The organism is Marinobacter sp. DUT-3 (genome assembly GCF_050379435.1).
GTDB lineage: Bacteria > Pseudomonadota > Gammaproteobacteria > Pseudomonadales > Oleiphilaceae > Marinobacter.
The window spans coordinates 56702-113785 of record NZ_JBNRMG010000012.1 but is presented as its reverse complement, the minus strand read 5'-3'; the positions used below and the strand labels follow the sequence as shown (position 1 = coordinate 113785).

At 58.8% G+C, this 57084-nt stretch carries 50 protein-coding genes (1 of these 50 running past the window's edge); 22 read left to right on the top strand and 28 right to left on the bottom strand.

The genetic code is table 11. The annotated features are described in order from the left end of the window. The 3 genes from ACQUWM_RS16525 to ACQUWM_RS16515 form a co-directional block, all read left to right on the top strand. Positions 1 to 808 carry the 3' portion of an SMP-30/gluconolactonase/LRE family protein gene (locus ACQUWM_RS16525; protein WP_428922882.1) on the top strand. Its footprint begins 290 nt before the window's first position, so the window shows 808 of its 1098 coding nt (coding positions 291-1098); its start codon lies beyond the left edge, outside the window; the stop codon is at positions 806 to 808. After that, complete coding sequence (locus ACQUWM_RS16520; protein WP_407001391.1) at positions 805 to 1293, top strand: acyl-CoA thioesterase; 489 nt, start codon at positions 805 to 807, stop codon at positions 1291 to 1293. Before ACQUWM_RS16525 ends, ACQUWM_RS16520 begins: the two co-directional genes overlap by 4 nt. 75 nt (positions 1294 to 1368) lie before the next feature. Continuing rightward, positions 1369 to 2352, top strand: a complete 984-nt coding sequence (locus tag ACQUWM_RS16515) for an NADP-dependent oxidoreductase (protein WP_428922869.1) — start codon at positions 1369 to 1371, stop codon at positions 2350 to 2352. 15 nt (positions 2353 to 2367) lie between these two features. Here the strand turns inward: ACQUWM_RS16515 and ACQUWM_RS16510 are convergent, their stop codons facing one another. From ACQUWM_RS16510 to speA, 5 genes are all read right to left on the bottom strand, one after another. Beyond that, positions 2368 to 4242: a cation:proton antiporter gene (locus ACQUWM_RS16510; RefSeq protein WP_428922868.1), complete on the bottom strand. Its 1875-nt coding sequence runs from the start codon at positions 4240 to 4242 to the stop codon at positions 2368 to 2370. A gap of 21 nt (positions 4243 to 4263) precedes the next feature. Further along, positions 4264 to 5055: a tRNA cyclic N6-threonylcarbamoyladenosine(37) synthase TcdA gene (tcdA, locus tag ACQUWM_RS16505; RefSeq protein ID WP_428922867.1), complete on the bottom strand. Its 792-nt coding sequence runs from the start codon at positions 5053 to 5055 to the stop codon at positions 4264 to 4266. A 258-nt stretch (positions 5056 to 5313) separates the two neighbouring features. Continuing rightward, positions 5314 to 5955: a ChrR family anti-sigma-E factor gene (locus ACQUWM_RS16500; RefSeq protein ID WP_407001387.1), complete on the bottom strand. Its 642-nt coding sequence runs from the start codon at positions 5953 to 5955 to the stop codon at positions 5314 to 5316. Further along, positions 5952 to 6551: a sigma-70 family RNA polymerase sigma factor gene (locus ACQUWM_RS16495; RefSeq protein WP_428922866.1), complete on the bottom strand. Its 600-nt coding sequence runs from the start codon at positions 6549 to 6551 to the stop codon at positions 5952 to 5954. Before ACQUWM_RS16495 ends, ACQUWM_RS16500 begins: the two co-directional genes overlap by 4 nt. A 162-nt stretch (positions 6552 to 6713) precedes the next feature. Next, the gene (gene speA / locus ACQUWM_RS16490; RefSeq protein WP_428922865.1) at positions 6714 to 8633 is read right to left on the bottom strand and encodes a biosynthetic arginine decarboxylase; all 1920 of its coding nucleotides are present in this window, start codon (positions 8631 to 8633) and stop codon (positions 6714 to 6716) included. Positions 8634 to 8834: 201 nt separating this feature from the next. On the opposite strand from speA, the gene speE reads away from it, so the two are divergent. Both speE and ACQUWM_RS16480 read left to right on the top strand, forming a co-directional pair. Then, the gene (gene speE, locus ACQUWM_RS16485) at positions 8835 to 9716 is read left to right on the top strand and encodes a polyamine aminopropyltransferase (protein WP_407001384.1); all 882 of its coding nucleotides are present in this window, start codon (positions 8835 to 8837) and stop codon (positions 9714 to 9716) included. Positions 9717 to 9809: 93 nt separating this feature from the next. Next, on the top strand, positions 9810 to 10004 hold the full coding sequence (locus ACQUWM_RS16480; RefSeq protein WP_407001383.1) for a DUF6316 family protein: 195 nt from the start codon (positions 9810 to 9812) through the stop codon (positions 10002 to 10004). A 71-nt stretch (positions 10005 to 10075) separates the two neighbouring features. Here the strand turns inward: ACQUWM_RS16480 and ACQUWM_RS16475 are convergent, their stop codons facing one another. Both ACQUWM_RS16475 and glnK read right to left on the bottom strand, forming a co-directional pair. Next, positions 10076 to 11344 (bottom strand): ammonium transporter, encoded by a 1269-nt coding sequence (locus tag ACQUWM_RS16475; RefSeq protein WP_428922864.1) that lies wholly within the window; start codon positions 11342 to 11344, stop codon positions 10076 to 10078. Between the two features lie 70 nt (positions 11345 to 11414). Next, positions 11415 to 11753, bottom strand: a complete 339-nt coding sequence (gene glnK / locus ACQUWM_RS16470) for a P-II family nitrogen regulator (protein WP_004578958.1) — start codon at positions 11751 to 11753, stop codon at positions 11415 to 11417. Between the two features lie 386 nt (positions 11754 to 12139). Between glnK and ACQUWM_RS16465 the strand changes: the two genes are divergently transcribed. The 3 genes from ACQUWM_RS16465 (at position 12140) to trmB (ending at position 14778) form a co-directional block, all read left to right on the top strand. Further along, a complete protein-coding gene (locus ACQUWM_RS16465) occupies positions 12140 to 12394 on the top strand; it encodes an accessory factor UbiK family protein (protein WP_407001381.1) in 255 nt (84 codons plus the stop codon). Between the two features lie 69 nt (positions 12395 to 12463). Beyond that, positions 12464 to 13987 carry a YifB family Mg chelatase-like AAA ATPase gene (locus ACQUWM_RS16460; RefSeq protein WP_428922863.1) on the top strand — a complete coding sequence of 508 codons (1524 nt, stop codon included), beginning with the start codon at positions 12464 to 12466 and terminating at the stop codon, positions 13985 to 13987. A 74-nt stretch (positions 13988 to 14061) separates the two neighbouring features. Continuing rightward, positions 14062 to 14778, top strand: coding sequence for a tRNA (guanosine(46)-N7)-methyltransferase TrmB (gene trmB, locus ACQUWM_RS16455; RefSeq protein WP_407001379.1), 717 nt, complete (start codon positions 14062 to 14064; stop codon positions 14776 to 14778). A 17-nt stretch (positions 14779 to 14795) separates the two neighbouring features. On the opposite strand, the gene ACQUWM_RS16450 is transcribed toward trmB, so the two are convergent. From ACQUWM_RS16450 to ACQUWM_RS16405, 10 genes are all read right to left on the bottom strand, one after another. Further along, positions 14796 to 15329, bottom strand: a complete 534-nt coding sequence (locus ACQUWM_RS16450) for a hypothetical protein (protein WP_407001378.1) — start codon at positions 15327 to 15329, stop codon at positions 14796 to 14798. Next, complete coding sequence (gene hemW, locus ACQUWM_RS16445; RefSeq protein ID WP_407001377.1) at positions 15329 to 16480, bottom strand: radical SAM family heme chaperone HemW; 1152 nt, start codon at positions 16478 to 16480, stop codon at positions 15329 to 15331. The genes ACQUWM_RS16450 and hemW overlap by 1 nt, the downstream gene beginning before the upstream one ends. Continuing rightward, entirely contained in the window at positions 16477 to 17094 is a 618-nt protein-coding gene (rdgB, locus tag ACQUWM_RS16440) for an RdgB/HAM1 family non-canonical purine NTP pyrophosphatase (RefSeq protein ID WP_428922862.1), read from the bottom strand. The genes hemW and rdgB overlap by 4 nt, the downstream gene beginning before the upstream one ends. Further along, the gene (locus tag ACQUWM_RS16435; RefSeq protein ID WP_428922861.1) at positions 17094 to 17543 is read right to left on the bottom strand and encodes a DUF4426 domain-containing protein; all 450 of its coding nucleotides are present in this window, start codon (positions 17541 to 17543) and stop codon (positions 17094 to 17096) included. Before ACQUWM_RS16435 ends, rdgB begins: the two co-directional genes overlap by 1 nt. Next, positions 17537 to 18145, bottom strand: coding sequence for a methionine biosynthesis protein MetW (gene metW / locus ACQUWM_RS16430; protein ID WP_407001374.1), 609 nt, complete (start codon positions 18143 to 18145; stop codon positions 17537 to 17539). The genes ACQUWM_RS16435 and metW overlap by 7 nt, the downstream gene beginning before the upstream one ends. Continuing rightward, positions 18142 to 19290: a homoserine O-succinyltransferase MetX gene (metX, locus tag ACQUWM_RS16425; protein WP_428922860.1), complete on the bottom strand. Its 1149-nt coding sequence runs from the start codon at positions 19288 to 19290 to the stop codon at positions 18142 to 18144. The genes metW and metX overlap by 4 nt, the downstream gene beginning before the upstream one ends. A gap of 120 nt (positions 19291 to 19410) precedes the next feature. Further along, positions 19411 to 21375 (bottom strand): dynamin family protein, encoded by a 1965-nt coding sequence (locus ACQUWM_RS16420; RefSeq protein WP_407001372.1) that lies wholly within the window; start codon positions 21373 to 21375, stop codon positions 19411 to 19413. 234 nt (positions 21376 to 21609) lie between these two features. Then, a complete protein-coding gene (locus ACQUWM_RS16415; RefSeq protein ID WP_407001371.1) occupies positions 21610 to 22191 on the bottom strand; it encodes a YggT family protein in 582 nt (193 codons plus the stop codon). Between the two features lie 15 nt (positions 22192 to 22206). Further along, entirely contained in the window at positions 22207 to 23037 is an 831-nt protein-coding gene (gene proC, locus ACQUWM_RS16410; protein ID WP_428922859.1) for a pyrroline-5-carboxylate reductase, read from the bottom strand. 62 nt (positions 23038 to 23099) lie between these two features. Then, a complete protein-coding gene (locus ACQUWM_RS16405) occupies positions 23100 to 23804 on the bottom strand; it encodes a YggS family pyridoxal phosphate-dependent enzyme (protein ID WP_428922858.1) in 705 nt (234 codons plus the stop codon). A 147-nt stretch (positions 23805 to 23951) separates the two neighbouring features. On the opposite strand from ACQUWM_RS16405, the gene ACQUWM_RS16400 reads away from it, so the two are divergent. The 3 genes from ACQUWM_RS16400 (at position 23952) to ACQUWM_RS16390 (ending at position 27715) form a co-directional block, all read left to right on the top strand. Next, positions 23952 to 24986 carry a type IV pilus twitching motility protein PilT gene (locus ACQUWM_RS16400; protein ID WP_407001368.1) on the top strand — a complete coding sequence of 345 codons (1035 nt, stop codon included), beginning with the start codon at positions 23952 to 23954 and terminating at the stop codon, positions 24984 to 24986. A 91-nt stretch (positions 24987 to 25077) separates the two neighbouring features. After that, entirely contained in the window at positions 25078 to 26199 is a 1122-nt protein-coding gene (locus tag ACQUWM_RS16395) for a PilT/PilU family type 4a pilus ATPase (protein WP_407001367.1), read from the top strand. Between the two features lie 121 nt (positions 26200 to 26320). Then, the gene (locus tag ACQUWM_RS16390; RefSeq protein WP_407001366.1) at positions 26321 to 27715 is read left to right on the top strand and encodes an OmpP1/FadL family transporter; all 1395 of its coding nucleotides are present in this window, start codon (positions 26321 to 26323) and stop codon (positions 27713 to 27715) included. A gap of 32 nt (positions 27716 to 27747) precedes the next feature. On the opposite strand, the gene ACQUWM_RS16385 is transcribed toward ACQUWM_RS16390, so the two are convergent. Both ACQUWM_RS16385 and polA read right to left on the bottom strand, forming a co-directional pair. Continuing rightward, positions 27748 to 28128, bottom strand: coding sequence for a hypothetical protein (locus tag ACQUWM_RS16385; protein ID WP_407001365.1), 381 nt, complete (start codon positions 28126 to 28128; stop codon positions 27748 to 27750). A gap of 246 nt (positions 28129 to 28374) precedes the next feature. Further along, entirely contained in the window at positions 28375 to 31104 is a 2730-nt protein-coding gene (gene polA, locus ACQUWM_RS16380) for a DNA polymerase I (protein ID WP_428922857.1), read from the bottom strand. 84 nt (positions 31105 to 31188) lie between these two features. Here polA and ACQUWM_RS16375 point away from each other — a divergent pair, with 84 nt between their 5' ends. Beyond that, positions 31189 to 31527: a DUF2782 domain-containing protein gene (locus ACQUWM_RS16375; RefSeq protein WP_428922856.1), complete on the top strand. Its 339-nt coding sequence runs from the start codon at positions 31189 to 31191 to the stop codon at positions 31525 to 31527. Between the two features lie 135 nt (positions 31528 to 31662). Further along, the gene (locus ACQUWM_RS16370) at positions 31663 to 32079 is read left to right on the top strand and encodes a hypothetical protein (protein WP_407001362.1); all 417 of its coding nucleotides are present in this window, start codon (positions 31663 to 31665) and stop codon (positions 32077 to 32079) included. A gap of 67 nt (positions 32080 to 32146) precedes the next feature. On the opposite strand, the gene ACQUWM_RS16365 is transcribed toward ACQUWM_RS16370, so the two are convergent. Then, positions 32147 to 32788 (bottom strand): DUF4124 domain-containing protein, encoded by a 642-nt coding sequence (locus tag ACQUWM_RS16365; protein WP_428922855.1) that lies wholly within the window; start codon positions 32786 to 32788, stop codon positions 32147 to 32149. Positions 32789 to 32794: 6 nt separating this feature from the next. Beyond that, positions 32795 to 33433: an orotate phosphoribosyltransferase gene (pyrE, locus tag ACQUWM_RS16360; RefSeq protein WP_406985408.1), complete on the bottom strand. Its 639-nt coding sequence runs from the start codon at positions 33431 to 33433 to the stop codon at positions 32795 to 32797. Between the two features lie 81 nt (positions 33434 to 33514). Here pyrE and ACQUWM_RS16355 point away from each other — a divergent pair, with 81 nt between their 5' ends. Further along, complete coding sequence (locus ACQUWM_RS16355; protein ID WP_407001360.1) at positions 33515 to 34321, top strand: exodeoxyribonuclease III; 807 nt, start codon at positions 33515 to 33517, stop codon at positions 34319 to 34321. 193 nt (positions 34322 to 34514) lie between these two features. Here ACQUWM_RS16355 and rph read toward each other — a convergent pair whose 3' ends face one another. Next, positions 34515 to 35231 carry a ribonuclease PH gene (rph, locus tag ACQUWM_RS16350; RefSeq protein ID WP_428922854.1) on the bottom strand — a complete coding sequence of 239 codons (717 nt, stop codon included), beginning with the start codon at positions 35229 to 35231 and terminating at the stop codon, positions 34515 to 34517. A gap of 172 nt (positions 35232 to 35403) precedes the next feature. On the opposite strand from rph, the gene ACQUWM_RS16345 reads away from it, so the two are divergent. The 5 genes from ACQUWM_RS16345 (at position 35404) to ACQUWM_RS16325 (ending at position 40101) form a co-directional block, all read left to right on the top strand. Next, positions 35404 to 36270: a YicC/YloC family endoribonuclease gene (locus ACQUWM_RS16345; protein WP_407001359.1), complete on the top strand. Its 867-nt coding sequence runs from the start codon at positions 35404 to 35406 to the stop codon at positions 36268 to 36270. Between the two features lie 103 nt (positions 36271 to 36373). Further along, positions 36374 to 37006 (top strand): guanylate kinase, encoded by a 633-nt coding sequence (gene gmk / locus ACQUWM_RS16340; protein WP_407001358.1) that lies wholly within the window; start codon positions 36374 to 36376, stop codon positions 37004 to 37006. Between the two features lie 91 nt (positions 37007 to 37097). Continuing rightward, positions 37098 to 37310, top strand: coding sequence for a DNA-directed RNA polymerase subunit omega (gene rpoZ, locus ACQUWM_RS16335; protein WP_406988913.1), 213 nt, complete (start codon positions 37098 to 37100; stop codon positions 37308 to 37310). 186 nt (positions 37311 to 37496) lie between these two features. Next, positions 37497 to 39629, top strand: a complete 2133-nt coding sequence (locus ACQUWM_RS16330) for a RelA/SpoT family protein (RefSeq protein ID WP_407001357.1) — start codon at positions 37497 to 37499, stop codon at positions 39627 to 39629. A gap of 85 nt (positions 39630 to 39714) precedes the next feature. After that, positions 39715 to 40101, top strand: coding sequence for a RidA family protein (locus ACQUWM_RS16325; RefSeq protein WP_248185376.1), 387 nt, complete (start codon positions 39715 to 39717; stop codon positions 40099 to 40101). A gap of 52 nt (positions 40102 to 40153) precedes the next feature. Here the strand turns inward: ACQUWM_RS16325 and ACQUWM_RS16320 are convergent, their stop codons facing one another. Then, on the bottom strand, positions 40154 to 41023 hold the full coding sequence (locus tag ACQUWM_RS16320) for an NAD-dependent epimerase/dehydratase family protein (protein ID WP_407001356.1): 870 nt from the start codon (positions 41021 to 41023) through the stop codon (positions 40154 to 40156). 110 nt (positions 41024 to 41133) lie between these two features. Between ACQUWM_RS16320 and ACQUWM_RS16315 the strand changes: the two genes are divergently transcribed. The 3 genes from ACQUWM_RS16315 to ACQUWM_RS16305 are packed head-to-tail and all read left to right on the top strand — an operon-like array spanning position 41134 to position 45591. After that, entirely contained in the window at positions 41134 to 42093 is a 960-nt protein-coding gene (locus ACQUWM_RS16315) for a hydrogen peroxide-inducible genes activator (RefSeq protein WP_407001355.1), read from the top strand. 8 nt (positions 42094 to 42101) lie between these two features. Beyond that, on the top strand, positions 42102 to 44177 hold the full coding sequence (gene recG / locus ACQUWM_RS16310) for an ATP-dependent DNA helicase RecG (protein WP_428922853.1): 2076 nt from the start codon (positions 42102 to 42104) through the stop codon (positions 44175 to 44177). Between the two features lie 49 nt (positions 44178 to 44226). Further along, a complete protein-coding gene (locus ACQUWM_RS16305) occupies positions 44227 to 45591 on the top strand; it encodes an aminoacyl-tRNA deacylase and HDOD domain-containing protein (protein WP_407001353.1) in 1365 nt (454 codons plus the stop codon). A 302-nt stretch (positions 45592 to 45893) separates the two neighbouring features. Here ACQUWM_RS16305 and ACQUWM_RS16300 read toward each other — a convergent pair whose 3' ends face one another. From ACQUWM_RS16300 to ACQUWM_RS16280, 5 genes are all read right to left on the bottom strand, one after another. Further along, entirely contained in the window at positions 45894 to 46349 is a 456-nt protein-coding gene (locus ACQUWM_RS16300; RefSeq protein WP_407001352.1) for a DUF2489 domain-containing protein, read from the bottom strand. A 19-nt stretch (positions 46350 to 46368) separates the two neighbouring features. Next, the gene (locus tag ACQUWM_RS16295) at positions 46369 to 48675 is read right to left on the bottom strand and encodes a molybdopterin-dependent oxidoreductase (protein WP_428922852.1); all 2307 of its coding nucleotides are present in this window, start codon (positions 48673 to 48675) and stop codon (positions 46369 to 46371) included. A 291-nt stretch (positions 48676 to 48966) separates the two neighbouring features. Continuing rightward, positions 48967 to 52227, bottom strand: coding sequence for an Ig-like domain-containing protein (locus ACQUWM_RS16290; RefSeq protein WP_428922851.1), 3261 nt, complete (start codon positions 52225 to 52227; stop codon positions 48967 to 48969). Between the two features lie 13 nt (positions 52228 to 52240). Further along, positions 52241 to 53578 (bottom strand): alkane uptake protein AupA, encoded by a 1338-nt coding sequence (gene aupA / locus ACQUWM_RS16285; RefSeq protein ID WP_407001349.1) that lies wholly within the window; start codon positions 53576 to 53578, stop codon positions 52241 to 52243. A gap of 320 nt (positions 53579 to 53898) precedes the next feature. Continuing rightward, positions 53899 to 57069, bottom strand: a complete 3171-nt coding sequence (locus tag ACQUWM_RS16280) for an Ig-like domain-containing protein (protein WP_428922850.1) — start codon at positions 57067 to 57069, stop codon at positions 53899 to 53901. Between the last annotated feature and the right edge of the window lie 15 nt (positions 57070 to 57084).

Genomic DNA, 57084 nt, shown 5'->3' with positions numbered 1-57084 from the left:
CGGTGGTCGCCCCCTCGGGCTGGTGTTTGATGACAAGGGCAACCTGACTGTGGCGGATGCCTGGAAAGGCCTGTTGTCGATTGCCCCCGACAAGACCATTACCCTGCTGTCACGGGAGTCGGAGGGGTTGCCGTTTCGCTTCACCGATGATGTGGATATCGCTCCGGACGGCCGTATCTATTTCACCGACGCCAGTTCCCGCTTTGAACAACCGGATTATGTGCTGGACCTGCTGGAGATGCGCCCCCATGGCCGCCTGCTCCGTTATAATCCCGGTACCGGCAAAACGGAAACCCTGTTGAGAAACCTGCACTTCGCCAATGGCGTGGCGGTGTCTCCGGATGGGGACTATGTGCTGGTTAATGAAACCTGGAAATACCGTATCCTGAAATACTGGATCCACGGCCCCAGGGCAGGGCAGGCAGAGGTGTTTGCCGATAACCTGCCGGGGTTCCCGGACAACCTCGCCGTGGATCATGCCGGGCGTTACTGGGTGGCTTTTCCGACGCTCCGCAATGCGCGGGTGGATTCCATGCATCGTCAGCCCTGGCTGAAAGACCTGGTGGCCAAACTGCCGGAAAGCTTCCAGCCAAAACCACAGGAATATGGGCTGGCGCTGGCGTTTGACGCCAACGGTGAACTGATCACCAGTCTCCATGATACCCGCGGGACTCACCTGCAGGAAATCACCTCGGTCAATCCACACGGCGGTAACCTATACTTTGGTTCACTTCACAATGACCGCATCGGGCGGCTACCGTTGCGGGCCATTCCGGGGTTGGAAAAACAGGGAGAACAGGACGAATGAGCGACAGCGCGCAGGCGATTGAGCAGACGTTTGAATGGGATCTGCCGTCCCCGTATACCATGGACATCCTGGTCAGGGATGAGGACACCGATCGCCTCGGCCACGCCAACAACGTCGTCTATGTCCGCTGGCTGGAGGATGTCAGCTGGGCGCACATCGAGAGCCTGGGCATGACCTGGGAGCTCCATGAGGCCACGGGGAAAGCCATGGCCATCACCCGTACCGAGATTGACTACCTTGCGTCAGCCAATGCCGGCGATCGCCTGGTGCTGGGTACCTGGCTGACCGGATATGACGGCCGTTTCCGCTCCTCGCGTCAGTTCCAGCTGGTACGGGCCTCAGATGGCAAGACCCTGGTGCGGGCCATGTCCACCCATGCCTGCGTAAACATGAAATCCCAGCGGCCTTCCAGGGCGCCGAAAGAATTCGCCGAGATACTCGGTAGCGCCGTGGTGGCTGGCGGTCGTGGTCTGACACTGGATTGAATCACCTTGCACGCCAACTTCTGCTAGTCTGAACGAAAGCCCGTTAGCCGTTACCACCGTTGTCCGGAGATCCCCATGGAAAACGTCGTTGACCAGAACACTGAATCCTCCATGTGCCATGTGATCTATGATCACTTTGGTGAGCGTGATGTCCTGCAGGTGGTCAGCTCGGAGATCCCTCAGCCGCAAGCGGGGCAGGTGCTTCTCCGCGTCCATGGCGCAGGCCTGAACCCGATTGACTGGAAGACCCGCAAGGGGCTGGGATTTGCTGCGCGCCAGATCGAGGATTCGTTGCCCTGGACGCCGGGCTACGATGTGGCCGGTGAAGTGGTTGCCGTGGCGGACGATGTGACAACCCTGGCGCCGGGAGATCGCGTTATGGGGATGGTTGGCTTCCCGGCGACAGGCGGCGGTTACGCGGAATATGCCCTGGCCGCCGCGGATGAACTGGCCATTGTTCCGGAGGAGCTTGACCTGGTAACCGCGGGGGCGTTGCCGCTGGCGGCACTGACGGCCTGGCAGGCCCTGTTCGAGGTGGCCAAGCTGGAGTCAGGTGACAAGATCCTGATTCACGCCGGCGCCGGTGGGGTCGGGCATTTTGCCGTCCAGTTTGCCCTGGAACGGGGCGCCCATGTGGTCGCTACGGCCTCGGCCGGTAACCGTGATTTCCTGGCGGAACTGGGTGTGCACGAGGTGATCGATTACCGCACCACGGATGTTGCCGAGGAATGCTATGGCCTGGATGTGGTGCTGGATCTGGTTGGTGGCGAAGCCGGCAAGCGATCCCTGCACACACTCGGTGAGCACGGGGTGCTGGTGACCATTCCCACGGTCACCGCGGACGAGATCATCAGCGCGGCTGAAGAGTTGGGGCTGCGGGCTCACGGCATGACCGTGCGCCCGGATGTATTCCACCTGGATGAAATTGCGGAGCTGATCGAGGACGGCGACGTCAAGGTCCATATTGAACAGGCTTTTCCACTGGCCCGGGTGGCTGACGCCCACGAATTGCTCGAGGGCGGCCACGTTCGCGGCAAGCTGGTGCTCGACTGTCGCTGATATTCCGAAGCGCTTTTACTTCCGGGCGGCGGCCCCGCCCGGAAGCTCCCTCTCAGCTTCTTCTGTCTGCTGTTCTTCCCTTCCCTTGCGCTCTTTCGGAGCCTGGGGTGGTACGAGGCTGACCAGGGTCCAGTCATTCTCTGGCTTGATGTGGTCCATATCCAGTACCGGCGACACGCGCCCCTTGTTGTCAAAGACAAACAGCACCAGCGGCTGGTGATGGTACTTTTCCAGGAAGTCCTTGTAACCGAACTCTTCACTGAGCTGAGTGGTTTTTACGGTGTAGCCCTGGCTGGCCAGGCTCGCGAGCTTGGCGTAGCTGACGCCATCGAAGAGGCCCCGGGTCATCTGGATCTTCTCGGCAGTCTGGTGTCGCGCTTTCTGGTCAGGATCGCCTTCCGCCAGGGTAAACACCGAATCCTTTCCGAACCAGTCCAGGAAATGGTAAGTCGCCAGCGAATTCATGTGCTTGTAGGGTGAAATGACCAGCAGATTGCCAATGCCGGTCAGGTCCAGATGGGTCGAGGCGTGCTCGGATACCGGATTGCCGAAGTAGACCTGGAGATTGTCCATGCGCGCCTGGCGGATGTTTTCCCAGTTGGTGTCGGCCAGTGTCACAGGCACGTCGTACTTCTTCAGGGCAACGGCGATCTTCCGGGCCACCGGGTTGGCGCCGAGAATCAGGAAACCGAATTCAGCGGGCTCTGCAACCTTCAGCAGCCGGGCGAGGGGGCGGGCGGTCAGACTCTGAAGTGTCACGGTGGCAATGATCAGCATGAACACCAGAGGCACCAGGGCCCCGGCGCTCTCATATCCGAGCTTCTGCAGCTGGAATGCAAACAGCGCGGAAACTGCCGCCGCGACAATGCCCCGAGGGGCAATCCAGCTCAGAAACAGCTTGTCCCGCCAGTTGAGGCTGGTGCCAATAGCCGACAGGAAGATGCTCACCGGGCGTGCCACCAGCATCAGCATGGCCAGCACCGCCACCAGGCCCCAGCCCAGTTCGGCAATGGCGGAAAATTCCACCCGCGCCGCCAGGATGATGAACAGCGCCGAGATCAGCAGCACGCTGAGGGATTCCTTGAACTCCAGGATGCTGTCGATGGGCACCTGCTTCATGTTGGCCATCCAGATACCCATGATGGTAACGGTTAGCAGTCCTGACTCGTGTGCTAACTCATTGGAAAGGGCGTACACGCCAAGCATGAAGGTGAGGGTGCCGGCGTTGTGCAGGTACTGGGGGATCAGGTGTTTTCTCAGCGCCAGGCCGTTCAGGTAGCCGGCAACAGCGCCGATGAGGAAGCCCACCGCCAGGGTTTTGCCGAAAATGTAGAGCGAGTGTCCGAACACATTGCCCTGACCCCAGGACACAATGCCCTCGAACACCAGAACCGCCAGTAGTGCGCCCACCGGATCAATGATAATACCTTCCCAGCGCAGGATGTTGGCCAGTTTGGCGTCCGGGCGAACGGATCGCAGCAGCGGGGCGATCACCGTCGGCCCGGTGACAATGGAAATGGCGCCGAAGAGCAGGGCAACCTCCCAGGACACCTCAAGCAGCCACCGTGCCGACAGCGTGCCGATGATGCAGGTGACAATGGAGCCGACTGGAATCAGGTTGCGCACCATTTTGCCGTGGCCGCGGATTTCTTCGTAGCGCAGCGTCAGGCTGCCCTCAAAGAGAATAATGGCGACAGACAGGGAGATGAGCGGGAACAGCAAGTCGCCAAACACCACTTCCGGTGCCAGGAAACCCAGCCAGGGGCCCGCGGCAATACCGCCAGCCAGCAGGAAGAGAATGGCTGGCATCCTGACGCGCCAGGCGAGCCACTGACAGAACAGAGAAAGAATGCCGATACTTGCGAGAAGCAGAACAGTGCTTACGGGCATAATGACTTCAGGTCCGTTGAGTTATGGGTTAGCGCGTCGTGCAATCCGGTTCAGCAGCCGCGAGGCGGCAAAAAAGCCGAAACTGGCGGTGACCGGGCTGGCTGCCCCGAAGCCCGAGGCGCAGTCCAGACGGACCGGGCCCTCGGTGGCGGGCTTCTGCAGGCAGACTTCGCCGTCTCCGGCAGGATACGTCAGCTGTTCCAGCGAGTATACGGCCTCTATGCCAAAGCGCCGCTTGGGATTACGGGAGAAACCGTACTCCCGGCGCAGCATGTTACGAACCTTGGCCAGTAATGGATCTTGCGTGGTCTTGCTGAGGTCGGCAACGCGGATCTGGGTCGGGTCCAGCTGACCGCCAGCGCCGCCGGCACACACCACGGGAAGTTTCCGGCGCTGGCAGTAGGCGATCAGGGCGGCCTTGGCCTTGACGCTGTCGATGGCATCCACCACGGCGGTCATGTCAGCGGTGATCAACTCGTCGACGTTTTTCGGCGTCAGGAATCCGAAATGCACGCGAATGTCTGCCTGGGGGTTGATCGCTTTCAGTCGCTCCGCCATGGCGTCGGTCTTGGTTCGACCATACTGGCCTTCCAGGGCATGTAGCTGTCGATTGGTGTTGGAGACACAGATGTCATCCATGTCGATCAGGGTCATGGCGCCGACGCCAGACCGAACCAGCGCTTCCGCCGCCCATGAGCCCACGCCGCCCAGTCCGACGATGGCAATATGCGACTGGCGAAAGGCTTCCAGGGCGCGACGGCCATACAGGCGTTCTATCCCGCCGAAGCGAAAACCGTAGTCGTCAGGGGTCATGGGGGTCTCCGATGATGTCAAAGACCGAGATTGTAACTCAAGCTTGGGCAGGCATAAAAAAAGCCACGCAGGGCGTGGCTTACAAGCAAGTGTTCAACCCGACGGGGAGTTGAACAGGACTAGTTCAGAGACACTAATCAACCCGCTTAGTATCTACCTTCGGGCAGACTATCTGAAGGTCAGGGGCTGACAACTATCGGTCATTTCCGGCCAGCATGCGGACCTGGTTGCATGTGTTGTGCCTCAACCCCGGCGTGCTCAGCGAATGAAAGGGTTAAGCAGTCGCGTAAAGGTGCCGGTCAACTTAACCGGGGCACTGAGTACGGACAATGTGATGCAGTCCTCGCAGCCAACCGCGACAGGCCGGTGTTCGTCCTGTTCATTAAGAACCACAAAATCCCATTGATTGAACACGCCTTTCTGGTCCGCGAAAGCACCCTGCAGCACGATGGTGGTTTCTTCGCCCCGATGGGTGTGAGCAGGTGCTTTGCCTCCCGCTGACAGTTTCTGCAGGACGACCTGTTCGTGCTGGCCAGGGAAGCGTTCGGAGATATCCAGCACGCTGACATCCCCCAGCTGGCGTTTCCAGGGCAGGCTGTCAAGGTCGTCCCCCAGCAGTTTCCGGAGCGCGCCGACCCTTGGCTCAATGGCCGCAATCGCTTGGCCTTCGCTTTCCTCGCTGTCGATCCGCGACAGGATGCTGTCGAACATATCCTCACTGACGCTGACTTTCGGCTGATGTTCCATCATCACCGCGCCCAGGCTGTCGAGAGTGTCCACGCGGCCACGGCAATGGGGGCACTGATCCAGGTGCAGCCGGATGCACAGAGCATGGGGCTCGGTCAGGTTGCCGGCGCTGTACTCCATCAACGTCAGGCTGTCGGGATGGTGCCGTGTCATACGTTCTGGTCCTGCAAAATCACTTTCAGCTTGTTCAGGGCCAGGCGAACCCGGCTCTTTACGGTGCCAAGGGGAATGTTGAGCTCGTCAGCCACCATCTGGTGGGACTTGTTCTCCATATAGACCTTGGCAATCACGGTAATCTGTTCTTCCGGCAAGTGGCTCAGAGACTCCCGGATGCGTCGTTCGGACATCAAACGGTGCAAAGAGGTGACTGGCTCATCCTCGTTTTCGCCGGGGATTTGCCAAAGATCTTCGGTTTCCACCGGCATCTCGGCACTGGTGCGCTTCATCTTTCGCAACATATCGATGCGCTGGTTCCGCGCGATGGTGAAGATCCATGTTGAGGCCGCGGCCTTGCGCCAGTCATACAGGCAGGAGCGCCGCCATATGGACACGAAGACCTCTTGCACCAGCTCTTCAGCGTGACTGGCCAGGCCATTTGCCATGGCGTAATACTTGATCTGCGGGCCAAAATGCTCGAACAGCGCATGATAGGCCTGGCGATCCTGGTGTTTGCCCACCTTGTCCAGCATCTGGCTCCAGGGATCCTTGCGGCCCTCGGGGCGAGCGGACTGCCGCTCCAGTGTTGTCACCGGACGCTCCTTGACTGTTGCATGATTTGAGCATGTTCTGGACATTATTCTATGCACTCGTCTCGGGTTTGTCAGTTCCGTGATGTACGAGCTGACCCTCGTTGCGGATCAGCCGTTTTCTTCAGAACTGTCGGGACAAGCACCTATGGCCAGGGTGCGGCGTTATTCTTCCAGGTAGGTGTAGCCGTCAAGTCCGCCTTTCAGTTCATTGAACAATCGGGTTTGTTCATCAGCGGGGAGGCTGCTGGCGCGGAACTGATGCTGGTAGGACTTGAGCAGGGCCTCAGGTTCGAAGTTCACGTAACGCAGCACCTTGGCGACGGTATCTCCGGTGGTGGCGTCACTGACGGTGTATCCCTCGGCGCCATTGCCATGGACATCGACGGAATGAGTGTCTCCAAACAGGTTATGCATATCGCCCAGGATTTCCTGGTAGGCGCCGGTCATGAAGAACCCCATCAACAGAGGTTCGCCAGGTTTGTTCTCCGGCAGTGGCAAAGTGGTCTCGACACCCTGACCATCCACGTAGCGATCGATCCGGCCATCGGAGTCACAGGTGATGTCCTGAATCACTGCGCGACGTTGCAAGGGCCGGTCCAGTCCATTGATGGGCATGACCGGGAAAATCTGATCAATGCCCCAGACATCCGGCAGTGACTGAAACAGGGAAAAGTTCACGAACAGCTTCTCGGCGAGCTTTTCGTTCAGTTCGTCGATGATCTCGCGGTGCGCCCGGTTGGCACTGTCCAGTTGGGATCTCAGCAGCCGGCAGCTGCAGGTATACAGGGTCTCGGCGTTCGCTCGTTCGTCAAGGGACAGCAGGCCGTGGGCAAACTGGGCGTGAACATCGGCCATGGCGTGGAGTACATCATGGTAGATTTCCGCCAGTGAACGGGGTGAGCCTTCATCGTTGAGGCTCTGCAGATCGCGCCACAGATCCTGCAGCGGTGCGGCGGCGTCGGCCCCGGGCTGAGTTGGCACGCGGGCGTCGGGGATTTCCTGGTCAATCACGTTGGTGACCAGCACGGAGTGATGGGCCGTTAACGCCCGGCCGGATTCGCTGATCAGATCCGGGTGGGGGATGCCGGCGCGGTCGCATTCCGCCTGCAGGATATGGACAACATTGTAGGCATACTCGTGGACGCTGTAGTTCATGGAGCAACTGCTGCGCGAGCGCGTGCCCTCGTAATCCACACCCAGACCGCCTCCGATATCCACGGTGCCCACGGGAGCGCCCATCTTGCGCAATTCGCTGTAGAATCGCGCACTCTCCCTGAGGCCGGTCTGGATGTCGCGAATGTTGGCGATCTGGGATCCCAGGTGGAAATGCAGGAGTTGCAGGGCATCCAGTGCGTCCGCCTCGCGGAGGGTCGCCACCACATCCAGTACCTGGCTGGCGGACAGGCCAAATTTGGATTTTTCGCCCCCGGTATTCTGCCAGTTGCCCTTGCCGATGGTGGCCAGGCGGGCGCGTACACCAATCAGCGGCGAAACACCGAGGTTTCGTGATTCCTCCAGAATGAGAGGCAGCTCGGATTGTTTTTCCACCACAATGAAAACCCGGTGCCCCAGTTTCTGACCGATCAGTGCGAGGCGGACGTACTCGCGGTCCTTGTAGCCGTTACAGACAATCACCGATCCCGGCTGGCGTGACATTGCCAATACGGCCATCAGCTCTGGTTTGCTGCCCGCTTCCAGGCCGATCTGGTTGTTGCTTGCGGCCGGCTCGGCCCTCAGCAGTTCCTCCACTACGCGACGCTGCTGGTTGACCTTGATCGGGTACACCGCGGTGTATTGCCCCTGGTAGCCGTGTTCCGACGCGACTTTGTTGAACGCGCCGCACAGCTTGTTCACCCGGTCGTGGAGAATGTCGGTAAAACGGATCAGTACTGGCAGCTGGATACCCCGCGCAGTCAGGGTGCGGGTCAGTTCCGGGAGGTTGATGCCGTCGCCTGTAGCGTCACCGTGGCCCCGGTCTGGCCGTATGAGTACTTCTCCACGATCATTCACGTCGATATAGCCATCGCTCCAGTGGGCGATGTTGTACACCTGGTGGGCGGCGCTTCTGGTGGCTTGGGTCATTGCGGTCATCCTGTACAGAATCCGGGCCGGGCACATGCCGGCGTATGGTCGCCATTGTAGGGATTACGCTGCCGCGCTAAAAGAACCGCCTGTGGAAAATACGTGGATGGTCATGAGCTATAGTGCTTTAGCTGAGGGCCCGGCACACCTACAATACCTGCAATATGACTTTGGCTCTCCGAGCAACACGAGGAACTCACCATGACGGCATTGAACGAAAACTGGTTTACCGAGGTATTCCAGGACCAGGGAACGGCATTTTCCCTGCAGGTTAAGAAAAAACTGCACGAGGAGCAGAGCAAATTCCAGAAGCTGGAGATCTACGAGACCGAAACGTTCGGAAACCTCATGGTTCTTGATGGCTGCGTGATGCTGACCACCCGGGACAACTTTCTCTACCACGAGATGATGACCCACCCGGCGCTGTTTACTCACCGTGACCCGAAAAAAGTGGTGATCGTGGGTGGCGGTGACTGCGGCACGCTGAAGGAGGTGCTGAAGCACCCGGGCGTTGAGGAAGCCTGGCAGGTAGAGATTGATGAACGGGTGACCCGGCTGTCAGAGAAGTATTTCCCGGAACTCTGTGAATCCAACGACGACCCTCGCGCCAACTTCTTCTTTGGCGATGGTGTTGAGTGGATGCGGGATGTGGAGCCCAACAGCATCGACGTGATTATTATCGACAGCACCGATCCCGTGGGCGCCGCGGAGGGGCTGTTTGCCCTCGATTTCTACCGTGACGCCATGCTGGCCCTTCGTGATGGCGGCATCCTGGTCCAGCAGAGCGAATCGCCACTGCTGCATACCGATACCATCATCAAGACGATGCATGAAGATATGGAGAAGGCCGGATTTGATCACATCCAGACACTGCCATTCCCGCAGCCGGTCTACCCGACCGGTTGGTGGAGCTGCACCATGGCGGGGAAAGAAAAACCGGTGCAATATTTCCGTGAGGAGGATGCCGATCAGCGGCCCTTTGTGACCCGTTATTACAATGTAGGCACGCATCATGGGGCCCTGGCGATGCCGCAGTTCATGGTAGATGCGCTGGAGGATCGCGTTGTTCCCGGCGAGGGCTGATGGTTTTCGCATTCCTGCGAATCTTGGCTAAACTGCAAAAGTGATCAGTAATTGATCGACGTTAACCGTTCGGTTGTAGCTGGAGAGCAGGATATGGATGTTAGAAAAGGTGAGCAGGAGCGAAACTGGTTTCGCAGTGATCGGTTTACCACGGTCAATGGCCAGTGGTTCTTTCAGACCCGGGAGGGCTCGTTTGAAGGGCCGTTCGACAATGTGAATGAGGCGCAGATGGAGCTGCTGCTTTATTTGCGCCACTCGGAAGACGACATCTTCCGCAATGCGATTTGACCTCAGATTGGCTGATAAACAAAAGGGGCGCTCTACGGAGCGCCCCTTTTGCGTTGCATTGTCGGCAGTCTTTATTTGCTGCTGACAAACTCCGGATAGGCTTCCATACCACACTCGGACAGGTCGACGCCTTCGTATTCGTCTTCGTCGCTGACCCGCAGGCCAACCACGGCCTTGATGATGCCCCACACGATCAGGCTGGCAACGAACACCCAGACGAAGATGGTGATGGCGCCGACGATCTGGCCGATGAAGCTGGAGCCGTCGTTGGTGACCGGCACCAGCAGCAGGCCGAGCAGACCACACACGCCGTGTACCGAAATCGCGCCGACCGGATCGTCAATCCGCAGCTTATCCATGGTGACGATGCTCAGTACGACCAGTACGCCGCCGAAGCCGCCAAACAGGGTTGCGGTCAGGGCGCTGGGAGTGGAAGGCTCGGCAGTGATAACCACCAGGCCGGCCAGGGCGCCGTTCAGCAGCATGGTCAGGTCGGCCTTGCCAAACATCAGGCGTGCGGTGATCAGCGCAGCGATGGCGCCACCAGCGGCTGCGGCATTGGTGTTCAGGAACACCATGGCGACGGAGTGGGCGCTGGCAATATCGCCAAGCTTCAGTACTGAGCCGCCGTTAAAGCCGAACCAGCCCATCCACAGGATGAACGTACCGAGGGTGGCCAGTGGCAGATTGGCGCCCGGGAAAGCGCGGATCTCGCCGTTCGGGCCGTACTTGCCTTTACGGGCACCCAGCAGCAGAACACCTGCCAGAGCGGCGGCGGCACCGGCCATGTGAACAATGCCGGAACCGGCGAAATCGCTGAAGCCCAGATCGGCCAGACTGTACATGCCGAATACGGAAGCGCCGCCCCAGGTCCAGGCGCCTTCCATCGGGTAGATGAAGCCAGTCATCACAACCGCAAAGAACAGGAATGCCCAGAGCTTCATGCGCTCGGCCACGGCACCGGATACGATGGACATGGCGGTCGCAACGAAAACAACCTGGAAGAAGAAGTCAGACGCGCCAGAGTAGATGGAGCCGCCTTCGAAGCCGTCTTCACGGCCAGCGTAGTCACCAAGGACACCGGCCACGTCAACGTCGCCCATGCCGGTGAGGAAGATATTGCCGCCGTACATGATCGCGTAACCGCAAATCAGGTACATGGTGCAGGCCACTGCGAACAGGGCCACGTTCTTGGTCAGGATTTCCGTGGTGTTCTTGGCGCGTACCAGGCCGGCTTCCAGCATGGCAAAGCCAGCGGCCATCCACATAACTAATGCGCCGCACACCAGAAAATAAAATGTATCTATAGCATACTGCAGGTGAAAGATATTGCTTTCCATTTGAAGCCCTCCGCACGAGGCTTTTCAGGTTATAAGTTTTTTGCGTTGGCTATCGGAATTCAGGCTGTTATCAGACCGCTTCTTCGCCGGTTTCACCGGTCCGGATACGGATCGCCTGTTCGAGTTCTGTCACGAAGATCTTGCCGTCACCGATCTTGCCGGTGTTGGCAGCCTTGGTGATCGACTCAATAACCTGGTCCAGCAGGTTGTCACCGATGGCGACTTCAACCTTGACCTTGGGCAGGAAGTCCACCACGTATTCCGCGCCACGATAGAGTTCTGTGTGGCCTTTCTGCCGCCCGAAGCCTTTCACTTCGGTGACGGTTACGCCTTGCACGCCAATCTCGGATAGTGCCTCACGGACATCATCCAATTTGAAAGGCTTGATGATCGCTGTCACAAGTTTCATTGCTTTCTCCTTGGTAAAGCCGTCCCAACAGTGAGGGCCCATTGGCCGTTTGTGTTGAGGTCGGGATGCTGCCACCTCGCACACCAATTGTGCGGATTGCGTACGAGGTTTATTGCATCGGGTGTGCCAACGCAAAAAAGTTTCATAATTTCATGTTGTTAGAAATATTGCGCTCCAGTTTGGAACATTATGCTGCACCAAAAAAGAGCACTGGTTCTCACGGCGAGCCAATTTGGCGCACCGTGCAAACCGTCCAGCGGCGCTATTATACTGCGGACAGGGCACAGTATGGCAGGGCCGGCGATGTGTTACACTCCCGCAACTCCGTTCCGGGTGACTGATCGTCGGTTAGCGCCGGAACCCGTCGATGCCAGAGAGGTGATGTTGTGAAAGGTCCGCAGGATTTCTTGACCCAGCTCCAGGGCCAGTTTGGCCAGTTCGTGCCCGATATGGCCCGTGCGGCCCGGGAAGATTTCGAAACCCAGGCGAGGGCAACGGTGATGTCGGTGCTTTCCCGCCTTGAGCTGGTGACCCGTGAAGAGTTTGATGCCCAGCAGGCGGTGTTGATGAAAACCCGTGAAAAGGTGGAGGCGCTTGAGAAGCGCGTGGCGGCACTGGAAAGCAAGCTGCCAGAAAGCTGAATTTGCCCCGGGATGGGCCTGCGTGCCCATCCATTGAACACCGAATGAATCTGACCACGGAAGGTCGTTATGTTAGCTATTGTTCATTCCCGCGCCAGTATTGGCGTGTCCGCACCTGCAGTAACCGTTGAAGTGCACCTGTCCGGCGGATTGCCGGCCCTGTCCATTGTCGGGCTTCCGGAGACCGGGGTTCGGGAAAGCAAAGAGCGGGTCCGCAGTGCCCTGCTGAATGCTGGCTTCGAGTTCCCCGCTCGTCGTATCACCATCAATCTTGCCCCCGCCGACCTGCCGAAAGAAGGTGGCCGCTTCGACCTGCCGATTGCCCTGGGCATTCTTGCGGCTTCCGGCCAGATACCCCCCGAAAGCCTGACTTCCTGCGAGTTCGTCGGGGAGCTGTCGCTGGATGGGGCATTGCGCCCCCTTAAAGGCGTGCTGCCGGCCGTACTGGCAGCACGAGAGGACGGCCGGCGATTGCTGGTGCCGCAGGCGAATGCCTCCGAGGCGGCCCTGGCAAGCCAGGACGATGTGCTCTCCGCGGCCCATATGCTGACCGTGTGTGAGCATTTGTGTGGCAGGGCAACGCTGGTGCCGGTTCCGCCGGCGTCCCTGGATGAGGGCGCCGTCGCCGGGCCGGATCTGGCGGATGTCAGGGGGCAGAGTGTGCCAAGACGTGCGCTGGAAGTGGCGGCCGCAGGCGCTCATAACCTGCTTTTCTTCGGTCCGCCAGGCACCGGGAAAAGCATGCTGGCCAGCCGGTTGCCCGGTATCCTGCCGCCACTGACCACAGGGGCCGCGCTGGAGGTGGCCAGCGTCCACTCGATTGCCGGGTTGCCGGTACGGGATGGCTATTGGCGGCAACCACCGTTTCGTTCGCCCCACCACACCGCATCCGCCGTCGCCATGGTGGGGGGTGGCAGCAGCCCCCGCCCGGGAGAGATCTCCCTGGCCCATCGCGGCGTACTCTTCCTCGATGAGTTACCGGAGTTCGGGCGGCAAGTGCTGGAGGTATTGCGGGAACCCATGGAGAGCGGGGAAATCTCCATCAGCCGCGCGGCGCGGCAGGTGAGCTTTCCCGCCCGCTTCCAGGTGGTGGGGGCAATGAATCCCTGCCCCTGCGGCTACAACGGTCACCCGACCATCGAATGCCAGTGTACGCCTCAACAGGTCATACGCTACCGGGGCAAGGTCTCCGGTCCGTTACTGGATCGCTTTGACCTGCACGTGGAAGTGCCGGTTCAGGGCGGAGACGTGCTGATGCAGAAACAGGCGGATGGCGAATCCAGTGAGGTTGTCAGGGCAAGGGTGGCCCGGGCCCGGGAGCGTCAGCTGCAACGGGGCACGATCAATGCCGGCCTTGCTGGTAATGAACTGCACCGCCACTGCCGCCTCGATAGCGGTGGCGAAGCCCTGTTGTCGGACGCCATGGAAAAGCTTGGGCTCTCGGCGCGGGCACTGCACCGGATTCTACGAGTAGCGCGAACGCTGGCGGATCTTGATGGGGTCGATACCATTGGCAATGGCCATCTGGTGGAAGCGCTTGGGTATCGCAAGCTGGACCGGCAGCAATCACGAAATTCGGTTGTGTCGGCCTGAAACGATCCACTCTGGTAAACTGTGCGGTAATTTCTTCAGAACCAGAATCCGCTTCCTGCGGTTGAGGACTCCAGATGACCGATGAAAAAGATCTGTCCAACGATTCTCCGGTAACGACGCGCCGGGGTATTCGCAGTTTCGTGTTGCGCCAGGGCCGGATGACCGAGGGCCAGAAAAAGGCGTACGAACGTAGCTGGCCAGTCTACGGATTAACCCGCGAACACGGCATGATTGATCCGCGCCAGGTATTCGGGCGCGATGCCATGCTCAACGTGGAAATTGGCTTCGGTATGGGCAAGTCCCTCGCTGATATGGCGGAGGCCGCACCCGAGCAGGATTTCATTGGCGTGGAAGTGCATTTGCCCGGCGTTGGTGCGCTGTTGAAAGAAGTGGAAGATCGCAAGCTCGAGAATGTGCGGGTGTACTCCATTGACGCCAACGATGTCATTGATCTGTGCCTGCCCGATGCCTGTCTTGATCGGGTCATGGTGTTTTTCCCCGACCCCTGGCACAAGAAGCGTCACCATAAGCGACGCCTGATTCAGCATGACTTTGTTCAGCGCATTCGCCACAAACTGCGGGTTGGCGGTGTGTTGCACCTGGCAACGGACTGGGAGAACTACGCCGAACACATGATGGAGGTTATGAGTGAGGCGGAGGGGTTCGCCAATGCCCAGGAGCCGGGTCAATTCTCACCACGCCCGGATGACCGCCCCATCACCAAGTTCGAGAAACGTGGCGAACGCCTTGGTCACGGGGTCTGGGACCTGCTTTTCCATCGCACCAACTGACGTCGAATCCTCAGGCGTCACCCGTGAGCGAGTGGGTGGCGTCTGGCGGCGCGGATAATCACCAGTCCCGCGATCCCCAGCATCAGTCCGGTGAACTTGATCAGTGCACAGAGGGTCGCCGACAGGCTGATGGTATCGGTTGGCGGGTTCAGGTTGTTCAACAGCAGAATATTTTCCAGTCCATCGCTGGCGCCGGCGGTGACAAACAATGCCTTGACCCACCGTGCCACATTACGCTCCCGCACTCCGGGGCGATCCCGCATGATCAGGTTGGTTACCATCAACAGCGTGATGACGTAGGCGGGGATGAGCAGGAAGTCCAGCCACAGGGAAAGGTGTGCCCAGAACATGGCGTCGCCGCGCCAGCTACGCAAAATGGCCATGGAGTGATCGGCGGTGGCGGCGAGCTGGAAGCTGACGATGCCCTGGGGCGCCGAGCCGGTTTGCAGGGGCTGGTTGATAGCCAGCAGGGCTACCAGCAGCGTAACGGTGACGACCAGGCCCAGTTTCAGTTTTTTGGGCAAGGATCGGATGATGCTCGGAATGTCCATTACAAAAAACGCTCCAGCAAGCTGTTCAGATACCTCTGACCAAGCTCGGTGGCTTTGATCCGGTCAGGGGTCAGCAGGTTTTCTTTTCTTAACTGTTCAAGTTTTACCGCAACCGTGCTCAGGGGTAAACCTGTTCGTGCACTAAATAACTGGTCGTCCACGCCTTCGGTCAGTCGCAGAGCGTTCATCAGGAATTCCAGTGGCAATTCGCTGGTTTCGATGGTCTCGCTGCCGGCGGTGCGACTGCCGATACGGTTCAGGTAAGCCGACGGTTGCCGGGTTTTCCAATATCGCGACTGTTGCCCGGGGCTGGTGATCTTGCCATGGGCGCCGGCGCCTAGCGCCAGATAGTCGCCAAAGGTCCAGTAGTTCAGGTTGTGGCGGGAAGCCATGCCGGGGCGGGACCAGGCGGACACCTCATAATCGGTGTAACCATGGCGTCGCAGGTAGTCTCCGCCTTTCTCGTAGATGTCCCATAAACGATCGTCATCCGGCAGTACTGGTGGGCGGCTGTAGAACTCGGTATTGGGTTCCAGGGTCAGCTGGTACCAGGAAACGTGGGGCGGCTCCCAGGCCAGGGCGGCTTCGAGATCCGCAATGGCATTTTCCGGTGTCTGCCCCGGCAGCCCGTGCATCAGGTCCAGGTTGAAGTTGTCAAAGCCTGCCTGTTTGGCGGCCCTGATTGCGTCGTGGGCAGCCCGGTCATCGTGAATGCGCCCCAGAACTTTCAGGTGCTCCGGGTTGAAGCTCTGGATGCCCAGGGACAGTCGGTTAATGCCGGCATCGCGGAACCCTTCAAACCTTGCCTGTTCCACGGTCCCGGGGTTGGCCTCCAGGGTGATTTCGGCATCGGGGCTGAAGTCCAGGCGCTGCCTCAGGCCCCGGAAAAGATTCTGGTAGAAGGCCGCTGACATCAGTGAAGGCGTGCCGCCGCCGATAAAAACGGTCTCGATACGACGCCCTCCGGTCAGGGCGAGATCCTGATCCAGGTCTTCCAGCAGGGCGTTCAGGTAACGGTCTTCCGGAATGTCCCCCTGCAGGGCGTGGGAGTTGAAGTCGCAGTAGGGGCACTTGCGAACGCACCAGGGTACGTGGATATACAGGCTCAGAGGCGGAAGGGTGACATCCGCCTCGGTGGAGGCGGATGTCACGGAGTGTCCGCCCTGGCCTTTAGCTGTTCAAGCAGCTGGGCCAGCGCGCGGCCGCGATGGCTGATGCGGCCTTTCTGTTCGCGGCTGAGTTCCGCGGCGCTGCAGTGGGTCTCTGGAACCAGGAAAACCGGGTCGTAGCCAAAACCACCTTCGCCGCGGATGTCCCTCAGAATAAGCCCGGGCCAGCGACCGTGACAGATGATGGGCGTGGGGTCATCGGCGTGGCGAAGATACACCAGAACGCAGTGGAACTGGGCGCCCCGCTGGTCATCCGGAACCGAAGACATGGCATCTAGCAGGGCGCGCACGTTGTCGGCGTCACTGGCATTTTCGCCGGCGTAGCGGGCCGAGCGGACACCGGGTGCACCGCCAAGGGCGTCGACCGCAAGCCCGGAATCGTCCGCCAGTGCCGGCAGCCCGGTTTCCCGGGCGGCGTGGCGGGCCTTGAGGATGGCGTTCTCGACAAAGGTGACGGCGGGCTCCTCGGCCTCGCTGACGCCAAGCTCGCCTTGTGCCACGGGTTGCACGCCAAGCGGGCTCAGCAGACTGGTAAGCTCCGCGATTTTGCCTTTGTTGTTGCTGGCAATGACCAGCTGTGTGTTGGTTTCAGTCATCAGTCGTTGAACAGTGTTTGGGCAAATCGGATGGGAAGATCCTGGCCGGCGCCACTGGGGCGGGCAGTGATCTGGAAGGTCATCAACTCCGCAGAACGGTACTGGTATTCTGCGATGAAATAGACGGCGTCGCCCTCCTGTATGCGACGGAACGCCAGGAACTTCGGTTGCTGGACGTCATTCAGCGCTTTGCCTTCGACCTGTCCGGAAACCGTTTGCAGCGCTCCGTTTTCCCCTTCCTGCATAATCGCGATATTGACGATGCCAATGCTCTGGCTGCGATTGAGGTTGTTGGACCTGGCCACTTCGGGATCCAGGAATGTGCTCGGAAAGACACTGTAATGCACCTGGTACTCACCAAAGTCCTTGGAGCCGGCGGCATGGGCCATTGAACTGATCAGGGTAAGGCAGATCAGCGCGGCAGCCTGCCAGATTCGGGAACTCAGCATGATGTTTCCTCCCGTGTAATACGGTATATGGCGATCTCTCCCAGCATATTGGGCCAGAGGCGGGCCAGCCAGCTATTCTGGTGCTGTCCATCCACCACCCGCCGACTCTTGATGCGGATGCTCTTCTGGCGGCACAGGGCTTCGAAATCATGGAACGTGCACAGCCTTATGTTGGGCGTGTTGTACCACTTGTACGGCAATGCCTCCGATTCCGGCATGCGCCCTTTCAGGGTCAGCCCCCATCGCAGGCGCCAGTGGGCAAAGTTGGGAAAGGTGACAATGCCTTCCCGGCCCACCCTGAGCATTTCATCCAGCACCATGTCCGGTCGCCTTACGGCCTGCAGGGCCTGGGTCATCAGGACGGTGTCGAAGGTGCGGTCGTCGAAGTTACCCAGTCCCTGGGTATCCAGATTCTGTTCGATCACCGAAACGCCACGGCTCATGCAGGTGGTGATGTGGTCCGGGTTGATCTCCAGGCCAAAGCCGGTGGCGCCGCGTTCACGCTGCAGGAAGTCCAGCAGGGTGCCGTCACCGCAGCCCAGGTCGAGCACCCGGTTGCCGGGTTTGACCCATTGCTGAATGATTTCCAGGTCTGGTCTCATGCACCCACCTCCCGTGCGACACGATCCATGTAGGCAGTGAAGATATCAGTGTACCTCGGCGTGGGAATCAGGAAGGCATCGTGCCCCCAGGGCGCGTCGATTTCCGCGTAACTCACCCGCTTCCTTGCCGCGATCATGGCGTTGACGATTTCTTCGGATCGGGCCGGGGTAAAGCGCCAGTCGGTGCTGAAGGACAATACCAGGTATTCACAGTTGGAGGGCGCCAGCGCCTTGGACAAGTCTCCGCCATACTCGTACGCCGGGTCGAAATAATCGAGTGCGCGGGTCATCAGCAGGTAGGTGTTGGCATCGAACATCTCAGAGAAACGTTCGCCCTGATAGCGCAGGTAACTTTCCACCTGGAATTCGGCGTCATAGCCGAACTTGTAGGCCTGATCCCGCAATTCACGGCCGAATTTTTCACCCATGGAGGCATCGGACAGGTAGGTGATGTGGCCCACCATCCGGGCCAGCATCAGGCCGCGGCGAGGCACGGTATCGAAATCCTGGTAACGGCCATCGTGAAACTCACGGTCTGAGGTGATGGCCTGCCGCGCCACTTCGTTGAAGGCGATATTCTGGGCCGTCAGGCGGGGAGTGGAGGCAATTACCACCGAATGACGCAGCCGGTCGGGGTAATCGAGGCTCCACTGCAGTGCCTGCATGCCGCCAAGGGAACCGCCCACGACAGCGGCCCAGCATTCGATGCCGAGCCGGTCCGCGAGCAGGGCCTGACTCTGTACCCAGTCGCTGACGGTAATCACCGGGAAATCCGGTCCGTAGGGTTTGCCCGTCTTCGGATTGACGCTGTTGGGGCCGGTGCTGCCATGGCAGCCTCCGAGGTTGTTCAGGCTGACCACGAAGAAACGGTTGGTATCAATGGGTTTGTCCGGGCCAATGCAGGCGTCCCACCAGCCGGGCTTGCGCTCATCCATGGAGTGATAGCCAGCGGCGTGGTGGTGACCGCTCAGGGCGTGACAGATCAGTACGGCATTGCTGGCATCGGCATTGAGAGTGCCGTAGGTCTCGATCACCAGATCGTAACTATCCAGCGTTTGTCCACACGCCAGCGTAATGGGCGCGTCGAAATGTAGTGTCTGCGGGGTGACTATCCCGACAGAATCCGTTGGCAGGGAATCGGGCATCGGCGCGACAGGTTCCTGGTTCAGTCAGTAAAAGTCTGGAACAACGCGGGGAGAGCGGTTGCCAGCCCAGCAGTTTAAAGGCCGGTCCTCGTGGCTGCAACCGCAGGATGATCGGGCGCCTCAGACAGCGCCCGATATGTTCACAACCTTTTGCTGAATCAGTGTGGGGGCGGGTTTGCGAATCTGTCGGTGCATGGCGTCCGCCAGTTCCAGCTGCCGGCGCAGGTCCGCGATCGTGTTCTGCAGGCGCTCCCGTTCGGCACGGCTGTCGCGGTCACTGCGAACCATGTCCTTGAGGCGACGGATCTGGTGCTCCAGCAGCTGCTTCTGCTCCATCGAGTACTGCATGATCGGTAGCAGGGCTTCGGAGGGCCAGCGCTCCACGTCGGCCTGAGCCCGCTGGTGCAGGGTGCGGGCTTCATTGACCATAACGTTGAAGAAGCGTCTGACCAGCACGGATTGTTCGGTCAGCAGGTTTTTGGGATTGACGCGGAAGCGCCTGGCTTTCTTACGCAATTCCCTGACCGCGATCACATGCCGACCGGAGCGCAGGGGGATGGGCTCAAGGTGGCGTGCGCGGGTGTCCTCGTTATAACGCCGATAGATGGCACCGACCATTTTCTCCGCCAGGTGGCCTTCGCTCATCAAGTTGTTCAGGTCACTTTCCAGTAACTCGAAGAAGTGATCCATGCCACGGTTCATACCGGCTGTCGTCCAGCTTTTCGACATCGACTGGCGGACTTTTTCCGCATGGCCCTCAAAGCGCTTCTGGTTGACCAGTTTTTTCAGCATGTCGCCCTGGGAGTCCATAAGCCGGCGGCTGGAGCGCAGGGTGATAAGCTTCTTGTAATAGAACTCGTAGTCTCTTTGTGCCCGATCGGCCAGGCGGCGTAACGCTTCTTTGTCCATGGTGGCGCCGGAGCAGGCTTCCAGCTCCTCCCCGAGGGCATCAAGCCGGGTCTGCATGGCGGCCTGACTGTTCTGGAGCATGCCCAGCAGATCATTGATCAGGCTCTGGGTGATCAGCTCTTCCTTGTGCATCAGAATACGTCTGATGATCAGTTGTTCAAGCTGTCCGAGATTGGAGCGTTCAAACAGGTCGCTGTTCTGCCTGACGCGGGCTGTAAGGCCCTGCTTGGCGGAGAGCGGGATCACGTCATTGTTGTGAATGCCCAGGTGGTCCGCGGTGTAGTTGCGGACGCGGTCAATGGCTTCACGGGTGTGGTGTTCGCCCTGAAGATCGTCCCAAAGCACGTCAATCTTGTTGAGTACCGCGAACCGACCGGCTCGGTGATCGGCGTGTTCGGTGTCGATGTGCTCCTTCCAGATGGTCATATCGCTGGCGGTAACGCCGGTGTCGGCGCTGAGCAGGAAGACCACTGCATGGGCCCGGGGCAGCATACTGATCGTCAGTTCCGGTTCCGACCCCAGAGCATTCAGGCCGGGTGTGTCGAGAATGCGCAGGCCGCGTTCAAACAGCGGGTGGCGGATGCTGATCTGGGCATTGCGCCAGGCAGGGACCAGGACATTGCCGGGGTGATTGCGATCATGCTCCAGCATGTCTTCGTCGAAACCCAGGTTGCGGGCTTCATTGGGTGTCACGCTTTTGACCCGGGCCACTTCCGCCAGCACTTCCCGCATCACTTCGGGATTGCGTTCGTCCAGATCATGCTTGACCCAGCGTTCCGGCTGCTTGCGCAGCTGATGCAGGGACAGCTCCCCGGTGCGGGTTTCGATGGGAAGCAGCAGCAGGTAATTGGCATTGGCCGTGCGATCGAAGAACAGCTCCGTCGGACACATGGTGGTGCGTCCGGCCTGGGATGGCAGCATGCGCTGGCCATACTCGGAGAAGAACAGGGCATTGATCAGTTCGGTTTTGCCACGGGAGTATTCCCCGACAAAAGCAATGGTCAGCTCGTCTTCGATCAATAATTCCAGGCCATGCCGGATACGGCGGCTCACATCCTCTGAGAACAGGTCGTTGTCCTGCAACCACAAGCGGTAACGGCCGATCTGGCGGATCAGTTCCTTTTTCCAGTTGTGGTAGGCCTCTACCTGCTGCGACAGAGTTCCTTGTTTTTTCATCGGAATTTCCTTCTGCGCGACTTCCGGGTAACGGTGTTGGTGCACGGGTTAATGGCGAACTATAGGCAATGTTATCCCAACTGTTGTGGGTTTCTTTGGGCGTGAAAACAGGTGTGTATAGCAGAGCGGCATGTGTTGGTCAAAAAAAGCCGCCGAATCAGTAGGATGAGTCGGCGGCCCGGATGCGATGCTTTGTGTAGAGAACTGTAACGAAGTGTATATTCGGGACGTGGTTTACATTCCGGCGAGGGCGCCCATGCCCGCGGCGATCTTCATGTGGTTAATGACCACCGATATCACGTTCAGCAGCAGGAACACGACAATGGGGGACAGGTCCAGGCCGCCCATGGACGGTATCACGTTACGGACCGGGCGCATGACTGGCTCTGTAATCTGCGCCACCAGCTGAATCGCGGGATGATGGCTGCCCGGAGCAATCCAGCTGACGACCACCACGGCAATGACTGACCAGAAGTAGATCTTGACCACCAGATCAAGCACGTTCAGGGCGGCCCATACGAGCAAGGTGAGCGGGTTGATGCTCGGCATGCCGCCGTTCAGTGTCACCAGGATCAGCAGAAACGCGATGGCCTGGATGACGATCGCCAGCACCAGTGCGGCGCCATCAATGCCGCCCCAGCCCGGGATGACACGTCGGAGGGGACGAAGCAGCGGGTTGGTGGCTTTCACCACAAACTGGGAAATGGGGTTGTAGAAATCCGCTCTCGCCAGCTGCAGTAAAAAGCGCAGCAGGACAATCGTCATGTAAAACGTTGAGGCGATGAGCAGGATGGTGATCAGAATGTCAGCCAGCATGAAGCCTTGTCTCCGTTATTGGTTAGCCAGTTCTTTGGCCATTTCTTCAGAGCGTGAGAAAGCGGCGGAATAGGCTTTCTTGACCAGATCCCGCAGGCCGCCATCCTCAAAGGCATGGATCGCGCGTTCTGTGGTGCCGCCGGGGGACATGACGTTGCGCTTCAGTTGGGCGGGATCATGTTCGCTGCGACCGGCCATTTCCGCGGCGCCAGCCATGGTCTGGATCGCCAGCTGACGGGCGGTCTCCGGGGCAATGCCGGCTGCCGTGGCGGCTTCTTCCAGGGCTTCGAGCATCAGGAAAAAGTAGGCAGGACCGCTGCCCGAGAGGGCGGTGACGGCGTGCAGCAGGGATTCCTCATCAACCCAGAGGGCGGAACCGATGCTGTTGAAGACGGTTTCGACCGTCTGCTTCTGTTTGTCGCTGACCTGATCGTTGGCAAACAGCCCGGCAGCGCCCTTGCCAACCAGGGACGGAGTGTTGGGCATGACCCGCGCCAGCGGCAGGCCGCCGCCAAGCCACTCGTCGAGCGTACCGGCTTCCAGGCCGGCGGCAATGGACACCATCAATGGTCGCGTGTTCTGCACCACCGGGGCGATATCGCGGCAGACATCCGCCATGACCTGGGGTTTCACCGCCAGAATCACCATGTCGGCCTGCTGTGCGCAGTAGCGGTTGTCCGTGGTCACACTGACACCGAAGCGCTTGCGAATGGATTGCAGGTGACTGTCGTCGGGAGCGCTGACCCAGATATCGGCTCCCTTGAAGCCGTTGTCCAGCATACCGCCAATGATGGCGCTGGCCATGTTGCCTGCCCCGATAAACGAAATGGTTGGTGATGTGCTCAAAGTTCACTCCACAAGTTGATCTGTTATTGATCCGGCCCCGATGATAACAGGAACTGAACGATTCAGCTCTTTGCTGCCCGTTCGCCGAAGAGGGCCGTGCCAACGCGGACCCAGGTTGCCCCTTCCCCTATGGCTGTTTCCATATCCCCGGACATGCCCATGGAAAGTGTGTCCAGAGGGCCTGCTTCAGGATGATCCTGGCGCAGGGCTTTCAAGGCGTTGGCCAGGCTGCGGAAACTGGTCCGCAGCTGCGACTCTGGCTGGTCGGGATCTGGGATCGCCATCAGCCCGCGCAGTGAGAGGCGGGGCAGTTCGCCAACGGCGCTGACCAGTTCGTCCAGGTCCTCAAGGGCGCACCCGGATTTGCTCTCTTCATTATTGATATTGACCTGCAGGCAAATATTCAAGGGCGGCAGGCCGGCGTCCCGCTGCTCGTTCAACCGGCGAGCAATTTTCAGGCGGTCAACGCTGTGTACCCAGGAGAAAGCCGTGGCAATCTGGCGGGTCTTGTTGGACTGGATGGGGCCGATGAAATGCCAGTCAATCCCTGGCAGATCCTCAAGCGCCTCGATCTTGTCCAGGGCCTCCTGCAGGTAGTTCTCGCCAAAGGCCATCTGGCCGGCTGCCACGGCTTCCCGGACATCGTCTGCCGAGCGGGTTTTGCTGACTGCCAACAGGTGCACAGATTCGGGAGCCCGCCCGGCCCTCAATGTTGCTTTTTGTATGCGTCGGGTTACGCTCCCGATGTTGTCTGCTATGCTGCTCATAGTGTGAATCCGCCGATTCCGGTCTGTCACTGTCTTGCTGACACGTTACCCGCAGGTTACTGAAATGCCAAGTGATCCTGAATGCGGGATCCGCACCGGAGCCGGCTTCAGACCGGGATAAAAGAAAAACGCCTTCCGAGGAAATCTATGGATATTACCGAACTGCTTGCCTTCTCGGCCAAACAGGGTGCGTCTGACTTGCACCTGTCCGCCGGATTGCCCCCGATGATTCGTGTTGATGGCGATGTGCGCCGGATCAACCTTCCGCCCATGGAGCATAAGGAAGTCCATGGGCTGATCTACGACATCATGAACGACAAGCAGCGGAAGGACTACGAAGAATTTTACGAGACCGACTTTTCCTTTGAGGTTCCCGGTGTCGCCCGTTTCCGTGTCAACGCCTTCAACCAGAACCGCGGCGCCGGTGCGGTATTCCGGACCATCCCGTCCAAGGTGCTGACCATGGAAGACCTGGGCATGGGGCAGGTCTTCAAGGACGTGTCCTCGGTTCCCCGGGGGCTGGTGCTGGTGACCGGCCCGACCGGTTCCGGTAAGTCCACAACCCTGGCGGCCATGATCGACTACATCAACGACAGCCGTTACGAGCACGTGCTCACCATCGAGGACCCGATCGAATTCGTGCACGAATCCAAGAAGTGCCTGGTCAACCAGCGGGAAGTGCATCGGGACACCCTGGGCTTCAACGAAGCGTTGCGCTCGGCGCTGCGGGAAGATCCCGACATCATCCTGGTGGGCGAATTGCGGGACCTGGAAACCATTCGCCTGGCACTGACCGCGGCGGAAACCGGCCACCTGGTATTCGGCACCCTGCACACCACCTCCGCCGCGAAGACCATCGACCGAGTGGTCGACGTGTTCCCGGCCGAGGAGAAATCCATGGTTCGTTCCATGCTGTCGGAATCCCTGCAGGCGGTCGTCTCCCAGACCCTGATGAAGAAAATGGGCGGCGGCCGGATCGCTGCCCACGAAATCATGATCGGCACATCGGCGATTCGTAACCTGATTCGGGAAGACAAGATCGCCCAGATGTACTCGTCTATTCAGACCGGCGGTTCCATTGGTATGCAGACTCTGGATCAATGCCTGGAGCGCCTGTTGCAAAAAGGCCTTATTTCCCGCGAAGCGGCAAAGGCCAAGGCAAAAATGCCAGACAATTTCTGATCTGTCTGGCAGGCACGAACAACGCTTGCGGGCGCGGATAGCTTCACCCGGTGCGCCCTTGCACCGAAGACTGACGAATAGGTAATAAATCATGGAATTCGAAAAACTGTTGCGGCTGATGGTGGAAAAAGGCGGTTCAGACCTGTTTATTACCGCCGGTGTGCCTCCCAGCATGAAGGTGAACGGCAAGGTCCTCCCGGTCACCAAGAACGCCCTGACGCCGGAGCAGACCCGGGAGTTTGTCTACGGTTCCATGAACGACAAGCAACGGGCCGAGTTCGAAGAAAGCCACGAGTGCAACTTCGCCATCAGCGCCCGGGGTATTGGCCGTTTCCGGGTGAGCGCGTTCTTCCAGCGTAATCTGTGCGGCATGGTGCTGCGCCGGATTGAAGTGAAAATCCCGCAGATTGACGACCTTGCCCTGCCGGAGGTGATCAAGGACCTGGCGATGACCAAACGGGGCCTGATCATGTTCGTGGGTGCCACCGGTACCGGTAAGTCCACCTCGCTGGCGGCCATGTTGGGACACCGTAATCGCAACAGTCGTGGCCATATTATCTCCATTGAAGACCCCATCGAATTCGTGCACCAGCACCAGGGTTGTATCGTGACCCAGCGGGAAGTGGGGATCGATACCGAAAGCTTTGAGGTTGCCCTGAAGAACACACTGCGTCAGGCGCCGGATGTGATTCTTATCGGTGAGGTGCGCACCCGTCAGACGATGGAATACTCCGTGCAGTTCGCGGAAACCGGTCACCTGTGCCTGGCCACGCTGCACGCCAACAACGCCAACCAGGCGCTGGACAGGATCATCCAGTTCTTCCCGCCGGAGCAGCACAACCAGATCTGGATGGACCTGTCCCTGAACCTCAAGGCCATCGTGGCCCAGCAACTGATCCCCACGCCGGACGGTCAGGGCCGCAAGGCGGTGATCGAGGTGCTGATCAATACGCCGCTGGTGGCGGATCTGATCCGCAAGGGCGAAGTACACAAGCTCAAGGAGCTGATGTCCAAGTCCAACGAGTCCGGTATGCAGACCTTCGATCAGGCGCTTTACAAGCTCTATGCCGAAGGTTCGATTACCTACGAGGATGCTCTGGCCCATGCGGATTCCGCCAACGACCTGCGTCTGCTGATCAAGCTGGGTACCGACGCCCAGGGCGCTGATCAGTTGTCGTCGTCCGTGGATAAGCTGTCGATTCAGGACGATTGATCAACTGGCAATCGAATTAGACTTTAGTCTGAAATGATTAGCTTAACGAACCAGTAGGGATGGCATTTGAGGCCATTGGCCCGTGATGCGTATACTCCGCCGCAAAATTAAAGGAGGAAGTATGCGCAATAACAAGTCCAATCTTTATTCTGCCATCCGTTTTGCCACCCTGACTGCCGCCGCTGCCCCTGCCAGCGTTATGGCTGGTGGTTTTGCCCTGAATGAGCAAAGCGCCAGTGCCATGGGCGTTGCCAATGCGGGTATTGCCGCCAACCCCGAGAACGCCACCACCGTACTGTTCAACCCGGCCGGCATGAGCCAGCTTTCTGGTACCAATCTGTCATTTGGTGCGGCTGTGCTGGATATTGATGCGGAAGCGAAAGATGGGGTGATTGCCCGCCGTAAAGACGGTTCTACTTTCAGTGATGGCCGTGGCGGAGATATTGCAGATCCGTCTGTACTGCCCAATGTTTATATGACCCGCGAAGTGAGTGACTCCGTCGATGTGGGTTTTGGTATTCATGCTCCCTACGGCCTGGCTGCAGATTATAGCAGCGACTTTACCGGCCGCTTCTTTGCAGACAAGACCGAGCTGACCGTGATCTCCTTTACCCCTGCGATCTCCGTGAATAATGGTGAGGGGCTCTCGATGGGGGCTGGGATCAACATCATGTATGCCGAGGGGCGGCTGACGAAATCCCAGGATCTGAGCGATCAGATTGGGCCCCTTGCCACCATGATTGATGAACCGTACGCAGACATCGAAGGGGACGACGTTGGCGTGACATTCCGGGTTGGCTTCCTTTATGAGTTTTCCGAACAGACTCAGTTGGGCTTGATGGCGCAAACCGGTACTGAGTTGAAGCTTAAGGGTGATGCGGAAATCAGTAACGTGCCCCAGTTCGGTATCGTTAACGGTTCGATGGGTGTTACGGGGCAGGAGACAATCTCGGAGAAAGTTGAGGTGCCTTTGGCTATTCCTGAGAGCATCACGCTTGGTGCGCGCCACCAGCTGACTGATACGATCACTCTGCTGGCGGGGGCGACATATGCCAAATGGAGTCGCTTCGAAGAGTTGGATGTTGTCAGTCGTGAGGTGGGCGGTGAGGTTACTCAGGCGCCTTTCGAGGGGGCAATTGTCAGCCACGTTACAGAAGAATGGCAGGACACCTGGCAGTTCAACCTCGGCGGTATCTGGCAGGCGACCCCGGAGTGGGCATTCAAGGCAGGCTATGCATTCGACGAGTCACCGGTTAACGAAGACTATGTGACGGCGCGAATCCCCTCCAATGACCGCCACTGGCTGACCCTGGGCGCTCAGTGGGCCGACGAGCGCAGTGGCTGGACTGTCGATGTTGCAGCCGGCACGCTGATCTTTGACGGAAATGCCCGGGTCGATGAATTTGAATACGACCACAATGACCCGAAGGGAGACCCGGTGAATGCCAGCAACTTCAAGGGTGAGTATGAGCTCGACGCCTGGAGCGCCGGCGTCCAGGTCAGTAAGTCCTTCTAAGCAGGTTCTGCTGACAGGCTGACCGGGGCCGGTCAGCCAACCACCTGGCCACGATAGATCACCCTGGTTCGTCGTGGCCGGGTTTCCTCCTCTTCCTGACGGCTTTCCCCGCCGCCACTGTTGTCTTCCGGAATAACCTGCCCGCGGTAGGTTCGTTTTACTGCATCCGAATGCTCATCCTCCTCATCGTCAATGTTGAGCTGCGGAACCCGTTCTTTCAGTGCTTCCCAGGTACGTATCAACTGGCTGGAACGTGTTTTACGGGCGTAGTCGGCCAGCCTTTGCTCCAGGTGCTCCTCCGTGAGGTGCAGCTTGACCCCGAACTCGGTATGAATCAGTCGGCGGCACTGGTGGACCAGTTTCAGCAGGGCAGGGTCCAGTAGCCAGCTTCGTTCAGATGCCAGAGATGTCATGGTAAGGGCCTCGGAAAAGAGTTGTCACAACCTGGCTCCCGGGTGGAAACAGGAGCCGACGGTCAATAGCTTGCGAATATCGTGCCGTACAGGCGAATGCTGTTATCGGTGGGCGGCGCAGGGTGTGGGGGTGAAGGCGCGGATAAGGTGTGTACTGAAACGGGGCATCCTGATCAAGAGCGCCCCGAAATGGTGCCGATGCAGGAGGCCGGATAACTGGCCGGACATGGGCCCGGCCAGTGTCTGTCAGTGCGCCTCGTCCCAGTTGTTACCGACGCCGGCTTCCACCAACAGGGGGACATCCAGGCTGGCGGCCGCGGACATGCGCGTTTCAAGACCTTTGCAGATCTTTTCCAAAGCGTTTTCCTTAACCTCCAGGATCAGCTCATCGTGTACCTGCATGATCATCCGGGCGTCGTCGGCATGGTCTTTCAGCAGCCAGGATTCCACTTCGATCATGGCTCGTTTGATGATGTCGGCGGCGGTTCCCTGCATCGGTGCGTTGATCGCTGTACGTTCAGCGGCCTGTTGCATCTGCTTGTTGCGGGCGTTGATCTCTGGCAGGTACAGGCGCCGGCCAAACAGGGTTTCCACGTAACCGTCGTCGTGGGCCTGCTTGCGGATATTGTCCATATATTTCAGCACGCCGGGGTAACGCTCGAAGTATCGGTCGATGTATTCCTGGGCCTGGTTACGACCCACATCGAGCTGGCGCGCCAGACCAAACGCCGACATGCCGTAGATCAGACCAAAGTTGATGGCCTTGGCGCTGCGGCGTTGATCGCCTGTCACATCGCTGACAGACACTCCGAACACTTCCGCCGCGGTTGCCTTGTGGATGTCCTCGCCTTTGTCGAAGGCGGTCAGCAGACCCTTGTCACCGGACAGGTGAGCCATGATCCGCAGTTCGATCTGGGAGTAATCCGCCGCTACCAGCTTGTAGCCCTCCGGAGCTACAAAGGCCTGGCGGATACGCCGCCCCTGTTCGCTGCGGATGGGGATGTTCTGCAGGTTGGGCTCGGACGACGACAGTCGTCCTGTGGCAGCGACCGCCTGGTGATAGGAGGTATGGATGCGCCCGGTGCGGTGATGAATCAGCTCCGGCAGGGTGTCCGTATAGGTAGACTTGAGCTTGCTCAGGCTGCGGTGCTCCAGAATCAGCCGGGGCAGGGCATGTTCGTGGGCCAGCTCCTGAAGCACCGGTTCCGCCGTGGAAGGTGCGCCTTTGGGGGTTTTCTTGATGACCGGCAGCCCCATCTTGTCGTAGAAGATGACCTGCAGTTGTTTGGTGGAACCCAGGTTGAAGGTTTCGCCTGCTTCGTCGTGGGCCTCCTTTTCCAGCTCCGTCATTCGCTCCGCCAGTTCCTGGCTGTGCTGCTTCAGGGTGCTGGCGCTGATCATCGCGCCGCGTTGTTCCATGCGGGAAAGCACCGGAACCAGCGGCAGGTCGATGTCTTCGTAAACGGACTGGAGTTTGCCGGTTTCTGCCAGTCTGGGGCGCAATACGTGGTGCAGACGAAGGGTGATGTCCGCATCTTCCGCGGCATAGGGTCCGGCCTTTTCCAGGTCAATCTGGTTGAAGGTGAGCTGCTTCGCGCCCTTGCCGGCAATGGATTCAAACGTAATGGTCTGCTCGTCCAGGTACTGCATGGCCAGTGTGTCCATGTCGTGGCGGGACGCCACGGAGTTCAGTACATAGGACTCCAGCATGGTGTCTTCGGCGATACCTTCCAGGGTAATGCCGTGATTTGCCAGCACGTTCTTGTCGTACTTAAGATTCTGCCCCAGCTTTCGGGTGTCCGGATCTTCCAGCAGCGGCTTCAGTTGCGCCAGAACGTCGTCCCGGTCCAGTTGCTCCGGAGCGCCCATGTAATCGTGACCCAGGGGCACATACGCCGCTTCGCCGGGTTCGATGGCAAAGGAGACGCCGACAATTTCCGCATCCATATAGCGCAGGCTGGTGGTCTCGGTGTCAAAGGCAAACAGGGCGGCCTCTTTCAGGCGATTGATCCAGCGATCCAGCTCTGCCTGTTCAGTCACCACGCTGTAGCGCTTTTCCAGCGGCTGACTGTTATCACTGGCGCTTTCTATACTGTCGTCGGATGGCGCGTCATCGGCATTTTCCAGCTCGGCAATCCAGGAGCGGAGCTCGTACTCCCGGAACAGGCCGAGGAGGGCGCTGTCATCCTGGCTGCGCAGTTGCAGGTCTTCCAGGCCGAAGTCCAGATCAACATCGGTGCGGATGGTGGCCAGTTCCCGGCTCAGGGGCAGGGTGTCCAGCGCCTCTCGCAGGTAGTCGCCAATCTTGCCCTTGACCTTGTCTGCATTGGCAATGACCTGGTCCAGATCCTGGTGTTCCTGCAGCCATTTCACCGCGGTCTTGGGCCCGCATTTGTTGACGCCCGGAATGTTGTCCACCTTGTCACCCACCAGGGCGAGATAGTCGATGATCTGCTCCGGTTTGACGCCAAACTTCTCCACCACCCCGTCCCTGTCCATCCGGGTTTCGGTCATGGTGTTGATCAGGGTGACGTGGTCGCTGACCAGTTGCGCCATGTCCTTGTCGCCGGTTGAAATGACCACGTCGATGCCCTTGCTGGTGGCTTCGTGGGCAAGGGTGCCGATCACATCGTCCGCTTCCACTTCCGGTACGATGAGCAGGGGCAGGCCCATGGCTTTGACGATCTCGTGGATGGGCTCGATCTGGCACGCCAGGTCATCCGGCATGGGCGGGCGGTTGGCTTTGTACTCTTCGTACATGTCGTGGCGGAAGGTTTTGCCCTTGGCGTCGAACACCACCACCATTTTTGAGCCCGGAAAGTCCTGTTCCAGTCGCCGCAGCATGCTGATCACGCCCTTGATGGCGCCGGTCGGGTGATTCTTGCTGGTAGTGAGTGGTGGCAGGGCATGGTATGCCCGGAACAGATAAGATGAGCCGTCTACAAGAACGACCGGTGGGGTCTGTTGCTGTGTCATATCAAGCAGGTCCGGATTCTGATTGAAGCAAGGGTTGCCTTGTGCAACTCTGTAGCCATGAATGGACGAAAGGGTATCACGAAAATGAAACGAGTCGCCTGCCTGGGTGTTGTATCTGTGCTGCTTTGCGCGCCGGTTGTTGCGCAGCAAGGCGGCGGGCTTGATCAGGAGGTTGTGGAGACCCCGAAAGAGCCCATTGTGGTGTCAGATTACCAGCCGTCCTCCGAGGGACCGCAGATTGTGATTCGTCCCGGTGAGCAGGAAGTGTTTTACGAATATCGGGTGAATGGTCAGTTGGTGGAGATCAAGGTGGTACCGGAAGTGGGGCCTGAGTATTACCTGGTGCCAGCCGATGGCGGTGGCTGGATCCGTGAAGACGAGACCGACATGCTGGTGCCCAGTTGGGTTCTTTTCCGCTGGTAGATGTGTCTTCTCAGATCTGATTGATTTTTGTGCGGCTTTTAGTATGAACATTCTAATTTTTAGCCGTAGCCTGAGAGGGTGTTATTAAGGATCGCTAACGAATCCTCAACCTCAATCATCTCAGGAGAGACAATTATGGGTAAACTCAAGTCATATCAGGAACAGCTTCAGGACATCGTCGAGAAGGGCATCAATGCTGCGGAAGAGCAGCAGAAGAAGCTGGCTTCCAAGCCGTTCGACTACGCTGAGAAGCTGGAGTCTGAAGTACGCGAATACAGCGTGAAGACCCTGCGTACCCGTTACGACGGCTACAGCGAAAGCCTGTTCGGGCAACTGCGCAACCTTAACAGCCGCTTCAACAGCTTTGCCGCTGATCTGGTAGCGAAGCTGGAAAAAGAAGCCGCTGAAGGCGCGGAAGCCGTCTCTGAAGCCGCGGAAGAAGTTTCCGAAGCGGCCGAGACTGCGAAGAAGTCTGTTGAAACCAAGAAGCCTGCGGCACGCAAGACCACCGCACGCAAGAGCACTGCCAAGAAGAGCACTGCTTCTGCCTGATCCGCTTGCCGGATTCAGCAAAAAGGCCACCTGTTAAGGTGGCCTTTTTTGTGATTGTGTCCCGAGGCTATTGGTTGTCTTCGGGGCGTTCGAGGGGAAGCGTTCTCTCTTCTCCTGTCAGGGTTTCCAGGCGCCTGATGTCAGCTTCGAAGTCGTCGCGCAGGGACTGGATTTCGGCTTTCTGTGAGGCAATTTCCTGCTCAATGTCGTGAATCTGGGCCTCCAGGCGACGAATCTTTTCCAGCATCGATTCGGGAATGTCTCGCCCGGCGCGCTCCATGTCGGCTGCCCGGCCTTCCTCGTTGTCGAGCTGGCTGAGGATCACGGAGATGTTGCCGCGTTTGAGCTGGTTCAGGCCCTCCAGTTCGCGAATTTTGCGATGCATGGCCCTGACCGCTTGGTCCGGGTGGCTAAAGCGCTTGAGCAGTGCCTGATCTTTCTCGCGCTGGATTCTTTCGGCTTCTTCGCGTTGTTCCCTGGCTTCCCGGGCTGCAATCTCTTCGGCAGTGGGGGCAGGATCAACGGAGTCGATCACCCGTCCCTTGGAATTGAGGATGTCATAGCCTCGCCGGGAGGCTTCCTGGGGAATGGTGTTGCTGATGACAATCTGGCCGTTTTCGTCCGTGTAACGGTACATCCTGGCCTCTGCTGCAGTCGCGGCCAGCAGGAGGGCGGAAGCAATGAGTGAAAATCTGGTCAGACGCTTCATGTGAGTTCAGACTCCGTAACGATCCCGATATTGTGCAACGTTATCGGCATGGTCGGCAAAGCCAGGCTGGGTCGCCAGGTAATCGAGAACCTGATCCAGCTGAATAATGCTGACCACCGGCAGACCGAAGTCCCTTTCCACTTCCTGAATGGCCGACAGTTCGCCATTGCCGCGTTCCTGGCGGTCGAGGGCAATCAGAACGCCGGCGGGTTCTGCGCCTGCCGCCCGGATCAGGTCGATGGATTCACGAATGGCTGTCCCGGCGGTAATGACATCATCAACAATCAGCACCTTGCCCTCAAGGGGGGCGCCGACGATGTTGCCGCCTTCTCCGTGATCCTTCTTTTCCTTGCGGTTGAAGGCGAACGGTTTGTTCTGGCCTTCAGAGGCCAGCGCCATGGCCGTTACAGTGGCCAACGGTATGCCCTTATAGGCAGGGCCGAAAATGATGTCATAATCCAGGCCGCTGCGCTGCAGGGCTGCGGCATAGGCCTTGCTTAATTCGAGCAGGTCCTCACCGGTGTTGAACAGGCCGGCGTTGAAGAAGTACGGGCTGGTACGACCGGACTTGAGTTGAAATTCGCCAAAACGGAGAACGTTACGGCGAATGGCAAATTCAATGAAATGTTGCTGATAGTCGTGCATGACAAGGCTTCTGGCGGGTGTGGATCTTTAATTAAAGCGTAAAACCGGTATCATACACACAAACCGAATCAGGGAACACGTATGCGGGTAGTATCAATCAGCGTCAACGGTCTGGCCCAGGCTGTTGAAAAAGGTTTCTTCGAGTGGCTGGCCGAGCAGGATGCTGACGTGGTCTGCGTTCAGGATCACCGCATGCGGGCCTATGAGATTGAAGACTTCAACCTGATCCCGGAAGGTTATGAGGCCTATTTCATTGATGGCGAGAATAACGAGGACGGCGGTGTTGGTATCTACACCCGTCATTTCCCGAAAGCCATCATGTACGGGTTCGCCAATGAGCAGGCGGACCGGGAAGGGCGTTTTATCCAGGCGGATTTTGACAGGGTATCGGTTGCCTGTGTTCTGGCGCCCTGTGCCCTGGGCCGGGAAGATGAGCTGATCGGTGACAATGACCTGACCGTGCTGGACCACAAGGACGACTTCATGGAAGCCTTCGGTCTGCACATGCAGAAGACGTTGCGTAAGCGTCGTCAGTTCATTTTTGGCGCCAATCTGCAGACGGCACAGCACGTGACGGACGCGAGCCCGCTTTACCACAAGCTGGATGTGTCCGGTTTTATGCCCCATGAGCGGGCGTGGCTGGATCGCCTGTTTGATGAGATGGGCTGTATTGATGCGTTCCGCGAGATCAACAAGCAGAGCAATCAGTTCACCTGGTGGCCGGAGCAGACCGAAGGGTCACGCAAGAATGCGGGCATCCGTGTGGACTACCAGCTGATGACCCCGGGCATTCGCAAGACCATTCAGGATGGCTGGATTGACACCGGTACTCGCTTTTCCGATCACGCGCCGGTGATCATGGACTACGACATCGAAATCGGCTTTTAGTCTGGGGGAAGCGCCGTGTCTGAGACTTCTCCCCAGACACGCTACGAGCACATCCCTGTGCGCTTGTTTCAGGCCGTCCCTGGCCTTCAACAGTCTGGGGAGAAGTCTCAGACACGGCGCCCAGACTTGGGTGTGTAGCACCGTAGGTCGGATTAGGCGAAAGCCGTAATCCGACACCCACAAGCCCCGGAAGTTACCCCTCCAAAGCCGCCTTCTGAATCTCAAACAGTTGATCAATACCCTGCTTGGCCAATGCCAGCATGCTGTCCAGTTCTTCCTGAACAAACGGCGCGCCCTCGGCGGTACCCTGAATCTCGATGAAGCCACCCTGATCGGTCATGATCACGTTCATGTCCGTTTCGGCTTCGGAGTCTTCCGGGTAGTCCAGGTCGAGAACCGGTGTGCCTTTGTAAACGCCAACGGACAGCGCCGCCACCATTTGCTTCAGCGGTGATTCCTTCAGGCGCTTTTCGGCGACCAGGTGGTTCAGTGCATCAACCAGGGCAACGCAGCCGCCGGTGATGGCTGCGGTGCGGGTGCCGCCGTCGGCCTGGATGACGTCGCAGTCGATGGTGATGGAGTGCTCGCCCAGAGCGCTCAAGTCAACCGCTGCGCGCAGGGAGCGGCCGATCAGGCGCTGGATTTCGACGGTGCGGCCGCCCTGTTTGCCGCGGGCGGCTTCGCGACCCATGCGGCTGCCGGTGGAGCGGGGCAGCATGCCGTATTCGGCGGTGATCCAGCCTTTGCCTTCGCCGCGCAGGAATGGCGGTACCTTGTTTTCGACAGACGCGGTGCAGATCACCTTGGTGTCGCCGAACTCGATCAGTACGGAGCCTTCCGCATGACGGGTGTAGTTGCGGGTGATTCGGATGTCTCTCGGTTGTTCCGGAGTTCTTCCGCTTGGGCGCATAGTGTTTCCTGATATTGGTAGTGGATGTCCGGGTGTATACCCGATTGTTGAAAATTGGGAAGACCGCCGAGTATAACACGGGGAAGTTCCGGTCTCTGCCGTGGAGGTTCGCGGTTTTGCACGCGGGCCTGCTAAACTTGAACGATTGCACTTGATGACTAGCGGAGTCGCCATGATCAGAAGTATGACTGCCTTTGCCCGACAGGATACCCAGGGAGAATGGGGAACACTGACGTGTGAGATTCGTACAGTGAACCATCGGTACCTGGAGCCTTCCTTTCGGCTGCCGGAGGCGCTCCGCGAGCTGGAAAATACGTTCCGTGAACAGCTGCGCCAGCAGCTCAAGCGCGGGAAGGTCGATGTGTCCATGCGCCTGCAAACGGCTGAAAGCGCGGGGCAGGGGTTTGAGGTCTGTGAGGAGATGGCTCATGCGGTGAATGAGGCCGCCAATCACGTCAATCGGATGCTGGATAACCCCGCCCATATCAATGCCCTGGATATCCTGCGCTGGCCGGGGGTGTTGTCGGTCAAGGAGCTGGATTACGGCCCGGCGCGGGAAGCGGCGGGGGAATTGTTTGAGCGAACGGTTGCCGAGCTGGTGACGGTCCGTGAGCGGGAAGGTGAGCGTTTGCGGCCGCTGTTTGAGGATCGCCTCAAGACCATGGGCGAGCAGGTCAGCGAGGTGCGCAGCCTGATGCCGGAGTTGCTGAAGGCGCAGGAGAAGAATCTGAAGGATCGCTTCGAGAAAGCCAAGGTGGAGATAGACCCTGAGCGCATCGCTCAAGAGATGGTGATGCTGGCCCAGAAAAGCGATGTGGCGGAGGAGCTTGATCGTCTGGAGGCCCATGTCACCGAGGTATCGGAAACCCTGCAGTCGGATGATGCCATCGGTCGCCGCCTGGATTTCCTGATGCAGGAGCTGAATCGCGAGGCCAATACGCTCAGTAGCAAGAGCATCGACGCCCGGGTAACCCGCGTGGCGGTGGATCTCAAGGTGCTGATCGAGCAGATGCGGGAACAGGTGCAGAACCTGGAGTAAGGGATTCCCGCATCGTGTATAATCCCGCCCCTTGTTATTGCGGCAGCGGGTTGTGACCGGTGAGATGTCGCGGAATTCAGTCAGGACCGGAGAGTTGTGCGCCATGAGCCAGGCAGTTGAACAAGGTACCCTCTATGTAATTTCGGCCCCTTCCGGGGCAGGGAAGACCAGCCTTGTGGCAGAAATGCTGCGCAATGACGAAAAGCTGGGGGTGTCGGTTTCCCACACCACCCGCCCGATGCGGGAGGGCGAGCAGCACGGGGTCAACTACCATTTCGTCAGCCGTGACGAGTTCGAAGCGATGATTGGCCGCGGCGATTTTCTCGAACACGCGGATGTGTTCGGCAACTACTACGGCACCTCCCAGGTCTGGGTGCGTGAAACCCTTGCGAAGGGGCGGGACGTTATCCTGGAAATCGACTGGCAGGGCGCCGAGCAGGTGCGGCGGCTTATTCCCGAGTGCGTTGGCATATTCATTGTGCCGCCATCCCCGGAAGTGCTGCGCGAGCGCCTGACCGGTCGGGGCACAGACGCGCCGGAAGTGGTTGATCGCAGGCTGCGTGAGGCCGCGGAAGAGTGCAGTCACGCCGTCGAGTTTGATTACCTGGTGGTGAACGATGACTTCGATGTGGCGCTCCAGGACCTGCTTGCCATCGTGCGCGGCCAGCGCCTGCGGATAGCGGCCCAGCAGGTGCGCTACAGCAATTTGCTGGCACGGTTGTCGGCCCGGGACTGACGGCGCGTTTCCGCTGTATACAAATTGAGCCAACCGCAGTAAACTACGCGGTCTGCTAGAACAGTTATTTTTTAATTTTGTCGGGGAAGTTATGGCACGAGTTACCGTTGAAGATTGTCTGGAAAACGTTGATAACCGTTTTCAGCTGGTTATGCTGGCTACCAAGCGCGCTCGCCAGATTGCCACCAAGGGCTTTGAGCCGATGGTAGCGGAAGAGAACGACAAGCCTACTGTCATTGCCCTGCGTGAAATTGCCGAAGGCAAAGTAACCCGCAGCCTTCTGACGGAAGAAGAGGAAGATTAAGCTGCAAGGCAGGTAGAATGCCTGCCTCAAGCATTGAAATCTGTCCCTGCGGTTTTATAGTGTATCTATAACGCATGGCTGGACGGATAACGGAAGGACCCGGATGCACGCATTCGGGTTTTTTTATCCCTGATTTTCGGTCTGTACTTCTCAATTTTTACTTTTCAATCTGTACTCGGAGGCGCGGTGTCGGCAGAGGCAACGGTTGAAGGGCTGGCGCAAGAGCTCAGTTCCTATCTGGATACCAATCGCATCAATCAGGTGCGACGAGCCTACTATTATGCCGAGCAAGCCCACGAAGGCCAGATGCGCCGCAGTGGCGACCGTTACATCACCCACCCCCTTGCTGTTGCCCATATCCTTGCCGACCTGAAACTGGACCATCAGAGCCTGATGGCGGCCATGCTTCACGACGTTATCGAAGACACCGGTATTCCCAAGGACGCCCTGTCGGATCAGTTTGGCGAGGACGTCGCAGAACTGGTAGACGGCGTCAGCAAGCTGACCCAGATTGAATTCCGCTCCCGCGCCGAAGCCCAGGCCGAGAACTTCCAGAAAATGACCCTGGCCATGGCCCGGGATATTCGCGTCATCCTGGTGAAGCTGGCGGACCGTCTGCATAACATGCGCACCCTGGGGCCCATGCCCTATGAAAAGCGTCTGCGTATTGCCACCGAAACCCTCGATATCTATGCCCCCATTGCCAATCGCCTGGGCATGCACTCGATATGCACCGAGTTGGAGGATCTGGGGTTCTCGTCCCTCTATCCGATGCGCTCGCGGTACATTTCCAAGGCGGTGGAAAAACTGAGGGGCAGCCACCGGGAAATCATTGACGAGATCCGTGGCAAGCTTCAGGAAAAACTGGAAGAACGAGGGTTGCCGGGCCGTATCCTGGGGCGAGAAAAGCATCTGAACAGCATCTACAACAAGATGAAGTTCAAGCAGAAGTCGTTCCACGAAATCATGGATGTGTACGCGTTCCGCATCATCACCGACACCGAGGACGACTGCTACCGTATCCTGGGTGCAGTGCACAGCCTGTACAAGCCGCTGCCGGGGCGTTTCAAGGATTACATCGCCATGCCCAAGGCTAATGGCTACCAGTCCCTGCACACCACGCTGTTCGGCATGCATGTGAATATCGAGATCCAGATCCGCACCGAGGAAATGGAGCACATTGCCAACAACGGTATTGCCGCCCACTGGATGTACAAGAACGAACCCACCAGCGTGACCAGTGTGAATCAGTCCCGGGTGGACCGCTGGGTGCAGGGTCTGATGGAAATGCGGGAGCGGGCGGACGACTCCCTGGAATTCATTGAGCACGTCAAGGTCGACCTGTTCCCGGACGAAATCTACGTGTTTACGCCCAAGGGCAAGATCATGGAATTGCCCAGCGGCGCCACGCCGGTGGACTTCGCCTATGCCATTCACACCGATATTGGTAATGCCACGGTTGCCTGCCGCATCAACCGTAACCTGGGTTCCCTGAGCCAGCCGTTGCAGAGTGGTCAGACCGTGGAAGTCATCACCGCACCCGGGGCGCGCCCGAATCCGGCGTGGTTAAGCTTTGTGGTCACCGGCAAGGCCCGCAGCAGCATTCGCCACGTGTTGAAGAATCAGAAGCGGACGGAATCCCTGGAGCTGGGCAAGGCGTTGCTGAAGAAATCCCTCAAGGGCTTCGGGACCAGTCTGTCCAGCATCAGTGACAGTCAGATTGACGCGGTGGTGAAGCACAATCAGGTCAGCAGTCTGGACAACCTGGTCAGCGAGATTGGTCTGGGTAATCGCATGGCGTACCTGGTGGCCCGGCAGCTGGTCAGTGGTGAAGAGGAAACCACCGGCACCGTCTCGGACGCCCAGTCGCCGGGAAGCCCGGTGACCATTCGCGGAACCGAGGGTCTGCTGGTCCGCTTCGCCAGTTGCTGCAAGCCGATTCCCGGGGACCCGGTGGTTGGTGTGATGGACTCTGGCAAGGGCATGATCATCCACTCCGATACCTGTTCGCGATTGCCGGAGGACGACGAAGGCCGGGCGCGCCTGACGCACCTCAAGTGGGCCAAGGACATCACTGATGAATTTTCGGTAGAGCTGCGGGTGGAGCTGGAGCGCCAGCGTGGCGTCATCGCCGAGGTGGCCAACGCCGTGGCCATGGCCGACGGCAATATCGAACGGATTAACGTCGAAGAGCAGAACGCACGGCTGGGCGTTGTCAGCCTGGTGGTGCATGTCAACGGTCGCCGTCACCTGGCCCGGGTGATGCGGCGGGTTCGCAATATTCGCGCCGTGACCCACATCAACCGGGTGCGTCATTGACCCGGAATGCCGACCAACGGCTGGTTGACAGGGTGCGCTCCGAGGGGCGACGATTGGCGTTTTGGAAGAGAGGAACCCAAAGGTCATGACCAACAAATCTATCATCCAGACCGAGAATGCTCCCCAGGCAATCGGTACCTATTCCCAGGCGGTAAAAGCCGGCGATACCGTTTACCTGTCGGGACAGATTCCTCTGGTGCCGGAAACCATGGAAGTGGTGGCCGGTGATTTTGCCGCCAAGACCCGTCAGGTGTTCGAGAACCTGAAAGCGGTCTGCGAAGCCGGCGGCGGTGAGCTGAAAGACATCGTCAAGCTCAACATCTACATGACGGACCTGGCCAACTTCGCCACGGTCAACGAAATCATGGCGACGTATTTCCAGGAGCCGTATCCGGCCCGCGCCGCTGTTGGTGTAGCGGCCCTGCCAAAGGGTGTGCCCATCGAAATGGAAGCGGTGATGGTTCTGAGCTGATGGCTTGAATCAGCAGCGATAAGAAAGCGGCCACTTGCACTGGCCGCTTTTTTTATGGGCGGCCGGTGATCATCTCCCGATACCCCGCCCGGAAATCGGGGTAGCGGAAGCGGTAGCCGCTGTCCAGCAAGCGCTGGTTATTGCAGCGCTTGCTGCCTGCCCTGCCGCCCTTGCGGGCATCGGCTTTGGGCGCCGCGCAAGACAGCTGTTCCTGAACCCAGTGGACCACCTCATCCAGCCGCACCGGCTCGCAATCGCTGGCGACATAGCAATCTTCCACCGGCTCTCCACTGAGCGATTTACTAATGAGATGCGCAACGATGGCTGCAGCGTCGACCTCGTGAATACGGTTGCTGAACGGGCCTGGGCTGGCCGGGTCCATGTTGCCGGCAACCACGGCCTCCAGGAAGCGCCGGCGGGAAGGGCCGTAAATCCCGCTGAAACGAACGATGGTTGCGGGAAAACCGCTGTCCAGAGCCAGCCGTTCACCTGCCAGAATGGCCTGGCCGCTGGAGCGCTCGGGTTCCGTGGGGCTCGATTCATCGACCCAGGCGTCGTCATCCTGGGCGTACACGCTGGTGCTGCTGATAAAGATCAGGCGCTGAAGTGCCTGCCCTGACAGCGAGCCCAGCAGGTTTTTCAGGCCGGTTACGTAGGCGTCACGGTACCCCTGCTCGTCATAGTTTGACGGTGTCAGGCAGTAAATCACGGCATCGAGTCGGGAGGGGATGACGGCGTTGACCTGGTCCGCCTGCATCAGATCCGCCCCCAATGGCTGGATACCGTTGGGTATCCGGTCGGGGGTGCGTCTGAGTCCGAACACTTCGGCCTGGTCGGCCAAAAGCGAGGCAATATTGCCGCCGAGTTTGCCGCAGCCGGCAACAAGAATTCGTGGCAGTTTATTGCTTTCAGTGATTGCCATAGACAATATCAATCCTTATGCTTTGGCTTATCAGCCAACGGGGCCGTTGAACACACAGAACTCTGACCTGGACGAACTTTTTATCTAGAAAACCCTGACCGGAGCTCACCATGACTCTCACCGAGTTACGATACGTTGTTACCCTCGCACGGGAAAGGCATTTTGGTCGCGCCGCCGAGCGTTGCCACGTCAGTCAGCCCACGTTGAGCGTGGCCGTAAAAAAGCTGGAAGACGAGCTCGGTATTCCCCTGTTTGAGCGAAGCAAGAGCAGCATCCGTGTGACCGAGACCGGTCTGCGTATTATCGAACAGGCCCAGCGGGTACTGGATCAGGTCGGTGTGATCAAGGACATGGCCCAGGACGGCAAGAACCAGCTGAACTCTCCGCTGAAAGTCGGCGCTATTTATACCATTGGTCCGTATCTGTTTCCTCACCTTCTGCCCGAATTACGACGTGCCGCGCCGGATATGCCGTTGTTCATAGAAGAGAACTACACCGCCAGCCTGCGCCAGAAGCTCCGGCATTCCGAGCTGGATGCCATCATTATTGCGCTGCCGTTCGAGGAGCCCGAGGTTGTCACGCTGCCGCTGTATGACGAGCCGTTTGTAGTGTTGCTGCCTGCCGGTCACCCGCTGACCGAGAAGGAAAGTCTGACTGCGGAAGAGCTGGCGAAGGAGCAGTTGCTGTTGCTTGGCCCGGGGCACTGTTTCCGGGATCAGGTGCTGGAATCCTGCCCGCCGCTGGTTGATGCCGTCACCCGTAATGTCGGGGCGTCTGCTCCGGCACTGGTGACTGAAGGCAGCTCCCTGGAAACCATCCGCCACATGGTGGCCTCCGGCCTGGGCATTACCGTGCTGCCGCTCTCGGCGGCGACCGCGATGCAGTACCACGAAGATATCCTGGCCGTGCGCCCGTTTGCAGCCCCGGTACCATTTCGCACCGTAGCGCTGGCCTGGCGGGTGACGTTCCCGCGACCGAAAGCCATCGATGTGCTGTCACTGGCGGCCAGCCAGTGCCGGGTCATTGAAAAGGCCAGGTCAGACACCCCGGCCGTTGCCGCCAGCGCCTGAGGCCGGCCATGACGTCACTGGACGACATTCCGGTTACTACCCTCAAGGGCGTGGGAAGCGCCCTTGCAGACCGGCTGGCCAAGCTGGGGATCCAGTCCCTGCAGGATCTCCTGTTTCACCTGCCGCACCGATACGAAGACCGCACCCGTATTATCCCCATGGGCAATCTGCGTATCGGGGATGTGGGCGTGGTGGAAGGCGAGGTGGTCAAAACCGATCTGGTCATGGGGCGGCGACGCAGCCTTCAGGTCACCCTGAAGGACAACAGCGGCTTTCTGGTGATGCGCTTTTTCCACTTCAATGCCGCCCAGAAAAACCAGTTGTCCGAGGGCGCCCGGGTGCGATGCTTTGGCGAGGTCCGCCCTGGCCGGGCCGGCTACGAGTTCTACCACCCCGAATACCAGACCAACCCACCGCCCATGCCGGCGGAGTGTGAGGCCACACTGACACCGGTCTACCCGCTGACCGAAGGCATCCAGCAGCCACGGGTACGTTCCCTGTGTCAGCAGGCGCTGACGTACCTCAAGCGTTACCCCATTCGTGACTGGCTACCCCCGGCACTGCTGTCGGATTATCAGCTGCCGGGCATTTCCGCCGCAGTGGAGCTGGTGCATTCGCCGCCCGCTAATGCGCCGGTTCACTTGTTAATGGAAGGCAGGCACCCGGCCCAGCAACGGCTGGTGATGGAAGAGCTGCTGGCCCATCAACTCAGTCTGTTGCAGGTCAGGGAACAGATCCAGGCAAGGGAAGCCCTGCCGCTGTTACCCGCGGGCGACCTTGTGGAACGTTTCCTGGAAGAGTTGCCCTTTCGCCTCACCGGGGCCCAGCAGCACGTCGTGCGTGAGATACGCCAGGATCTCAGTCAGCCGTTGCCGATGTTGCGTCTGGTTCAGGGGGATGTCGGCTCCGGTAAAACCGTGGTGGCCGCGTTGGCGGCGTTGCAAACCATCGGTGCGGGAGCTCAGGTTGCGTTAATGGCACCTACTGAGATTCTGGCGGAACAGCATTATCACAACTTCCGGGAGTGGCTGGAGCCGCTGGGTATCCGCCTGGCGTGGCTGTCTGGCAAGGTCAAGGGCAAGGCCCGGCGGGAAGCGCTGGAGCAGGTCGGCAGTGGCGAAGCCGCCGTCGCCATCGGCACCCACGCCCTGTTTCAGGACGACGTGGCGTTCAACCGACTGGCCCTGGTGATTGTCGATGAACAGCATCGCTTTGGTGTCCATCAGCGGCTGGCGCTGCGGGAAAAAGGCGTGGGAGGCTCCCTGGCACCCCACCAGTTGATCATGACCGCGACACCCATTCCCAGAACCCTGGCCATGAGTGCCTATGCCGACCTGGATACGTCGGTCATCGATGAGCTGCCGCCGGGGCGAAAGCCCATCGAAACCATTGCGATTCCCGACAGCCGTCGGGACGATGTCATTGAGCGCGTACGCAATGCCTGCCAGGAAGGTCGCCAGGCCTATTGGGTCTGTACCCTGATCGAAGAATCCGAGGCGCTGCAGTGCCAGGCTGCGGAGGTGACCGCCCGGGAATTGTCGGAGCGCCTGCCGGATCTGAAAACCGGCCTGGTTCACGGACGCCTGAAAGCGGCGGAAAAGGCTGAGATGATGAGCCGTTTCAAGAATGGCGAGCTGGATCTGCTGGTGGCAACCACCGTGATTGAGGTGGGGGTGGATGTGCCGAACGCATCGCTTATTATCATCGAAAACCCGGAGCGGCTTGGCCTGGCCCAGTTACATCAGCTTCGTGGTCGTGTGGGGCGGGGCGAACAGGCCAGTTTCTGTGTATTGATGTACCATCCGCCCTTATCCCTGAATGGCAAGGCCCGCTTGCAGGCTCTCCGGGACAGTCAGGACGGCTTCGTGATTGCCGAGAAGGACCTGGAGATTCGTGGGCCGGGGGAAGTATTGGGAACACGCCAGACCGGCATGATGCAGTTTCGGCTGGCCGATTTTGAGCGGGACAAGGGATGGATTGAACCCATCCGTGAGATGGCGCCGGGGTTGATGAAGCAGCCCGATGCAGTCGGTGGCCTCATTCGTCGCTGGCTGGGCGAGAGAATTCGTTACGGCGACGTTTAAATTTATGCTGCCACCACAGGCGTGGCGGCATTTTCTTTGGGGGATAGCTATGGAACTACCTGTCGCGGTCCGGCAGGCGCTGGGCGACAACGCGGGGGAAGTGGCCCTGCGGGACATCAGCCAGGCCAGAACTGACCACTTGCTGAGAATGGTATTGCTCAGTGACGAGCAGGGAAACCTTCAGGCCATTACCCGGCATGATGACCTCCTAGACATCAACGCACTCAATAAGCGGCTGGGGCGTGACCTGCACATCATGAAACGCCGTGAGCAACTGCGGGTCAGGGAGCGGGCCGGGCTGGCGGAATTGCCGGCGTTGCCGTCACTGACCGGATGGCCGACAGTGGTGGATGAGCGGGTCGACAGTCTTGAAAGCGTTGCCATTGTCCTTGGTGCGCAGGACCTGGCCATGGTGATGCCAGGAGAGGACTTTCACGCCATTACCCGTCAGGCAGACCGGATGGACTTTGCTGTGGCGGAGGACACCATCACGGTGAATCTGGACCGCCCTGAAAAGGATCGGGACCAGCTCCATTCCGCGATCAAGAAGTTTACCGGATTGCGTATCCAGCAACGTCTGGAAGACACCCTGGAATTGCCGCCACTCCCGGAAACCGCCCAGCGGATTATCCGGCTTCGGGTGAACCCCAATGCGGTAATGGGGGATCTGGTGGATATCGTTGAAAGTGATCCCAGCCTGGCAGCCCAGGTCGTGAGTTGGGCTTCATCTTCCTTTTACGCGGCGGCGGGGCAGGTGCGGTCGGTGCACGATGCAGTGTCACGGGTGCTGGGCTTTGACCTGGTGATGAACCTGGCGATGGGACTGGCCCTCGGCCGTGCGCTGACCGAGCCCCGGGATCACCCGGAGGGCTACGTGGACTACTGGCAGCAAGCCATCTGGCAGGCGCAGTCCGCCGGCATCCTGGCTGCCATGATGCCCCGTGGGCAGCGGCCCGCATTCGGGCTGGCCTACCTGGCCGGGCTGCTGCACAACTTCGGCCACCTGGTGCTGGCTCAGGTTTTCCCGCCCCACTTCAAACTGGTGTGCCGGTCACTGGAAGTGAATGGCCACTTGGATTCCTCCGTCACCGAGCATTACCTGCTGGGGATTACCCGCGAACAGATCGCCGCCGAACTGATGCAGAACTGGGGGATGCCAGATGAAGTGACCCTGGCTATCCGCTACCAGAAAAACCCCGAGTACGAAGGGCCCCACAGCGTGTATGCCCGTTTGTTGTGGCTTGGGCGGCAATTGCTCAGCCAGCGTGGTGTTGCCCTGGGGGCCAGTGAGGAAGTGAGCCCGGAGCTTTACCAGTCATTGGGTCTGGATCAGCGTGCCGTGGAAGAGCAATTTGATGAACTGGTGAACAACAAGGACAGCATCATGGCTATGGCCGGCATGATGAGTCCTTGATTTAACTATAAAAAAGCCGGCCCTTGGGCCGGCAAGCTCACCCGCTTGTTGCAGAGTCGTCCAAACTTATCAGGAGAAAACAACGCAAGGTGCCCGCAGAGTTTGATCAGGAGTACCTTGTCTTTAAATTTAGACGATGAGGTTGGAAATAAAAGTCAACCTTGGTAACGAACAGTGGGCAAGCGGACTGTTTCAACTTTGAAACACTGGAATGTGTTGATTTCAAAAGTTAAATGTTCCGGGTTATTTGGTGCTCCGATTACAAAATGTTACAAATTAATTTGTTGGCCGCTGGGCTGGCGTCAGAAGGTGTGATGCCGAAGGGCGGTTGCAGCACGGCGAATGGCATCCGCGTGTTTTTCCTCAACGGCGAGCCGTTCCTTGTCCATCTTTTCGATGAAGCGAGTGTCCGTGGCCTGGCGGGCCCGGTGAGTCGGCATGTGCTGAATCTGCTCGTAGACTTCCTGGAATACCCGGAACGGCGACTGCTCAAGCAATTCCGGCGCTACATGGTCCAGCAACCCTTTCAGACGTAGACAGGCCTCTGAGTACTCGACCTGATCCTCTTCAACGGCTTGCGCAATCACCTGAATGCTTTCCACCATCGACTGCCGGCGCTGCGACCGAAACGCCCGGTTCTTGTCGTTACTTTTACGGTTTTTCTTCAGCAGTCTGGCCTGGCGCACGATGAAAGCCGATAGCAGGGCGATGGCAACCAGGCCGGTGATGATCAGTGTCCATTGCAGCCACAGGGGCATAGCGTCATCCTCGTTTCAATCAGGCGCGTTTGCGCTGGCGCTCGGTGCGCCAGACCTTTATTTTGACCTTCTGCCCATTGAGTACCGACGTGCCAACCAGCGGGTCCACCTGCTGATCACTCAGCACGTCATTGAGGCTGGCGCCCGCGTGGGCGGCGGCCACAGACTGGCTGGTGCCCTGACGATGGTGACCCCAGCCATGGGGGACGGACACGACACCAGGCATGATGTCCTCGGAAATCTCAACGGGCAGCACGATGTTACCGGATACATCGCCAGAGTCCGAGGTGATTTCCGCCGAATCGCCAGCTTGAAGCCCGCAGCGTGCGGCATCCCTGGGGTGGATGATCAGGGTGCATCGGTCCTTGCCCTTAACCAGCCTTTGGCTGTTGTGCATCCAGGAGTTGTTACTGCGCACATGTCGACGGCCGATCATCAGCAGGTCATCCGTGGCCGGGCTCGCCAGCAGGTCGTGAAGCCGGTCCAGATCCTGCAGATAGCGCCGGGGAGCAAGGTTCACCTTGCCGTCACGGGTAAACAGACGTTCCGGCATGCAGGGTCTGAGAGGGCCCAGGTCGACACCGTTGGGATGGTCCCGCAACGTTGCCAGGGAAAGTCCTTTGGGAAGGTCCTGCCAATGGCGGTTGAGGGGGCTGAGCCTTGCGATGCCCTGAAGCGGATGGCGGCTGGGCAGGATATCCATGACCAGATCGATGGCCGGCTGTACCAGTCCCCGGGCCGGGCCGATGTTCGCTCCGTAGGGGCCGGAGCGTAGCAGCAGGTCCAGGATGGGGTCCGGCCCGATCTGTTTGAAGGCGCGCCAGCCCAGTTCGGCGCGGAAGGGCAGGCGACCGCCTTTGCGTTTCTTCTCCAGGCGATGCGCCAGCTCCAGCAGGATTTGCCAGTCGTGGCGGGAATCGTCACCGGCTTCGAACAGTGGGTCACTGTATTTGGCGTAGTTGCGCACCGCGAACATGCTGAAAATCAGATCGTAGTGGCTACGTTCGAGGGCCGCCGTCGGAGGCAGGATCACGTCCGCGTGGCGGGTGGTTTCATTCAGGTAGTAATCCACCGACACCATGAAGTCGAGGCCTTCCAGCGCCTGCTCCAGTCGCCCGCCATTGGGGTTGGACAGCGCCGGGTTGCCGGCGACGGTCACAAACGCTTTGATCTGGCCTTCGCCTGGCGTCAGCATCTCGTCCGCCATGGTGCTGGCGGGGTATTCACCGGCGAATTCCGGCAGCTTCTTCACGCGGCTGTAACGTTTGCCAAAATGGCCCTGCTGGCCGGACATGCCGCCAAGGGCAATCAGGTCGATAGCGGGCTGGGTAAACATCACACCGCCGGTGGCATCAAGCTTGCCGGTCAGGATATTCAGGCAGTAGGCCAGCCAGGTGGCTACGCCGCCAAAGGCTTGGGTGCTGGTGCCCATGCGGGTGTACAGCGCTGCTTTTTGTGTGGTGGCCAGTTGCCGCGCCAGTTCACGGATAGCTTCCGCATCAAGACCGGTGTGGGAGCTGACCGCCTCCGGGGTAAAACTCAGGGATGCCAGACGTAGCAGGTCGACATCCCTGGTCCAGCTCTCCGCGTGGCCAAGGTTGACCAGGTCCTCTTCGAACAGGGTATGCACCATGGCCATCAGTAGCAGCGCATCGGTGCCGGGGCGGATGAAATGGAATTCGTCGGCCAGTTTGCCGGTTTCCGTGCGCCGTGGATCCACCACGATCATCTTGCCGCCCCGGTTTTTCAGGGCTTTCAATCGCCCGCGGACGTCCGGCACCGTCATCAGGCTGCCGTTGGAGGCCATGGGGTTCGCGCCGATGCAGATAAACAGGTCGGTGCGGTCGATATCGGGAATCGGAAACAGGATCTGGTGCCCGAACATTTCCAGGCTGGCCAGCATGTGGGGTAGTTGATCGTTGGAGGTGGCGGAGAACCGGTTCTGGCTACCAATGGCCCGCAGGAACGGCATGGTGGCCACCAGCGACCCGTGGTTATGGACGTTCGGGTTGCCCAGGTACACCCCAATGCTGTTGCGGCCCTGTTCCTTGCGAACCCGGTGCAGGCGGTCTGCCACCAGGTCGAAGGCTTCATCCCAGTCCATTTCCTGCCAGCCGGTGGCGGTCCGGCGGATCGGTTTTTTCAGGCGGTCCGGATCTTCGTGAAGATCCTGCAGGGCAACCGCCTTGGGGCAGATGTGGCCATGGCTTAACGGATCGTCTTCATCACCCTTGATGGAGGCAATGTGTCCATCCTTGACCTCGATAGCCACGCCGCACATGGCTTCGCACAGGTGGCAGGTGCGGTAATGGGTGCCGTTTTCCATGGGTTCTCTCTCCGATCGGGTTTTTATTTTCTGACTCTGAGCGCAGGCACGCGGGTACGGTGTTCCGGAACACGCTGTGAATACGTCCCTGTAACGCTCGGGCTCCGCCATCCCTGGCTCCGCACGGTTCCAGAACACCGTACCCGCGTGCCTCTGGAAGAGTGGAGTTGGTTTCAACAGACAACCAGATTAGCAGGAAATGCAGGTGAGGGGAAAAGCCTGACTTGGCTGAAGCGGCCATAAAAAAGGCCAGCCCGAAGGCTGGCCTGGAGTGCGGGTGAGTATAGGAGATTAATACTCTTCCGGGATCTCCTTGATTGGGTTGGAGAGGAAGTTTAGGTAGATGCCTTGTTCGGGGATTGTAAGTGGTATCAGAACAGCACCAGACTCCTCTGTGTCCCCCGCAAGAAGTTCTTCACATTCGTCGGTGCTACCAAATAAAAGGCCGCCGAGACAGCTGGTTAATGAAATCCCGGAGTCAAGAATCGCGCTCTCTGTGGAAACTAGGACATTGATTTCCGGAGCATTAATGTTTCTTTGCTCAATCTGCATTCTGCCATCATCGAAGAATGTGATTGGGCCGTCGAGCTGCAGTGTAATCGGATAGCTGTACAGGTTGTGCTGCAGAGCACCTTCCAAAGGTACTACCAGATTTGGTGCATCAAGTGTTAATTCCGCACTAGTTTTGAAGAGCGGATTGCCGTCTTCACCTTCGATAATGATGCCCTCTATGAGTTCATCTCTTACACCGTCAGAACCCTCGCTATACCGCATCCTAAGGACTTGAGGGCCAGTAACTTGATCGCCAAGTCCGTCCAGCACAACGGTAGCCGAGGTTGCAGCAAGCATGGTTGGATACAGAAGGATTTTTACCCCCTGTTTTCCTGTTTCAGGGTCAGTTGCAGGACCAACGACCTCGGTATTCAAACCATAAGTCTGGTAAATGAACTTATCCCTGGGGCAGTCGCCTTCTGTATCTGCAGAGCATCCTACTGCGGCCCCGGCAGGAGCGCCTAAGACGGTTGCCTCTTTGTCTGTGACCAAGAGCTTCGCCCCATTGGCCGATGGCAGGAATCCACCATTGCCGTCGCTCTGATGATTAAACGGCTCCAGACATTCCTCTCCTCCCAGAGTAGGGCAATCTACAACGTAGTTTGAGTTGGTGTCTCGAATTGGTAGATTTCTAAGAGGTGTAAAGACAGAACCTCTTGGAGCCGCTCCTTTAAAATAGATGGTCATATCAGGACCACCCACTGTTTCCGGATCTACCAACAGATCGGTTTTGAGTGGGAAGCCAGCGCCGGCGCTTGAGCAAATGGCGCTGTCGCAAGAACCCTCACTAGTGGCGGAGCGCATGGTGTAGCGGTAATAACTTCCACGTTCCCAAGGCTCGTCTGGGTAAAAGCGGACTCGCTGGTTGTTCTTCTCGAGGCGACCACTAACAAGTTCGCCAGCGCCAATTGCTGTGGACGAATCACTAATCTTCTCAACAATAAAGGAACTCTCATCTATTGTGTCGAGGTTCATGGATTGTGAGAAAACAACGACTATCGGCCTATTCTCAGGCATAGTCGATATGGGCAGAATATCGCCCTCTGGTCCACTTGGTGCATCATCAATGCACTGTCCGTGAGTATCCGCTGTCAAATCCACAGCTGTCGTGACGCAAGGAAAGCCGGGAAAAGTGGTAAGGGCGATCGGCGACCGCTGCGTAACCTCTCCTTCCGCACCGATTTCCGGCAAGCGGAAGTTCAATGTCGGAACTGTCGCGGCATTGCCTGCAATATCGGTTACGCCATTGATATTGACCGCGTAATCCACGCCATGCTTCAGGCCGCCCTCCGGGTTCAGCACCAGTACGGTGCCATCAACTTTCGCGTTCAGGGAGCCATCGGCGACAGTGAGAGGAACCCCGCCTTCGTCGATTGTTACGCCATCGGCAACAGAATCCTGGTCCAGCGGCTCATCAAAGTTCAGCACCACCGGATCACCCGGACGTTGCATATCCTGGCGGGTGGGGGGCACCGCATCCTCGGGGCCGGGCATCCAGCTGACCAGTTGTGGTCCGGTCAGGTCTTGCAGCTCTTCGTCACGCTGATCGGCAGCGTCGAGCTGGGAGGTGGAGTCGGTGGCTGCTTCGATGCGGAAGGCGATGGTGGAATCAGTGAACTCCTGGCCGAGCAGGTTGGGTTCAACCATGCCAATGGCATCGATGGTCAGTATGCCATCTTCCACCAGGGCGATACCGGTCAGCTCAACGCCAAGCAGGTCCTGGGACAGTGACGCGTTCGGCTGTTCCTCTTCGGTGTTCATGGATACATCCATGAACAGTTTGACGTGCCGTGGTGCGCTCTGGTCGTCGGTATAGGGGTTGGGCATCAGATAACCGGTAGCGTCCGACAACATGGTGACCTTGATGTTGCCGGTTTGCTGAATCTCGCCGGTGTCCGGGTCGATAATCGGCACTGTGCCGTTGATGCGTACATCCAGGCTGCTGCTGTTTAGCAGGCTGCCTTTGGGCACGCGCAGGGGCAGGGGCTCGTCGGCTTCAAACGCCGGTGCGAACCCCAGTTCGGCAAACAGGCCGCCGGTTTGCTGTGATGGGCCCGCGGTGCCCTGAAGCACAGAGTTCAGGGTAACGCCGTTGATGATCTGGCCGTTCAGTTTTGAGCGGCGGGCGTCCGTTGCAGTGCTGCCTGCGTTCAGGCCAGAGTCGATGACTTCCTGAAACAGAACGACTCTTGGGCCGGTATCTCGTGGAGTGATCTCTTCACTGAAATTCTCCAGCACACCGCCATTAATGCCAGGCAGATTCCTGACGGAGACAGTGTAGGTTTCGCCCGGGGTCAGGAAGTCGTCATCCCGGCCGCACAGCTCGGGGGTGTCTGGTATGCAGGGGTCGATGGTGACCAGTCGGCCCTTGGCCAGAACGATGGCGGGTACCTGTTCACCGTTGCTGTCGGTAATCTCAATAACGCCGCCCAGCTCTTTCCACTCCGGATGCACTGGTTGGGTCAGGCGCAGGCGGAATGTGGAAATGTCCATGGGCCGGAACACAGCGCCAGGGGCCGGAATCATTTCTGCCACGTCGAAGCTGGTGCTCAGGTTGTCCAGCCCGGCGATGCCGCTGAACGACCCACGGGTGGAGAACTGCACACCTGCCGCGCCAACGGCGTTGGGTGTCTGGATAATGCGGTTATCCTCGGCGAGCAGGCCTTCGGCAAACTCGATGGTGTACTCGGTGCCGGGCTCCAATTCGCCCTGCGGGGAGATTTTCAGGCTGCGATTGCCATCGATACCTTCGGTTGTGAACGATACTTCGTCGTCACCGCCGGTAATACGGATCTTGCTGGCGACGTCCTCATCGGAGAGGGCGTGGGAGAAGCGTAATACCAGTTCGGATTTCGGGCTGACTTCACCCTGGCCGTCTGATGGGTAGGAGTATACGACCGAGCCGGGCGTCCGCGGTTCGTTGATTTCCTGGCCACCCCCGCCGCCACAGGCGGCAAGGATGGCAGCGGGTAATAGTGCCAGTGTATTTTTGTAGTTCATGGCAGACCTCTTATCAGAACTTCAGGGTGATGGAGCCGCTGATTACATGGATATCACCGTCTGCAGTGGCTTGTTGCTCGTTGCCATCAAAGTCGACGATGGTGAAATCCCGTTCCTGCAATTGCTGGTACTGGTAACCGATGTCCAGACGAACCGGATAGGCAAGCAGGCGTGTGCGATCGTAGGTTGCGCTGATGCCAAGGCCAGCAATGATTTTGTCGGTGTCCAGGTAGTTCAGTTCCGGATTGCGAGTGGTTTTGAGTGGGGACTCTTCATAAGCCAGGCCGCCGCGAATGGCGAAATGCTGGCCCAGCTCGTACTCGCCGCCAATGCGTGGCACCAGAATGTCATCGAAACGGATCCGGCTCCCCGGATTGACGTTTTCCTGGTCGCGGATGGTATCGCCGGTGAACTCGTCTTCCAGTTCGGACCAGTTCTGTTGTTCAACGCTGCCGCCAATGCGCCAGCCATCGCCCTTGTATTGTGTACCGAAGCCGATGGTTTCCGGCTGGAAGGAGTCAATGGTTGCCACGGCCAGGCTCAGGCCCGGGTCGGGGATGGTCTGGGTAACGATGATGTTGGAGTCAACCGCGGTGGAAGCAGATGACTTGGTGCGATAGGTCACAGCGCTTTCCCAGCCGTCTAGGAAGCAGCTGCTTTCAGGACAGAATGTATCACCCCATTTGATGGTAGTACCGAGGATGGATTTCAGGGACGGCTCGGCGTTCACCGAAAGCCGCTCGCGGCTGGTTTCACCGCCAAGGGTGGAAACCGCATCAAGCTGGGCCGCTGCTTCCAGGGTGACACGCACCGAGAAACCACCGGAAATGCCGCGCCACAGCGGAGTCGCGCCGCCAACGTTCAGGAACAGCGGTTCCTTGCCGTATTGGAGGTACTGGCCGGTTTCGGAGGTTTGGGATGAAAACGCCAGCATTTCCTTACCGTACTTCTCAACGCCCGCAATAAAGCCCAGGTAAATCGGGTGGTCAAAACGGGTGAGGGAGCCCAGGTTGGTTTTCATGCCAATCAACACGTGCTGGCTGGGGGAATCGGAAATCACATCGCCGTCCGCGTCGGACCGGCTGGAGCGTAATTCCTGTTCGGCGTGAAGGATACCGCCGGTCAGCTCGCCGCGCTCATCGCTGGTCAGGTAGGAGGGGTTGTAATAGGTCGCGGAGACCTGGTCGTTGAACATGGACAGGGACTGGGCGGTGGCAACGTCCACGGGCATAACACCATATGTGGTACCCAGGTTGCCCATGCTGGCGGATGCAACACTGCCAAAACCTGCGGTGGTGGTGGCGACGGCAAGCGTAAGTGCCCGTACTGCGAAACGGTGAGAACCGATCATGGATCTGACTCCTGTTATTTTTGTCTTTTCTGATTGTTGAGTGACTCAGGTGATGGGGTGGTCACATTTATGGATACTGGTACAACTGTTTCAGAGTGTAACCACCTTGTCTTTTTGGGACGTTGGCCTCAATGACATGAATCTTTGTCGAAAAGATCACTTCTATGCTTCATTCATCATTGTTCAGGGGAAAAAGGATTGCGAGGCCTGAACCGACTGAGTTTGTTGGGAATGTGTGAGTGAGTGCGAGGTTTTGTTTCATATCAATGCAGAAGAGGCCAGCAAGCGCTGGCCCCTTCTGTCTATCGGGTTTGGGTATGTCAGTTTTGGGTGTAGGGGGAGATGTAATTCAGGCGTAGCTGCCCCGCCGGGATCTCCAGGTGAATGCGGGTGTTGGCGTCAACAGCCGCGTTGGCGATGCCTTCACACAGCCATTCGAACAGTGGGCTTCCGCACAGGCCACCGGTATTCTCGGCAGTAATGTCGATTTGTCCCCGTACCTCAACATCAATGGGGACGGACTCGACGTTCTCCAGCGCAATCTGCATCCTGCCGTCATCGAGGAACGTGATGGGGCCGCGCAGAACCAGTTGATCAAGGGGATAGCTGCGAAGATTGTGCCCAAGGCTCGCTGGCCCAATGCTGGGATTCAGGTAAGGGGCATCAAGGTAGACGTTCAGTGTCGTCTCAAAGGTAAGGTCACCATTCGCGTCTGAAAAGATCTTGCCCTGGGGCGCGACTGGATTGCCCTCCTCATCTTCATTGTACCGGATGCGCATCAGCATCGGTCCTGTCGGGATTTCCTCGTTTTCATTTAGGTCAACACTCAATATAAGTTCCGGAAATGCATCGACGAAACTGGTATCGATAAACGCCCAGACGCTGCTGGAAGTTGTTGCCAGTATCGACGGCAGGATATCGACAGGAATCTCGCCGTTTTCATCCGTCTCACCGGCCACGATGGTATCCAGCATGGCGGTCAGGTAGATGTACTGGTCTTTTTCGCAATCGAGCGCATACGCGCAGCCGATATTGGCTCCCTGTACCAGGGTTTCGTCATTGATCGCGCTGACCCCGGTGGCTCTCATGCCGGCTGCGTTGGGCATGCTTTCTCCGGAAACAGACCCCGCCTCAATGCCTGACTGGTAATCCAGGTCTGCGTTTGCATCTGCCGCTGGCAGATTTCTCAGGGGCAGGGCAACACGGTCATTCCGAGGTCCGCTGGCGGTAAAGTAATTTACCAGTGCCTGTCCGCCAAAGGTGCGGTTACTCTGGTCCCGGGTTCCCTGGCTCAGGATTTCTGTTTGCAGGGGCAGGCCAGCTTCAGAACGTACGGCGGAATTGGCGTTGAGGGTGTAGCGATACAGGGCGTCCTCACGCCATCCCGCCACCGGCGTGATCGACAGGTGGCGCGGCCCGGTCTGGAGGATGTATTCGGCTGTTGGTACTGGTGTCCATACACCTTCCACAAGGGATTCAATGGTCAGCGAGTCCCCGGCCGTGATGGTGGCCTGATCCATATTCTGAGAAAAGCGGACGGAGATGGGCTTGTTTGCCGGGTGCTGCGGAATCGGCAACAGATCATCCGAGGTCTTGCCTCCGGAGCAACGTCCCTGGTGGCCGCTGGCCGTGTTGGCAGAAACTTTGGAGCAGGGGAATCCCGGCAGGGTGGTCAGGGCAATCGGTGACTGATCGGCAGACGTCCCGCTGTGGGTCGGCGCCAGTTCGAAGTCCAGTGTGGAGGTTGCCAGCTCGTGGCCAGCAAGATCCTGTATCCCATCCAGTGTCAGGCTGTAGCTGGCATCGTGCTCCAGCGACGAAGCTGGTTGCACGGAGAGTACGGAACCGTTGATTGAATGATTAAAGGGCAGTTCGATGCCATCTTTGATCAGCGAGATATTGTCCGTTGTAACCGAACCCGGCAATACCGGCTCAGAGAAGTAGACAATCACCGGATCGCCGGGGCGCATCTTGTCCTGATTGTCCTCACCCGGCACCCAGCTTTTGATTGTAGGCGCTTCGTTATCCACGAAACTGGCTTCGGGCGGAGCATTGTCCGGGTTGCGGTAGCTTTCCAGGCGGAAGGAAATCAGGCCCGAGGCAACATCCACGCCCATGACGTCGGGCTCAATAACACCAACGGCTTCAATGTTCAGGGCACCGTCTTCCACCATGGCGGTCCCGACCAGGTGAACATGAAGCAGTTCCTGGCCCAGGGCCGCGTTGGCGATGGTGTTGCCGGTATTCAGCGCCATGTCGATGTAGAGCTCCACGAGACGGGGGGCGCTTTCGTTATCGGTATGGGGATTTTTCATCAGGAAGCCGTTGGCATCGGACAGGAAGCGAACTTCCACTGCTTCCGAAGAGAATCCGGCGGGCAGTGCCCCGGCCACTTTAACGACCACGTCGGAGCCGGTCATCAGCGCGCCGCGATCAATGCGAAGCGGCACACTTTGCCCGGCGTTTTCGAACTTCGGAATAAAACCCAGTTCAGCGAATACGGTGCCGGTGGCGGTTGTGTTATTGCCGCTACCCAGCAGCAGAGAGCTCAGGCTCACCGAGTTATAGTCCTCGCCTGACAGCGCCAGCTTTCCGGTATCGGTGGTGGCCGTCTGGGCCATACGCTCACGAACACCGTTAGGGGATGCGGAGTCCAGAGGTGTGAACGTCCATGGCGCCTCCGGCGGAAGCTCCAGGGGTGCGTCGGCAATGGTGCTGCGGATATCGTCGGTCAGGCTGATGGTGTAGGTCTGGGACGGATCAAGGTCACCTTCCGGGTCCACGGTGACCCGGTGGCCCTGAACGTACATCTCAGCAGGCACGGGTTCGTTGTTGCCGTCAAGGAGGCTGATGGTCTCGCCGTAGCGAAGGGAATCTTCTTCCACCGGCTCGGTAAACTGGATGCGGAGCACGGAGATGTCCGTGGCCGGGTAGACATCGTCGCCCTTAGGGATAAAACGGGCAACGCGGAAACCGGTGCCCTCGGTACGGTCGAGCAGCGGGCCCTGGGTGGCGGGCGCCGTGGTAAAAGAAAGTCCGCCACCGGGCAGTTCAATGTTGCCCATCGAGGTGGCCAGGCCGTTATTGGTCAGGGTGTACCGGGTGCCCGGTTTCAATGGCTGCGCCGGTCTGGCGGCGATACCCTGCTGGCCGCTGGTTGTGGTCAGGTCAGTCAGCGGAATGACGTCTCCCTGATCGCTTTCCAGGTGGAGCATGTCCGGGGAAAGCTCGCTTTCATCCACGGACAGTGCCCGGGTAAAACGCATGAAAACCGGGGCGGTGACGGGAACGGCTGCCTGATCAGCAGCCGGGTAGCTGAAATAGAGTTCGCCAGGGCTGTTGTCTACGTCGTCGACGGTTTGTTTTTCGCCGCCACAACCTGCCAGGCCAATACTGGCGGCCATCATTACAATCAGGGTTTTTCTGGAGAACAGCATCGCCGAGACGGATGCATTCAGCGCTCCTTTGCCGGGGCTGGATGAGCCAATCATTCGAATACTCCATTG

Excerpts from the sequence above, each read along its gene's own strand:
- trmB (WP_407001379.1), top strand. The coding sequence starts at position 14,062 with ATGACCGATGAAAAAGATCTGTCCAACGATTCTCCGGTAACGACGCGC.
- ACQUWM_RS16355 (WP_407001360.1), top strand. The coding sequence starts at position 33,515 with ATGCGGGTAGTATCAATCAGCGTCAACGGTCTGGCCCAGGCTGTTGAA.
- ACQUWM_RS16420 (WP_407001372.1), bottom strand. The coding sequence starts at position 21,375 with ATGAAAAAACAAGGAACTCTGTCGCAGCAGGTAGAGGCCTACCACAAC.
- ACQUWM_RS16370 (WP_407001362.1), top strand. The coding sequence starts at position 31,663 with ATGGGTAAACTCAAGTCATATCAGGAACAGCTTCAGGACATCGTCGAG.
- ACQUWM_RS16295 (WP_428922852.1), bottom strand. The coding sequence starts at position 48,675 with ATGGAAAACGGCACCCATTACCGCACCTGCCACCTGTGCGAAGCCATG.
- polA (WP_428922857.1), bottom strand. The coding sequence starts at position 31,104 with ATGACACAGCAACAGACCCCACCGGTCGTTCTTGTAGACGGCTCATCT.
- glnK (WP_004578958.1), bottom strand. The coding sequence starts at position 11,753 with ATGAAACTTGTGACAGCGATCATCAAGCCTTTCAAATTGGATGATGTC.
- ACQUWM_RS16515 (WP_428922869.1), top strand. The coding sequence starts at position 1,369 with ATGGAAAACGTCGTTGACCAGAACACTGAATCCTCCATGTGCCATGTG.
- rph (WP_428922854.1), bottom strand. The coding sequence starts at position 35,231 with ATGCGCCCAAGCGGAAGAACTCCGGAACAACCGAGAGACATCCGAATC.
- ACQUWM_RS16480 (WP_407001383.1), top strand. The coding sequence starts at position 9,810 with ATGGATGTTAGAAAAGGTGAGCAGGAGCGAAACTGGTTTCGCAGTGAT.
- aupA (WP_407001349.1), bottom strand. The coding sequence starts at position 53,578 with ATGATCGGTTCTCACCGTTTCGCAGTACGGGCACTTACGCTTGCCGTC.
- speE (WP_407001384.1), top strand. The coding sequence starts at position 8,835 with ATGACGGCATTGAACGAAAACTGGTTTACCGAGGTATTCCAGGACCAG.
- gmk (WP_407001358.1), top strand. The coding sequence starts at position 36,374 with ATGAGCCAGGCAGTTGAACAAGGTACCCTCTATGTAATTTCGGCCCCT.
- ACQUWM_RS16320 (WP_407001356.1), bottom strand. The coding sequence starts at position 41,023 with ATGGCAATCACTGAAAGCAATAAACTGCCACGAATTCTTGTTGCCGGC.
- ACQUWM_RS16325 (WP_248185376.1), top strand. The coding sequence starts at position 39,715 with ATGACCAACAAATCTATCATCCAGACCGAGAATGCTCCCCAGGCAATC.
- rpoZ (WP_406988913.1), top strand. The coding sequence starts at position 37,098 with ATGGCACGAGTTACCGTTGAAGATTGTCTGGAAAACGTTGATAACCGT.
- speA (WP_428922865.1), bottom strand. The coding sequence starts at position 8,633 with ATGACCCAAGCCACCAGAAGCGCCGCCCACCAGGTGTACAACATCGCC.
- ACQUWM_RS16450 (WP_407001378.1), bottom strand. The coding sequence starts at position 15,329 with ATGGACATTCCGAGCATCATCCGATCCTTGCCCAAAAAACTGAAACTG.
- ACQUWM_RS16435 (WP_428922861.1), bottom strand. The coding sequence starts at position 17,543 with ATGCTGAGTTCCCGAATCTGGCAGGCTGCCGCGCTGATCTGCCTTACC.
- ACQUWM_RS16315 (WP_407001355.1), top strand. The coding sequence starts at position 41,134 with ATGACTCTCACCGAGTTACGATACGTTGTTACCCTCGCACGGGAAAGG.
- ACQUWM_RS16365 (WP_428922855.1), bottom strand. The coding sequence starts at position 32,788 with ATGAAGCGTCTGACCAGATTTTCACTCATTGCTTCCGCCCTCCTGCTG.
- ACQUWM_RS16520 (WP_407001391.1), top strand. The coding sequence starts at position 805 with ATGAGCGACAGCGCGCAGGCGATTGAGCAGACGTTTGAATGGGATCTG.
- ACQUWM_RS16395 (WP_407001367.1), top strand. The coding sequence starts at position 25,078 with ATGGAATTCGAAAAACTGTTGCGGCTGATGGTGGAAAAAGGCGGTTCA.
- ACQUWM_RS16385 (WP_407001365.1), bottom strand. The coding sequence starts at position 28,128 with ATGACATCTCTGGCATCTGAACGAAGCTGGCTACTGGACCCTGCCCTG.
- ACQUWM_RS16305 (WP_407001353.1), top strand. The coding sequence starts at position 44,227 with ATGGAACTACCTGTCGCGGTCCGGCAGGCGCTGGGCGACAACGCGGGG.
- ACQUWM_RS16405 (WP_428922858.1), bottom strand. The coding sequence starts at position 23,804 with ATGAGCAGCATAGCAGACAACATCGGGAGCGTAACCCGACGCATACAA.
- ACQUWM_RS16375 (WP_428922856.1), top strand. The coding sequence starts at position 31,189 with ATGAAACGAGTCGCCTGCCTGGGTGTTGTATCTGTGCTGCTTTGCGCG.
- ACQUWM_RS16460 (WP_428922863.1), top strand. The coding sequence starts at position 12,464 with ATGTTAGCTATTGTTCATTCCCGCGCCAGTATTGGCGTGTCCGCACCT.
- ACQUWM_RS16500 (WP_407001387.1), bottom strand. The coding sequence starts at position 5,955 with ATGACACGGCACCATCCCGACAGCCTGACGTTGATGGAGTACAGCGCC.
- metW (WP_407001374.1), bottom strand. The coding sequence starts at position 18,145 with ATGAGACCAGACCTGGAAATCATTCAGCAATGGGTCAAACCCGGCAAC.
- ACQUWM_RS16390 (WP_407001366.1), top strand. The coding sequence starts at position 26,321 with ATGCGCAATAACAAGTCCAATCTTTATTCTGCCATCCGTTTTGCCACC.
- ACQUWM_RS16400 (WP_407001368.1), top strand. The coding sequence starts at position 23,952 with ATGGATATTACCGAACTGCTTGCCTTCTCGGCCAAACAGGGTGCGTCT.
- ACQUWM_RS16290 (WP_428922851.1), bottom strand. The coding sequence starts at position 52,227 with ATGAACTACAAAAATACACTGGCACTATTACCCGCTGCCATCCTTGCC.
- ACQUWM_RS16510 (WP_428922868.1), bottom strand. The coding sequence starts at position 4,242 with ATGCCCGTAAGCACTGTTCTGCTTCTCGCAAGTATCGGCATTCTTTCT.
- tcdA (WP_428922867.1), bottom strand. The coding sequence starts at position 5,055 with ATGACCCCTGACGACTACGGTTTTCGCTTCGGCGGGATAGAACGCCTG.
- metX (WP_428922860.1), bottom strand. The coding sequence starts at position 19,290 with ATGCCCGATTCCCTGCCAACGGATTCTGTCGGGATAGTCACCCCGCAG.
- ACQUWM_RS16280 (WP_428922850.1), bottom strand. The coding sequence starts at position 57,069 with ATGATTGGCTCATCCAGCCCCGGCAAAGGAGCGCTGAATGCATCCGTC.
- pyrE (WP_406985408.1), bottom strand. The coding sequence starts at position 33,433 with ATGCACGACTATCAGCAACATTTCATTGAATTTGCCATTCGCCGTAAC.
- rdgB (WP_428922862.1), bottom strand. The coding sequence starts at position 17,094 with ATGACTGAAACCAACACACAGCTGGTCATTGCCAGCAACAACAAAGGC.
- ACQUWM_RS16415 (WP_407001371.1), bottom strand. The coding sequence starts at position 22,191 with ATGCTGGCTGACATTCTGATCACCATCCTGCTCATCGCCTCAACGTTT.
- ACQUWM_RS16345 (WP_407001359.1), top strand. The coding sequence starts at position 35,404 with ATGATCAGAAGTATGACTGCCTTTGCCCGACAGGATACCCAGGGAGAA.
- ACQUWM_RS16300 (WP_407001352.1), bottom strand. The coding sequence starts at position 46,349 with ATGCCCCTGTGGCTGCAATGGACACTGATCATCACCGGCCTGGTTGCC.
- recG (WP_428922853.1), top strand. The coding sequence starts at position 42,102 with ATGACGTCACTGGACGACATTCCGGTTACTACCCTCAAGGGCGTGGGA.
- ACQUWM_RS16475 (WP_428922864.1), bottom strand. The coding sequence starts at position 11,344 with ATGGAAAGCAATATCTTTCACCTGCAGTATGCTATAGATACATTTTAT.